The organism is Microbacterium sp. Ag1 (assembly GCF_001005635.1).
GTDB lineage: Bacteria > Actinomycetota > Actinomycetes > Actinomycetales > Microbacteriaceae > Microbacterium > Microbacterium oxydans.
Genome location: NZ_LBCR01000027.1, coordinates 55,411 through 109,889 on the forward strand (window position 1 = coordinate 55,411; position 54,479 = coordinate 109,889).

Consider the following 54,479-nt stretch of genomic DNA (forward strand, 5'->3'; position numbering starts at 1 on the left):
GACCCGACCGGTCCCAGTGAGATCGTGCTGCTGTTCGACGAGACCCCGGAGCCCTCGCAGCTCCCGCACGCGCGCGCGTGGATCGATGAGGCCTTCTCCGCCCCCACCGTGAGCGAGATCGTCGAACGATTGAAAGCTCAGGGGACGACGGAGGCGGCGGCGACCGCTGACCTGCTCGAAGACCTCGCGCCCACCGGGCTCACCGTGACGCTCGACGCCGTCCGCGAGGCGCGCGACCTGCCGGGGCTCCGCGCGGCCCTGGAGGGCGAGTACCGTCGCGTGATGTGGTTCGTGAACGAGCATCCCGACCTCGTCGAGGGCATCAGAGCGCAGATCGTCGACAAGGACCGCGATCCGAAGTGGAACCCGCCCACGCTCGCCGAGCTCGCGCCCGACGCCGGCGCCCCCGCGCGCGACTACGTCCCGCAGCCCACGTTGTTCTGAGCCCTCGGGGTCAGAAAGGGCCCTCGGGGTCAGGGCGGGTCGCGGTTCCGCAGTGCGCTGCAATCAGCCGCACTTGTTCGCCCGCGTGCAGAAACCGCAGATCGGGGCGGGAAGCGGTTCGCTGTGAGCGAAGGTCCACCATGAGGGGGATACGAATGTCCGCGGATCGTGGCACTCTGTCTTGTGGCCGATTGTCGGTCGGCATCCGTCTGCCGAGAAATCCGCCGTTTCATCCTTCCTAGAAAGTCCGCCTGTGCTGGGAAAAATCCTCCTCCGTTATCTCTCCCGATACCGATGGCTGTTGCTCGCCGTGCTGGTGTTCCAGCTCGCGAGCGTGGCAGCCACCCTCTACCTCCCGCGCCTGAACGCCGACATCATCGACAAGGGCGTCGCCCGGGGCGACACCGGCTACATCTGGAGCACCGGTCTGTTCATGCTCGCGGTCTCGCTGGGGCAGATCATCGCCTCGGTCACCGCGACCTACTTCGCCGCGCGTGCAGCGATGGGTGCCGGGCGCGACATCCGCGCCGACGTCTTCGGCAAGGTCAGCGGCTTCTCCGAGCGTGAGGTGTCGCAGTTCGGTGCCGGTTCGCTCATCACCCGCAACACGAACGATGTGCAGCAGGTGCAGATGCTGGCCATGATGGGCGCGACCATGCTCGTCACGGCACCGCTGCTCGCGATCGGCGGCATCTTCTTCGCGGTCCAGACCAACGTCGGACTCAGCTGGCTGATCGCCGTCTCGGTGCCGCTGCTGCTCATCCTGGCTGCCCTCGTCATCGGCCGCATGGTGCCGCTGTTCCGCAGTTACCAGGGCAAGCTCGACAACGTCAACCGCATCATGCGCGAGCAGCTCACGGGCGTCCGCGTGGTGCGTGCCTTCGTGCGCGAGCGCATCGAGGAGGAGCGCTTCCGCGGGGCGAACACCGACATCATGGTCGTGGGCCGCAAGGTCGGCTCGCTCTTCGTGCTGCTGTTCCCGCTGTTCATGCTCATCCTCAACGTCACGGTCGTCTCGGTCATCTGGTTCGGCGGCATCGAGGTGAACAACGGCACGGTGCAGGTCGGCACGCTGTTCGCCTTCATGCAGTACATCGGTCAGATCATGGGCGGCGTCATCATGGCGAGCTTCATGGCGATGATGATCCCGCGCGCCGCAGTCTCGGCCGAGCGCATCGGCGAGGTGCTCGACTCCGAGTCCACCCTCGTGCGTCCGGAGAACGGCGTCACCGCGTTCCCGGTCCCCGGATCCGTGGCGCTCGACGACGTCGAGTTCACCTACCCCGGAGCCGACTCGCCGGTTCTCACCGGGATCAGCTTCGCCGCGCAGCCGGGCGAGACGGTCGCGATCGTCGGCTCGACCGGTTCGGGAAAGACGACGCTGATCTCCCTCATCCCTCGTCTCTTCGACGTCTCGGGCGGATCCGTGCACGTCGGGGGCACCGATGTGCGCGAGGCCGACGTCGAGTCGCTCTGGGACAGCATCGGCCTGGTGCCGCAGCGTCCGTTCCTCTTCACCGGCACCGTCGCGTCCAACCTGCGCTACGGCCGTGAAGAGGCCACCGACGAAGAGCTGTGGCACGCGCTCGACATCGCACAGGGTCGTGACTTCGTGGAGGAGATGCCGGACGGTCTCGACTCCCGCATCGCCCAGGGCGGCACGAACGTCTCCGGCGGTCAGCGTCAGCGGCTCGCGATCGCCCGCGCGATCGTGCACCAGCCGAAGATCCTCGTCTTCGACGACTCGTTCTCCGCCCTCGACCTGACGACAGACGCGCGGCTCCGCCAAGCGCTGTGGCGGGAACTCCCGCACGTCACGAAGATCGTGGTCGCCCAGCGCATCTCCACCATCACGGACGCCGACCGCATCGTCGTGCTCGACGGCGGCACCATGGTGGGCGTCGGCACGCACGAGGAGCTGCTCGAGACGAGCGACACCTACCGAGAGATCGTCGAATCGCAGCTGGGGGTGGACGCATGAGCGCGCAGAACGACGACCAGCGCAAGGCCAAGCGGGGCCGCGGCAAGGCGGCTTCGTCCGTCGCCGAGGTCGAGCTGACCGCCGAGGAGAAGTACGAGGCCGAGCTCGCCGAGCAGGCGCGTCAGAACTCCGGCGACTGGGACAGCGTCGCACCGGGCAAGGCCGACAACTTCGGCCCCAGCTTCGCGCGCATGATCGGGCTGCTGAAGCCCTCGGCCATCTGGTTCGTCTTCGTGTCGATCCTCGGCGCGATCGGCGTGGTCCTGACGGTCGCAGCGCCCAAGGTGCTCGCCGAGGCGACCAACCTCGTCTACAAGGGCTTCATCTCCATCCAGCTCGGTCAGCCCACCGACGGCTTCCCCGGCTTCCCCGCCGGCACGTCGCAGGACGTGGTGGTCGACGCGCTGCGGGCAGGCGGACAGGACGACTTCGCGAACCAGGTCGGCGCGCTGGGAGACTTCACGGTCGGCCAGGGCATCGACTTCGACGCGCTGCGGCTCGTCATCGCCGCCGTGCTCGGCATCTACGTGGCCGCCGCCTTCCTCACCTGGATCCAGGGTTACGTCATCAACGTGATCATGGTGCGCACCATGTGGCGACTGCGCGAATCGGTCGAGGCGAAGATCAACCGCCTGCCCCTGGCGTACTTCGACAAGGTGCAGCGCGGCGAGCTGATCTCGCGCGTCACGAACGACATCGACAACATCACGCAGACGATGCAGCAGTCGCTCTCGGGCGCACTCACCTCGGTGCTCACCGTGATCGGCGTGCTCGTGATGATGTTCTCGATCTCATGGCAGCTCGCCCTCGTGGCCCTCATCACGCTGCCTCTCATGGGCGTGATCTTCGGCATCATCGGACCGCGGTCGCAGAAGGCCTTCGGCACGCAGTGGCGCAAGGTCGGCCGGCTCAACGCCCGTGTCGAGGAGGCGTTCTCTGGCCACGCGCTGGTGAAGGTCTTCGGTCGCGAGAAGGACGCACTGGACAAGTTCCAGGACGAGAACGAAGAGCTGTTCCAGGCGAGCTTCAAGGCGCAGTTCCTCTCCGGCATCATCATGCCGGCGATGATGTTCGTCGGGAACCTCAGCTACGTGGGCATCGCGGTGCTCGGTGGTCTGATGGTCGCCAACGGTCAGCTCCGCCTCGGTGACGTGCAGGCGTTCATCCAGTACTCGCAGCAGTTCACGCAGCCGCTGTCCGAGCTGGGCGGAATGGCCGCTGTCGTGCAGTCCGGGACCGCCTCCGCCGAGCGTGTGTTCGAACTGCTCGACGCCGAGGAGCAGGAGGCCGACGACGCCGATGCTCCCGAGCTCGTGGAGGGCAAGGGCGTCATCGAGTTCGAGAACGTCGCGTTCTCGTACACGCCGGATCGTCCGCTCATCCGTGATCTGTCGTTCCGGGTGGAGCCGGGTCAGACCGTCGCGATCGTCGGTCCGACCGGTGCGGGCAAGACGACGCTGGTCAACCTGATCATGCGCTTCTACGAGCTCAGCGGTGGACGGATCATGCTCGACGGGCAGGACATCGCCGAGGTGACCCGCGACGAGCTGCGTTCGCGCACCGGCATGGTGCTCCAGGACCCGTGGCTGTTCGCCGGCAGCATCCGCGAGAACATCCGCTACGGTCGCTCGACCGCGACCGATGAAGAGGTCCTCGCCGCAGCCAGGGCCACCTACGTCGACCGCTTCGTGCACGCCCTCCCCGAGGGATACGACACGGTGCTCGACGAGGATGCAGCGAACGTGTCGGCCGGTGAGCGTCAGCTCATCACCATCGCGCGGGCGTTCGTCGCACAGCCGTCGATCCTCATCCTCGATGAGGCCACGTCGGCGGTCGACACCCGCACCGAACTGCTGCTGCAGCACGCGATGGCCGCGCTCCGAGAGGGGCGCACGTCGTTCGTGATCGCGCACCGACTGTCGACCATCCGCGATGCCGACCTCATCCTGGTGATGGAGCACGGCGACATCGTGGAGAAGGGAACGCACGACGAGCTCATCGCCGCGCAGGGCGCCTATTGGCGTCTGTACCAGTCGCAGTTCGAGCAGGCCGCGACCGACATCGACGCCGAAGACGCGCTCACGGGAACGACGCCGGTCGTCGTCACCGGCGAAGCGGGCGACACCGATGCTGCGCGCGCGGAGGCTGCAGCCGCTGTGGCCGGCGCGTCCGTCGGCGCACAGGTGCCGGCAGCCGAGACGGCCGCGGCGCAGGCCCTGCTGGAAGACGGCGCTGACGGCTCCGATCACCGCTCCTGACCTACGGCATCAACGCACGACGCCCCACCGCCGCTCACGCGGGGTGGGGCGTCGTCGTAGGCGATCGCCGGGGAGTGCGTCAGGGCTGGTCGGCTCTGATCCCGAGCAGCTCGAGCGGGTGGGTCAGACGCCACCAGGGACTCGGCCCCTCGACATCCGCGGCCAGCACCAGCGGAGTCGTCGTGGTGTTGACCGGTCCTGCCGTGGTCAGCGTGCCCACCGTGTCACCCTGTTCGCGTTCTTCGCCGAGGTCGAAGGCGGTCGCGGCGGTCGCGGTCGCGCTGTTCCAGAGCACCACATCGGCGTCGGATTCGGTGATGACGTCGACCTGCTCGCCCCACGGAGTCGTGACGCTGCCGACCACGGTGTCCTTCGCGACGGCCGGCGCCTGCGCCTCCAGTGCGGATTCCGCCTCGGCGAACAGGGAACGCGTGAGAGCGAGTCGCTCGTCGTCTCCGGCTTGATTCAGCGCCGCGGCGAACAGGTGCACCGTGGTGTCACCGATCACGAGGTCCTTCGCGGTGAGAAGGTTCCAGCCGACCAGGGTGCCGGTCTTGATGCCGACGACACCGGGATCGTCGAGCATGCCGTTCGTGTTCACGACGGTGCCCGCACCCGGGAGGTCGACGGACTTGGTGCCGACGATCTCGGCGAAGACCGGGTTCTGCATCGCACGCTCGCCGAGCGCCACCAGGGCCTCGGGCGTGGCCACGTTGCGCTCGTCGAAGCCGGAGGGGGTCACCACGGTGATTCCGGTCAGGCCACGTTCGCGCAACCACACCTCTGCAGCCCTCGCGAACTCGCGCTCGGAGCCCCAGATCTCGGTCGCGAGCCGATCGATGTAGTTGTTCGCGGAACCCATGAGCGTCCCCTGCAACAGCTGGTACTCCGTGAGCACTCCGCCGATGGGCACGTCGAGGGCGGATTGGTCACTGCGCCGGTAGTCCCAGTACTTCACGCTGTCGGCGCGGGTGAACGAGAACTCGGGTCCTTGCTCCCCGACAGCGAGCGGCATGCGGTCGAGCACCATCAGACTGCTGACGACCTTGGTGATGCTCGCGATGCTCACGGCGTCGGGCACCGAAGCCGCCGTCGTCATGCCCGCGATGCCGACGGCACCCGCACCCTCGGTCGGCCAGGTCACGGCGGCGGCAGCGGCGGGAGTCGTCGCGAACTCGACCGACTGCACCGTCGGCGGCACCTCGTGGAGGGGCCAGAGCAGTGTGGTGCCGGCGTAGACGGCGACGAGACCGGCGAGCGTGGCCAGCGGGACCAGGACAACCGGGCGGGCGATGGCGGGGCGAAGACGCGCACCGCGCAGCAGACCGCTCGATCGCTCGGCCTCCGAGGTGTCGTCGAGAGTGGCCGTGGCGGTGTGCTCGGCGACGGTCGCGGCGTCGACCCAGGTGAGAGCGGTGGCCGTCGTGGTGTCGTCGGCCCACTGGGGCGCGGCTGTCTCCGACGCGGTGAGTTCGCCGGAAGGATCCGAGACCGTGCGGTCGCGAGGGATGAACGGCGGCTTCGTCAGCGCGGGGGTGGCCGGTTCCGGGGCGCTCACGGCCTCCGGTGGAACGACGGCCTCCGGTGGAACGACGGGCTCCGGGTCTACGACGGGCTCCGGGTCTACGACGGGCTCCGGGTCTACGACCGTCCCCGGAGCATCCGCTCCAGGCGACGTCTGCTCGGCCGTCAGCACCGATCCGCCTGTCGCGGTGTCGGCGGTGTCGGCGGGGGCAGGGCCGTCGTCGCCGACGACGCCCGTCGCCTCGTCGGCGGGATCTGATGCGGTCACTCGTTTACGGTACCCAATCCCGCGCGTGTTCCGCGGCGCCGGGCCCTGTCGCCACGGGGGTGTCGCCGACGGTAGGATCGTCAGCACAACCACGGGAGTCCGGCGAGCCGGGCTGAGAGGGAGCGAATCGCGCTTCGACCGTCGAACCTGATCTGGGTCATGCCAGCGCAGGGAGGAGTTCAGATGAGTACGCCCACGTCCGCATCCACGCAGCAGGCATCCGCCGCCGCACAGGATCCGCACCGCACATCGATCTGGCGCTGGCGCGTCGTCGACATCGTCGTTGCCGCCGTCCTCGGCGTCGCGATCGGCCTCGTGTTCTGGGGATGGAACACGATCGGCTACGCCTGGTTCGGTGCGGCCGATGCTCTGACGCCGGGACTGGGCGGTATCGCCGTCGGCATCTGGCTGCTGGGCGGCGTCGTCGGCGGCCTCGTCATCCGCAAGCCCGGTGCGGCGCTGGTCGTCGAGCTCGTCGCAGCGATCGTGTCGATGCTGATCGGCAACGTGTGGGGCGTCTCGACCGTGCTGTCCGGCATCGTGCAGGGACTCGGCGCGGAGATCATCTTCGCCCTGTTCTTCTACCGGCGCTTCGGGATCGCGGTCGCCGCGCTCGCCGGTGTCGGTGCAGCGGTGGCTGCCTGGGTGTTCGAGCTGTTCTACGGCAGCTCGCCCAACATCCTGAAGTCCGTCGAGTTCAACACGATCTACCTGGTCAGCGTTGTCGTCTCCGGGGCGATCCTGGCGGGTGTCGTCGGTTGGCTGCTGGTGCGCGCGTTGGCGGTCACCGGTGCACTGAACCGCTTCGCCGTCGGGCGAGAGCACGTGCGCGAGGTCTGACCGTGACCATCGCCGCCCCGGCCCGCGTGCAGGCTGCGGGCTGGGGCTGGCGGTACGCCGGTCGGAAGCTCCCCGCCGTCGAGGACGTCTCGTTCACGATCGAACCGGGTGAGCGGGTGCTGCTGCTCGGCGCCTCCGGTGCCGGGAAGTCGACGCTGCTCGCGGGCCTGGCCGGGGTCCTCGGCGGCGACGACGAAGGGGTGCGAACCGGGTCGCTGCACATCGACGGTGCCGCCCCCGAATCCCGGCACGGTCAGGTGGGCCTCGTCCTGCAGGACCCCGATGCGGGGATCGTGCTGTCGAAGGTCGGCGACGACGTGGCGTTCGGGTGCGAGAACCTCGGTGTGCCCGCATCCGAGATCCCCGGTCGCGTCGCGGAGGCGCTGGATGCCGTCGGGCTCGATGTGCCGCTGCAACGCCCCACGAAGGCCCTGTCGGGCGGACAGAAGCAGCGACTGGTGCTCGCCGGTGTGCTCGCGATGCGCCCAGGGCTGCTGCTGCTCGACGAGCCGACGGCGAACCTCGACCCCGAGGGTGTGCGCGAGGTGCGGGCGAGCGTCGAACATGCCGTCGCCTCCACCGGTGCGACGCTGATCGTCGTCGAGCACCGCACACCGATCTGGGTCGATCTGATGACGCGCGTGATCGTGCTCGCGGCCGACGGCGGACTGCTCGCCGACGGGGAACCGGCCCAGGTGTTCGCGGCATACGGCGACGTGCTGGCGGACGCCGGGGTGTGGGTGCCCGACCGGGGGATCGACCTGCCCGTGCTGGAGCAGGTGTCGGCACCGGACGCGCTCACCGCGTCCGACCTGACGATCGGACGGGAGCATGGAGCGCCGGTGCAGCGCGGGCTCGACCTGCGCGTGCCGCGGGCGAACGCGACGGTGATCACCGGGCCGAACGGCGCCGGCAAGTCGACGCTCGCCCTCACGCTCGCCGGGCTCATCCCGGAGCAGGCGGGAGAGGTGCGGTCGGCACCGGAGCTGGCGGGGCGCAAGGGCACGCGCCCCATCCGCTGGACCTCGCGCGAGCTGCTCACCCGCATCGGGATGGTGTTCCAGGAGCCGGAGCACCAGTTCCTGGCCCAGACCCTTCGCGATGAGCTCGCGGTCGGGCCACGGGCGCTCGGCTGGGATCAGGCGAAGACGGATACGGTCGTTGACGGTCTTCTCGAACGCCTGGGCCTCGCCCCGCTCGCCCTCGCCAACCCGTTCACGCTCTCCGGAGGGCAGAAGCGGCGGCTGTCGGTCGCCACCGTGCTGGCCGGGGCGCCGGAGGTCATCGTGCTCGACGAGCCGACGTTCGGACAGGACCGCCGCGGGTGGATCTCGCTCGTCGCCCTGCTGCAGGAGGAGATCGCGCGTGGCCGGTCGATCATCGCGGTCACGCACGACGACGCGGTGATCCGACACCTGGGCGGTCATCGCATCGAGTTGGGGTCGTCGTCGTGACGGCGACCGAGACCGTGCGCCCGGTCTGGCTCGACGGTGTGAACCCGGTGACGAAGCTGCTGCTCGCCCTGCTGCTGTCCGTGCCGCTGTTCGCCTCCATCGACATCACGAGCGCGCTGGCAGCGATCGTCCTGCAGCTGCTCTGCCTACCGTTGACGGGGCTGCGTCTGTCGACGGTGCTGAAGCGCCTGCTGCCGGTCGTGATCTTCGCCCCGATCGCCGGTGTGAGCATGCTGCTGTATGCGGAACCGGCAGGGCGCATCTACTGGACGTTCGGCTTCGCGACGATCAGCGACGACTCCATCACGCTCGCGATCGCGGTGAGTCTGCGAGTGATCGCGCTCGGACTCCCCACGATCCTGCTGTTCGGCGGCACCGACCCGACCGAGCTCGCCGACGCGTTGGCGCAGGTGGCCAAGCTCCCGAGCCGCTTCGTGCTCGGCATCCTCGCGGGAACGCGCATGCTGGGGCTATTCCTCGATGACTGGCGCACCATGAGCCTGGCCCGTCGCGCGCGCGGTGTGGGCGACCGGGGTGTGCTGCGACGGTTCTTCTCGATGGCGTTCGTGCTGCTCGTGTTCGCGGTGCGGCGCGGCTCGAAGCTGGCGCTCGCGATGGAGGCCAGGGGCTTCGGCTCCGGCATTCCGCGCACCTGGTCGCGTCCCTCCCGGTTGCACCCGCGTGATGCGGTGGCGGTGATCGGCGGAATCGCGATCATGGCACTTGCGCTCGCCGCCGCCGTGCTCGTCGGGACGTTCCGTTTCGTCTGGAGCTAGCTCCGGTCGAGCTGGAAGTAGTGCTCACGGTGCAGTGCGCACCGCTCGTTGAACAGCGCCGAACACCGTGGACATGCCGTCGCCGCGAAGTACTCGGCGATCGTGAGCTCATGCCCGCACGCACCGCAGAGGATCGCCCGTCTGTCGCGCTCATGGGCCGCCCATTGCTGCGCCGCATGCTTCACGGTCTCCTCGTGGCAGCGGTGGCACGGGTAGTACTCGCCGCAGCAGGCGAAGCGGATCGCGATGATGTCGGTCGGGCCTTGATAGTGCACGCACCGGGTCATGTCGTCGACGACCGGACCGAGCACACGCGGCCGATCGTCGGGCACGATACTCACGTCTCGTTCCAGAGTCGACGGTAGTACTCGAGGCGCTCGTGATCGGGGTCGACGCCGTAGGCCTCGATCAGTGTGTCCTCCCAGCCTTCGCCGAAGTTCCACATCGTGCTCATCGAGGCCACGGCGATGTCGGCCCAGCGGTCGGCGACACCGAGAGCGGCGAGATCCACGAAGGCGGCCGGCCGGCCTTCCGCGTCGAGAAGCGTGTTCGGCATGCAGGCGTCGCCGTGGCACACCACCAACCGGTCGATCGACGGTTCCTGGAGCAGATCCTCTGGCACGACCGTGCCGCGATCGGCGGCGTTGGCGATCCGCCACTGCGTGCTCCACTCCCAGGGGCACTCGGCCACCGGCAGGGCATCGTGCAGCATCCGCAGGCCGACCCCGACCGCTCGCACCGCGGTCTCCGGCTGGTCGGCCCAGCGGGGGTCGACGGCGCTGCGGGCATCGATCGCGACCGTGACGAGCCACTCGTGTGTGTCGTCCTGGCCCTGCTCGATCACCTCCGGTACGGGGATCCACGTTCGTGCCCACCTCATGCGCTCGGCTTCGTCGCGCATGTTCGCCTCGTCGTCGAGCGGACCCCACTTGATGTACCGCCCGTCGTCGGTGCGGAAGGTCAGCCCGCCGATCCCGTTGAGCCAGACCGGCTCGAGCGCGGCACCGCGCGCGAGCTCGCGAACCTTCATCGGCACGTCGAGGTAAGCGGAGGGAATGCTCATCCGTCCATCCTGCCCGACGGGCACCGCACCGGCTCAGCGGCGGTCGTCACGGAGGCCCTCCAGATAGGCGTTGTAGGCGTCGAGCTCAGTGGTGCCGTGCGCATCGGCATAGCGATCGGCCGCGGCGGCGCGTGCCGTGTCGTCGCGGAACCACCGGTGCATCACGTAGACGAGCATCAGCAGGGTCGGGGCTTCGCCGTACGACCATGCCAGCCCGCCGGCCAGCTGCTGGTCTTCGAGCGGATTCATCCCTAGCGCCAGAGTCGGTGCGACGAAGTGGTCGACGAGCATGGTGGTCGCCATCATCAGGAAGACGCCGAAGAACGCGTGCAGGGCCGCTTCGGCGAAGACGTCCAGGGCGCGACCGCCGTGCCCGAGCCGCACCGGGAGGGGATCGGAGCTCAGTACCGGGATGGCGAAGAGGATCCCGATGACGAGGAACCCGACCTCCAGAGCGAGGTGGCCTCCGGGTGCTGCGAGCACACGGTCGGCGAGACCGGCCAGGTACAGCCCGTAGAACGCGATCAGGTACATCGGCAGCGCGATCCACGGGCTCAGGATCCACCGGGCGATCCCGCTGCGGAGCCCTCCGTGCGCGATACGCAGCACGACGGCGCCCAGCCCGCGGTGCGGTGTCACCCGCAGGAGGAGCGTGCCCGGTGAGCCGAGGACCAGCAGCGGAGGGATCGCGATCATGAGCGTGAGCTGCTGGAACATGAACACCGACATCAGGGCATAGCCGTACACCTCGACCCCGAGGCCCGTGGTGGCGGCGAGCGCGATGCACCCCAGGAGGAATACGACGGTTCGCCAGACGGGCCACCGACGGTGCTGCCGCCACAACCGGAGGGTCCCGGCCAGATAGGCGACCGCCAGCACTACCGCGACCAGGGGTAGGAGGGGGAACGGCCCAGCGGCCGGACTGAAGACGATCGGTGTGAGGAAGTCTGCGAAGGTCGGCGGGGCATCGGGCATCCAGTCGTTCATCCGGCCGCGTCCTCGCGCGAGCCGTCCGGCCGGTCGATGGTCTGCGTCGTCCGCGCTGCCGCACGCTGGTCGAGCAAGAGCCCGACGACGAGGACGACACCCCCGATCGCGAGCGCGACATCGGCGAGGTTCCCGATGAACCAGTTCCCGTAGGCGAGGAAGTCGGTGACGTGACCGCGACCGAATCCGGGGGGTGCGAGCAGACGATCGAGCACGTTCCCGATGGCACCTCCGAGGATGAAGCCCCACCCCCAGGCCCGTCCCCTCGTGCGCGCGCGAGTCGCGGCGACGAACAGCGCGGCCACCGCAGCCACGCCCACCACGGTCAGCACCCACGTCGCCCCTGACCCGAGCGACAGGATCGCGCCGGGGTTGAAGGCGAGCTGCAGGCCCAGCGCATCCCCCAGCAGGGGTATCCGCTCCGTCCGGCTGAGTCCTGCGATCGCGGCGGCCTTGCTCGTCTGGTCGATGAGCACGACGATGCCGGCGACGACGAAGGCGATCCCGTACCGGGGACTGTTCTCACGCGACATCGGAACCCTCTTCCCTCGCAGCGGCGTCCGCGCGGTCGCGCCGACGCCGCGCGCGCCCTGAGACGAGAATGCCGAGCGCTCCTGCAGCGAGGAGGAAACCGATCCCGAAGAGGAAGGCGACGCCGAGGAAGCCGAGATCGGTGCGCTCCACCGGCTGTTCGCCGTTCTGCTGTTCATGCGTGGTGCCGGTGGTGGGAGTGGGAGTGGAGGTCGGGGTGGGAGTCGGAGCGGTGGTCGCTGTGCGGCTTTGAGTGTCGACGACACTGCGCTGCTCCCCGGCCGCTGCCGACTCCGCACCGATGAACACGATCAGGGCGCTGAGAGCGGCTGCAGCGATCGCCGTGCGGACCGGCCGAGAGGCGGTGCCGACCGGCCGGCTCACCGTCCTCGCCTGTCTGGAGCGAGCGGTTCGCCGTCGTTCGATGTGCGTTTCATGGGGTCTCCTTCGAAGGGGTGAGCGCGGGCGTGGCCTCGGATGTCGTCACGAGGGGGTCGCGGGATTCGGTGCGGGAGCGGGAGTGGGCGTGGGAGCGGGCGCGATCCGGGTGTCGGGGCGTGGCCCCTCGAGGCAGGAAGCCTTGGAGCCGCGCGACACCGGCGGAAGACGCCGTTCTGGTGACGGCCCTTCGACGATCAGGTTCGGGAGAGACCCAGCCGGATCAGGGAGACCGCGGTCCCGCAGGGGTGCAGGGGAGAAGCCGGATCTGAGCGCAGCGCGCGCGGTGTCTCCCGGAGGGTCGAGAACTGTCCGGGGCGCCCGAGGACGCGAGAAAGCAGGAGCATCGCGGCGAGGCCGCACAGCACCCCGAGAATGCAGAGTGCGGCACCGACGAGGGTGCTCGTGACGGCGACCGGCAATGCGGCCTGGGCCTGGGCCTCGTCCGTTTCGGCGTCGGCGCCGATCGCGGCGGTGTCGTCGAACGCATCGATGGCCGCGGCGGCGAGCGAGGGGGCCGCGCCGTTCTCCCCGGCATCGCCGTGTGCGGTCACCGCGAAGGCGAAGAGGAGCAGGAGCGCCAGGCTCACGGTGGTAATGAGGCGCATTATCACCGGCTGGTCGACAGTCGCCGTGGATCGGTGGATCCCGGGCGGGCGGCGCATTCTCCGGATCCTACTCCCACGACCTATCGCGTTCCTTCGAGCGGGAGACGGGAACTAGGCTCGGTCGCGACGCAGTTGCTCAGAGTCGTGGTGATACCAGGAACCACGTAGGCTGATACTGCGTTCCATCACGGCATGTCGCACGACGGCGTTCGAAGGAGAACATCAGATGCAGATCAGTGGACAGGGTGCACTCATCACCGGCGGAGCCTCCGGGCTGGGGCTCGCCACGGCGCGACGACTGGTCGCAGCGGGCGCGCACGTCACGATCATCGACCTCGCCTCATCGAAGGGCGCCGAGGTCGCGGACGAGCTCGGCGGTCTCTTCGTCGCGGCAGACGTCACGAACGCCGAGGAGGTGCAGGCGGCCGTCGCGGCCGCGCAGTCGGCGGCACCGCTGCGCGTCGTCGTGAACTGCGCCGGGATCGCCCCACCCGCCAAGGTGCTCGACCGTGAGGGCAACCCGGCCGTGCTCGCCGACTTCGAGCGCGTGATCCGGATCAACCTCGTCGGTACGTTCAACGTCATCTCCCAGGCCTCCGCCGTCATCGCGAAGAACGAGCTGCACGACGAGGAACGCGGTGTCATCGTGAACACCGCGAGCGTCGCCGCGTTCGACGGGCAGATCGGCCAGCCCGCGTACTCCGCGTCCAAGGGCGGCGTGCACGCGATGACCCTTCCGGTGGCGCGCGAGCTCGCCCGCTACGGCATCCGGGTCTGCACGATCGCCCCCGGCATCATGGAGACGCCGATGCTGATGGGCCTCCCGCAGGCGGCCCAGGACTCCCTGGGTCAGCAGGTGCCCTTCCCGTCCCGTCTCGGCCGCCCCGACGAGTACGCCGCCCTCGTGCAGCAGATCGTCGAGAACGGCTACCTCAACGGCGAGACCATCCGCCTCGACGGCGCCATCCGCATGGCGCCGCGCTGACCCCGCGGCTGTCCCTCCCCTTCGCGATCGAGAACCCAGGAGAACACATGTCCCTTGCAGGCAAGACCATCCTGATGTCGGGCGGCAGCCGCGGCATCGGCCTCGCGATCGCGCTGCGAGCCGCCGCCGACGGTGCGAACATCGCCATGCTCGCGAAGACCGACACCCCGCATCCGAAGCTCGAGGGCACGATCCACACCGCCGCCGAGCAGATCCGTGCGGCGGGCGGCCAGGCTCTCCCGATCGTCGGCGATGTGCGCGACGACGACGACATCACCGAAGCGGTCCTGAAGACGCAGGGTGAGTTCGGCGGCATCGACATCGTGATCAACAACGCCAGCGTCATCGATCTCTCCCGCTCGCTCGACCTGAGCGCCAAGAAGTACGACCTGATGCAGGACGTCAACGTGCGCGGGACGTTCATGCTCTCCCGCGCGGCGGTGCCGATCCTGAAGGATGCCGAGAACCCGCACATCCTCTCGCTGTCGCCGCCCCTCAATCCGTCCCCGAAGTGGCTGGGCGCGCACACCGGCTACACCCTCGCGAAGTTCGGCATGACCATGGCGACGCTCGGCCTCGCCGCCGAGTTCGCCCGCGACGGGATCGCCGCCAACACGCTCTGGCCGCGCACCACGATCGCCACTGCCGCGGTGCAGAACCTGCTCGGCGGCGACAAGGTCATGGCCGCGAGCCGCACGCCCGACATCTACGCGGACGCCGCCTATACCGTGCTGCTCAAGCCCGCCGCGTCGTACACGGGGCAGACCCTCATCGTGGAGGACGTGCTCGAAGCCGACGGTGTGACCGACTTCTCCCGCTATGCGGCGATCCCCGGCACCCCCGACACCGCCCTGTTCCCGGACATCTTCCTCGACTGAGCTTCCCTGCTGCCCCAGCTGCCCGAAGTCGGAGGCCGAAACAGAGACCATCCGACGTCAGGGCCGCGTGTCGGGCGACGCCACGCCGCACTGAACCTGGTTCGTCTCCGTTTCGGTTCGTCTCCGTCTTGGCGGGAGGGGGGTGAGGGCGCGTGGTGTGGGTGTGGTCAGAACAGCAGGTAGACCGCGCCGAGGATGGTGAGGGCGATCACGATGCGGTCGAACACGCGCTGATTCATGCGGCGGGCGACTCGCAGTCCGAGGAGCGCGCCGACGACGACGAGCGGGGCGAGCGCGGCATCCATCAGCAAAACGGGCGTCTCGAACAGCCCGAGGCCCGCGAGGAAGGGGACCTTGATCACGTTGATGATGGCGAAGAACCAGGCGGATGTGCCGAGGAACACCTGCACGGGGGTGCGGGTGGCCAGGAAGTACATCGACATGACCGGGCCTCCGGCGTTGGCGACCATGGTGGTGAAGCCGCCGAGGGTTCCGTAGGCGCCCGCGAGGATGATGCCGCTGGACGGGGGAGCCGCCGTGTCCGCTCTGCTCTGCCGCCACCGACGCCACAGGGTCACGGCGATCATCAGCAGCAGGATCACGCCGATCGCCCGACGGACCACCCCGTCGCCGGCGAGGGCGAGGAACGCGAAGCCGACCAGCAGCCCGGCGATCACCGCGGGGGCGAGCCGCAGCAGCGTCGGCCAGTGCGCGTGCCGACGGTAGGCGGTGAGGGCGAACAGGTCGCCGACCATCAGCAGCAGGAGGGTCGCCGCCGTCGAGGTGCGTGCCGGCAGCACGGCGGCGAACAGGGCGATGGCCAGGATGCTCCCGCCGGGCAGTGCCGTCTTCGAGATGCCGATCGTCACCGCGGCCACCGCGAGCGCGGCCCAGGCCCACGGGTCGAGGGCGATCACCGTTCGAGCTCGGCGACGATCGCGTCGTAGCCCCGTGCTGTGGCGAGATCGACCGGGAGCACGCCGTCCCCGTCGGGGATGCTCGTGTCTGCTCCGCCGTCGATGAGCGCGCGCACCACGTCGACGTAGGTGGAGGAACCGTCGCCGAGCACGATCGCCTCGTGCAGCGCCGTCCAGTTCAGGTCGTTGATGTGGTTCGGGTCGACACCGGCCTCCAGCAGGATGTCGATGGTCGAGAGGAGTCCGCGTTCGGCGGCGGGGATCAGTGCCGTGCCGCCGAAGCGGTTCGTGCTTGCGAGGTCGGCGCCGTTGTCGAGCGTCAGCAGGAGGATCTCGTCGTGTCCCCGCGCACCGGCGTACAGGTAGGCGGAGTCCTGGATGTCGTCCTTGGCGTTGACGTCCGCACCCGCGTCGATGAGAACGTGCGCCGCGTCGACGTGATCTGCCTTCGTCGCGACGATCAGTGCGGTCATGCCCCCATGCCCCCGTGCCTCGAGGTCCGCCCCGTCGTCGATCGCCTTCCTGACGGCGGAGGCGTCTCCGGACGCTGCGGCGGCGAGCAGATCGCGAGTGGCGTCGGTCATGGCGGGCTCCTGGGTCGATGAGCGCGGATCAGGTGCCGACGGAGGCATGGCCGACGTGCAGCCGGTCGCGGTCAAGAGCGCGATCGCGACGGCACCGATCGACAGCATCCGTCGCGCACCCATGCATCCGGTATACCAACGATGGGGAGTGTGCGGTGCTCGATCGCGTGGTGTCACTCGCGCGTGGCGGTGAGGGCCGCGGTGAATCGTGCGGCGCGCTGCTCGATGTCGGTCCAGTCGGCGTTCTTGATCGACGCGCCGTTCGCGAGGTCTCCGCCCGCACCGACCGCGACCGCTCCGGCGGCGAACCAGGCGGCGAGGTTGTCGGGGTTCACGCCACCGGTGGGCATCAGCGGGGCGTCGGGGAACGGTCCGCGCAGGGCGCCGAGGTACGACGGGCCACCGAGCGATGCGGGGAAGATCTTCACGACGTCGACGCCGAGCTCGAGTGCGCCCATGACCTCGGTCGGGGTCATGGCGCCGGTCATCACGACCCGGCCCGTGTCGAGCATGCTGCGCGTGAGGTGCGGCAGGGTGCCGGGGCTCACGAGGAACTCGGCTCCCGCGTCTGCAGCCTGCTCGGCCTGCGCGGCCGTGGTGACGGTGCCGGCCCCGACGTAGGCGGCGTCGCCGTGGCGGGTGATGAGCTCGCGGATGACGGCGGGCGCGTCGGGAGTGGAGAAGGTCACCTCGATGCCCGTGACCCCGCCGCGGATGATCGCCTCCGAGGCCTCGAGGGCCAGTTCAGGGGAGGGGGCGCGGAGGACGGCGAGGATGCCGGTCGTGCGGGCGCGGTCGAGACGGTCGGGCATGGGGCTCCTTCATCGGGCGGGCTCGTCCATTCTCCTGGGCGCAGCCTGTAATGACAACTCGATCAGGACGTGTGGGTGTGCGGCCAGGCGTCGATCACGTTCTTGGACTCCTTGAGTCCGAGCCCCGTGTGCTCGCGGAGGGTCTTGATCGCCGCGATGGCCGAGCCGCCCGCGACCTGCGCGTCGATCGTGGAGGCCACCGACGGCGGCAGCGAGGCGCGGACCGACGACGGGGTCGCGGTGATCGACGAATGCGGCGCGGTCGTGTGAGAGACGGCTGCGGGGTGCGGAGCCGTCGTGCTGACCGACCAGTGCTCGATACGGTCCTTCGCGTCTTTGAGCGAGACGCCGGAGTGATCGCGGTAGAGCTTGATGGCGTGGATCTTCTGACCCGCCACCACGAGGCGGTCGACCTCGGCGACGACCTCCGGGGTCAGCCCTGGAGCCGCAGCGGCGGAGGCGGAAGGGGCGGTGTGTGGGGCGGTGGAGAACGCCGGAGGATCCGGGAGTTTCGGGCGCATCCCTCGGACGGCCGCGGCGAGGACCGCGACGACCACGATCAGGCCGACGACGATCGCGATGATCCACAGCACGGCATCCATGGCCTCAGTCTAGGGAGGCAGCCGCTCGCGCCCGGGGTCTTCCCATCCGCCACCGCGTACCCTGGAAGGTATGACCGAGACTCCCCGCACGCGCGAGACGCGCCCCGCAGCACCCGCGTCGTCGCGTTCGGGGGCCGTCCGCGAGACCAAGAAGCCGCAGGTGCGCCCTGCGACCGAGGGCTGGACGCAGCAGAAGGATGCCGAAGGGCGCCCGCTCCTGCAGTTCGCGAGCCCCAAGCGCGGGAAGCCCCCCGTGCACCTCGCCGACCTCACCCCGGCCGAGCGCATCGACAAGGTGAAGGAGCTCGGCCTGCCCGGCTTCCGTGCGAAGCAGCTCGCGACGCATTACTTCCGGCACTACACGTCGGACCCCGAGCAGATGACCGACCTCCCCGCGGACACCAGGGAGCAGCTCGTCGCCGGGATGCTGCCGCCGCTGCTCACCGAGGTGCGACGCCTCGAGACCGACCGCGGTGACACGATCAAGTTCCTGTGGCGCCTGCACGACGGGGCCCTGGTCGAATCGGTGCTCATGCGCTACCCCGGCCGCATCACGCTGTGCGTGTCGAGCCAGGCAGGCTGCGGCATGAACTGCCCCTTCTGCGCGACCGGACAGGCGGGACTGACCCGCAACATGTCGACCGCCGAGATCATCGAGCAGATCGTGCGGGCCAACCGGCTGATCGCCGAGGGTGGCCTGGGCGGCAAGAAGGCCGACGACCACAGCATGGAGCGTGTCTCGAACATCGTCTTCATGGGCATGGGTGAGCCGCTCGCCAACTACAAGCGCGTGATGGACGCCGTGCGCACGATGGTCGCCCCGCAGCCCGACGGCCTCGGCATGAGCGCTCGCGGCATCACGGTCTCGACCGTCGGCCTGGTACCGGCGATCAAGAAGCTCGCCGATGAGGGCATCCCGGTCACTTTCGCCCTCTCGCTGCACGCCCCGGACGACCATCTGCGCGACGAGCTCATCCCGGTGAACTCGCGGTGGAAGGTCGACGAGGCCCTCGACGCGGCCTACGACTACTACGCCAAGACGGGTCGTCGCGTCTCGATCGAGTACGCGCTGATCAAGGACATGAACGACCACGCCTGGCGTGCCGACCTGCTGGCGGACAAGCTCAACCAGCGTGGACGCGGGTGGGTGCACGTGAATCCGATCCCGCTCAACCCGACCCCCGGGTCCATCTGGACGTCGTCGGACAAGGACGTGACGGACGAGTTCGTGCGCAGGCTCAACGACGCCGGCATCCCGACGACCCTTCGCGACACCCGCGGCAAGGAGATCGACGGGGCGTGCGGTCAGCTCGTCGCGACGACCGAGGACGAGGCGGCTTCCGCCGCACTGGCCTGAGGCGCCGAGTCGGCCTGAGGCGTCGAGTCGGCCTGAGGCGTCGAGTCGGCCTGAGGGATGCCGTCGCGGCGTCCGTCAGCGGCGCCGAGTCGTTCGGCGCGGTCGAGCCACCGGGTGATGGTCGCGGGCGTCGCATCCTTGACGCCGAGCATGCGATGGGTGCGCACCGAGCGGATCCCGCAGAAGCGCATCGTTCCGCGGGCGACGTGGGTCTGCGCGGGCAGTCCCGTGAACGGTGCGAAGAACCAGGGCGTGTCCGCGAGCAGCAGCAGCCGGCCGTGCCGCGCAGGCAGCAGCCCGTCGGGGAGCCCGAGCTTGTTGTAGCGGTACTCCTGCTGCGGTAGCAGGGCCCTGTCGAAGAAGCCCTTGAGCAGCGCCGGGACGGAGCCCCACCACAGCGGCGTCGCGATGACCACGGTGTCGGCCTCCTGCAACGCACGCTTCGCGTCGACGAGGTCGGGCTCCAGCGTCATGCGCTCGCGGTAGCCGAAGCGCAGGCTCGGGTCGAAGTCGAGGTCGCGCAGGGCGAGTACGCGTGCGTCACCGTGCCCCGCCGCATAGCGCTGCGCGAGCGACGCGGTCAGGGAGCGGGCGTCGGGGTGGCCGTCGATCACGAGAGCGGGCATGGCTGATTCCTATCTGGACAGTGTCAAGCTGGTGGACACTGTCAAGATAGGAGAGGATGTTGCTCATGTCAAGTTCGAAGGACGGCTATCACCACGGCGATCTCGCCCGTGCGCTCGAGGACGCGGCGATGCAGCTGCTGGAACGCATGCCCGCAGCCGAGATCAGCCTGCGCGAGGTCGCACGCGCCGCGAACGTGAGCCACAACGCCCCGTACCACCACTTCTCCGACCGGCTCGGACTGCTCAAGGCGATCGCCGAACGCAGCATGGCCGACCTCCTCGAACAGGTGCGTACGGCGACCGAGTCCGCGTCGACGCCCGAGGCCGCGCTCACCGCCGGCGGCGGCGCATACATCCGCTTCGCCGTCGAGCATCCGCATGCGTTCGACGCGGTGTACGACCCCACGGTCTGCATCCCCGGCTCGCCCACGGCCACGATGGCCCCGCTGATCGACGGACTCGAAGCCGTGCTCGCCCAGGCAGCCGTCGGCGCCGGCCTCGATCGTCCGACCGATGCGGTGGCGCTGTGGGGACTGATCCACGGGCTGGGCACCCTCGCCGCCGCCGGCCACTTCACCCTCGACGCGGCACTCGAGACGTACGCTGCCGCGCTTGACCGGCTGCTCTGACGCCGCTCCGGTCGCGATATGACACCCGAATGGCCGCAGATGGCTGGAATATCGCGACGGGAGCAGCCAACCTGAGAGGCCGCAAAGGACTCTTCCACGTTTTCCACAGGCGATCTTTCGTAGATTGTTCGAATGCCCTATTCCGCCCATCGACCGGGTCGTTACGACTCGCAGGGTCGGATCATCCTCGACAGCGAACCCGACGCCGTCACGGATGACCTCGACTTCCTGCGCGAGTTCGAGCCCACCGGACCCGAAGACGCCGCCCGAGACGCGTCCTCGTCCGAGGCGACCCCGATCGCCGACGCCGTCACCGCAGAAGAGACCGCAGAGCCCGCCCCGGACGCATCCGCTCCGGTGAAGCCAGCGCGTGCGCCCCGTGTCCGCCGGCCCCGCAAGAAGCGCGAACCCCCGCGCTCCCGGCTCGCGCGCTCGCACCCTCGCGATCCTCGGCGGTGCGGAGGGCGAGATCCTCGACCGTGTCCCCGGTGAGACGCCCCGCTTCGTGCAGATGTTCTTCGTGCTCGCAGGCACCGCTCTGGTGTCCGCGATCTCGATGCTGTTCGCCCTGACCACCGGCGTGCAGGCGGCGGTCTGGCTGGCCGTGCCGCTGGCGCTGGTCTGGGCGCTCATCATCTTCAACCTCGACCGCTTCCTCACCTCGACCATGAGCTCGACCAGGAATGTCTGGCGCCTCATCGGGCTCGCCATCCCGCGTGTGATCATGGCTGCGATCATCGGCTTCGTCGTGGCAGAGCCGCTCGTGCTGCAGATCTTCCACAACGACATCGCCCGCGAGGTCGCCTCCACCAACATCACCCAGTCGCAGTCCGACCAGGAGGCTCTCGAGTCCGGTCCGGAGAAGATCGCGCTCGACGCGGCCTCCGCCAAGGTCGCCGAGCTCGAGAACCAGGCGGCCACGGGCATCGTCGCAGGAACCGACTCCTCGTCGGCCACCGAGTCGGCGGCTCAGGCCACGGTCGATGACGTCACCGCGAAGATGACCGCCCAGCAGGCCGTGATCGATCAGGCTCGGGTGCTGTATCAGTGCGAGCTGACCGGTGAAGGCGCCGGCACTGTTCCCGGCTGCACCGGCGTCAATGGCCAGGGTGCCAGCTCCGATGCCGCCAAGGCCCAGCTCGCCGAAGCACAGCAGACCTACGACGCGCTCGCCGCACAGCTGCGCACCGCGAACGAGGAGCTCGCCGCCGCCGGCACCGCGGCCAAGGAGAACACCACCTCGTCCGAGGCGCAGAACCGTGAGCAGGCGAAGTCGCAGCTGCCGACGGCTCGTGACTCCTACGACCAGGCGCTCGCCGCGTACAACGCGCGAGCCGATGCCGTGGCGCAGGGCAACGCGGGAGCGGTCGGCCTGCTCAGCCAGATCAGCGGACTGAACCGACTCAGCGAGAAGGAGCCCACGATCCTGTGGGCGCACATCCTGATCGCGGCCCTGTTCTTCATGATCGAGCTGCTGCCGGTGCTGGTCAAGGTGCTCACGAGCTATGGCGACCCGAGTCTCTACGAGAAGGCCGCCGCGATCCGCAAGCAGGTCGCCCTCGACAAGGTGACGGCCGAGGGGTTCCGCGACCGTGCGCAGATCGTGACGGATCAATCCCAGGAGATACAGGCGGAGTCCGGTTCCGGCGAGCCGCAGACGCGCGCGGAACGTCGGGAGGCGGCCGAGGCGCAGGAGCGGGAACGGGCCGAGAAGCGCGCGCAGGCGCAGACGCTCGAGGAGCAGGAGCAGCTGGTTCGTCCGACGATCGGCTGAGCTGAGCCACGTGGCAGGGCGCCGGTCGGCTGGTGCTCAGAGGAGCTGAGGAATCCGCTCCGACATCGGTGGTGCCTGCTCTGGTTCGATGTCGCGGATCCGGGTGGTTCGGAGCACCGGGTCGTCGCCGACGGCGACGGCGATGGAGCGGATCAGCGCCACGGTGGACGGTGTGCGTGCCCAGTGCGCTCCGGTGATCAGCGCCTCGATCGCCGGAAGCGCCGCGTTCGCCGTGTCGGTCTCGCCGGACGACCACATCCGCATCCCGTTCACCGCGCCCGACGATGTGCTGGAGGAGGGCATCCGCCGGCTCGGTGGGGCGTGGCGTGAGTATCGGGAGACTCTCGGGATGCGTTCCTAGGATGACCCGCATGACACGGATGCAGCGCCGGACTCTGTGGATCTCGATCGTCGGCGCGCTCGCCGTCCTCGCCTACGCCGCGTTCGCCGCCGTGCAGATCCTCGTGCTCAACCCGCTCGCCGCAGCTCCCGGTCGAACGCTCGACGAGATTCGTTTCGCGATGTCGGAAGCCGGGGAGAGCCTGATGCCGGGTCAGGCTCTTCTCGTCCTCGGCATCGGCGTCGCACTCGCCGTGGTGCTCGCGGTCGTCGTGGTCCGCACGGGCGCGCATCCGCTCGTCCCGGTGATGGGATTCCTGGCCTTGCTGATGCTGGGTGCGATCGGCTACTTCGCGGCCTCGTTCGGTGCCGGCATGGGGCTCGCCGACGCCTTCGGCATCAGCGGGGGCGACTACTCGCCCTGGGCTGTACCGCTCTATGCCGTGAGTGTGCTCTCGGGGATCGTGCTCGTCGCTGTGGGGGCCGTGGTCTCCGCGCGCCGAAGCGGTGCCGCAGCGCCCGACTGAGGCCGTCCGCCTCCATCCGGCCCCGCCGGCGCGGGCAGCCAGTAGCGTTGGTCCATGGTCAACTATCGCTATCTCGGCAACAGTGGTCTCAAGGTCTCGGAGATCACCTACGGCAACTGGGTCACGCACGCATCGCAGGTCGAGGACGACGCCGCGGTCAAGACCGTGCACGCCGCCCTGGACGCCGGCATCACCACCTTCGACACTGCGGACACCTACGCGAACACGGCGGCCGAGGTCGTGCTCGGCAAGGCCCTGGAGGGTCAGCGTCGCGAAGGGCTGGAGATCTTCACCAAGGTCTACTTCCCGACCGGGCCCAAGGGTCCGAACGACACCGGCCTGAGCCGCAAGCACATCTTCGAGTCGATCAACGGTTCGCTGACGCGTCTCGGCACCGACTACGTCGACCTCTACCAGGCGCACCGCTTCGACTACGAGACCCCGCTCGAGGAGACGTTCCAGGCCTTCGCCGACGTGGTCCGTCAGGGCAAGGCGCTCTACATCGGCGTCTCGGAGTGGACCGCGGAGCAGCTGCGTGAAGGGCACGCGCTGGCGAAGCAGCTCGGCATCCAGCTCATCTCCAATCAGCCGCAGTACTCGATGCTGTGGCGGGTCATCGAGGGCAAGGTCGTCCCGGCGTCTGAGGAGCTCGGCATCTCGCAGATCGTCTGGTCGCCGATGGCGCAGGGTGTGCTGAGCGGAAAGTACCTGCCGGGTCAGCCGGTGCCCGAGGGCTCTCGGGCGACCGACCCGCACAGCGGCGCCGACTTCATCAAGAGCTTCCTGCAGGACGACATCCTCACCGCGGTGCAGCGCCTCAAGCCGATCGCGGAGCAGGCGGGGCTGTCGATGCCGCAGCTCGCGATCGCGTGGGTGCTGCAGAACCCGAACGTGGCGGCGGCCCTCGTCGGCGCCTCCCGTCCGGAGCAGCTCGCCGAGACCGTCAAGGCCTCCGGTGTGAAGCTCGACGCCGACACGATGACCGCGATCGACGAGGCTCTCGGCGACACGGTCAACCGCGACGCCGAGAACACCTACTCGGTCTCACCGAAGTCCCGGCTCGTCTGACTTCCTGATCCAGACGCCGAGACCCATCGGAAACACCGAGACCCACTCCCGCTGACGTGTGCGGGGGTGGGTCTCGGCGTTGGGGGTGGGTCTCGGCGCTGGGTTACTCCTTCACCGCGCCGGCGGTCAGGCCCTGGACGATCCAGCGGCTGGCGAGGGCGAACATCACCATCGTCGGGAGGATCGTCAGCACGGCCGCGGCGCTCATGGAGCCCCAGTCGATGTTGAACGTGGAGATGAAGCCGTTCAGCGCCGATGGCACGGTGCGGTTCGCGTCGGTGTTCATCAGCACGACCGACAGGAACAGCTCGTTCCAGCAGTTCACGAAGTTGAAGATGAACGCCGCGATGATGCCGGGGGTCATCACCGGCACGAGCACCCGGAACAGGGCGCCAAGGCGCGAGCAGCCGTCGATCATCGCCGCTTCTTCGAGCGCGTCGGGGACGTTCTCGAAGAAGCCCCGCAGCATGACCGTGGAGAACGGGATGCAGATCGCGATGTAGACGAGGATGAGCCCCGGCTTGGTGTCGACGAGGCCGAGGTCGGTCATCATCGAGTACAGCGGTCCGAGGGCGATGAACGCCGGGATCATCTGCGTCAACAGGAACGCGATGAGCACCGCCCCCTTGCCGCGGAACTCGAACCGCGCCAGCACGTAGGCGCTGAGCAGCGCGATGAGCGTCGCCACCGCGCCGGCCGACACCGCCACGATGGCCGAGTTCGCCAGGAACGTCCCGAACGAGCTCTTCTCGAACAGGCTCGTGAAGTTGTCCAGCGAGGGTTCGCTCGGCCAGTACTCGATCGGGAAGCGGTTGATGGTCCCCGGCGACTTGAACGCGGTGAGCGTGATCCAGTACAGCGGGAACAGGGTGATCAACAGCCACAGCCCCAGGCCGACGACACGCACCACACCGCCCGCCGTGACACGGGGCTTCGGGCGCGGTGCGGCCTTCGGGTCGGGGACCGTGATGCGACGGGTCTCCGTGACTGAGGATCCGGTCCGGACGGATGAGGTGATGGTCATCGCTGCACTCTCCGCATCGCCATCAGGTAGAACGCGCAGAAGACCATGAGGAATGCCACGACGATGAGCCCGATGGCGCTCGCGATGCCGTAGTTGCCCTGCTGCGTGTAGTTGATCATCCAGGTCGTGATGATGTGGGTCTGGTTGGCCGGGCCGCCGTTCGTCATCGCGTAGATGATGTCGGGGAAGTTGAAGATCCAGATCACGCGCAGCAGGATCGTCAGCAGCAGCGTCATCGAGATGTACGGGATGATGATGGAGAACAGCTGCCGCACCTTGCCGGCGCCGTCGAGGCTCGCCGCCTCCAGCATCTCGTCCGGCACCGACTGCAGAGCTGCGAGGATCATGATCGCGAAGAAGGTCACGCCGTACCAGATGTTCGCGACGATCACGGCGAACATCGCGAGCTTCGGGTCTGCCAGCCACGGCAGCGGGGCGTCGATCAGGCCCGCTTTCATGAGCAGGTCGTTGACGACGCCGAACTCGGCGTTGAACATCCAGCGGAACAGCATGCCGATCAGGAAGCCGGACACCGCCCACGGGAAGAACACCAGCGCCTGGTAGAGCCCGCGGAAGCGGAAACGCTTGCGCAGCGCGAGCGCGATGAGGAAGCCGATCACGAGCTGCGGCACGAGCGAGCCGACCACCCAGAGCACCGAGTTCCAGGCGACGGTCGGGAAGGCGGGATCCCGGAACACGGCGAGGAAGTTGTCGAAACCCACGAACGGCGTCGACGTCAGGTCCCACAGGTTCCAGTCGTGAAAGGCCATGCGGGCGCCCTGCAGCATCGGCCAGTAGGTGAACCAGCAGACGAAGACGATCGCCGGCGCGAGGAACGCCAGCAGCGTGAGCGCAGTGCGACCCCGGAAGGGGCGGCGACGCGATGCCGGGGAGGCCCCGCCGGCCGGCTGCTGCGAAGCAGTGCCGACGGAGCCTCCCTCATGAGCGGTGCGGGCCACGGATCAACCCTTCTCCGCGGCGTACTTCTCGGTCCAGAACGCATCCCACGAGGCGAGGAGATCCTTCGTGGACATGTTGCCGAGCAGCACGTTCTGCACGTCCTGGTCGGACTTCTGGATCCACTCGGTCCACCAGCTGACCCCGCGCGGCTGGCGCACGTTGACGTAGGTCTCCGGGTCCTCGGTCATGGTGACGTAGCTGGTCCACGGGCCGGACGAGTAGAAGTCGTCATCTGCGGCGGAGGCGATGATGGGCACCAGGCTGTTGGCCTGCGCGAACTCGGTCGCGGGCTCGGCGGACGACAGGAACTCGACCAGCTTGACCGCCGCCTCCTTGTTCTCGCTGTTCTCCGCGACGCCCCAGCCGGCGACGGCGAGGGGCTGCGCGGCCTTGCCGGACGGGCCGACGAGCAGCGGGGCGGTGTCCCACTGGTCCTCGGTCAGCGACGAATCCTGCACCGTCGCGATGACCTCCGGGTCCTGCAGGAGGAAGGCCGTTGTGCCGTTCGTGAACCCGGCGACCATCTCGGGGTAGCCCCACGACACGGCGGACGGCGGCGACGCCTCCTTGAAGAGGTCGAAGTAGTCGTCGACGGCATCCTGTGCCTCGGGAGCCGCGAAGATCGTCGAGCCGTCCTTCATGAGGAACGCGTCCTCCGTGTCGAGGCCGTCGATCGTGTAGGCCTCGATCGCCGCGACGACGTTGCTGTTCGCGTTCTGGCCGCCGCGGAAGGCGTACCCGTAGATGTTGTTCGACGGGTCCTGGATCGCCGACGCCTGCTCCAGCAGGTCCTTCCAGCTGTGCGGCGGGCCGTCGAAGCCGGCATCCTTCACGAGGTCGGTGCGGTAGAACAGCGACAGCCCGTAGAAGCCGTAGGGGACGAAGTAGCTCTTCCCGTCCTCCGCGACCGAGGCGGACTGCGCGTTCTCGGTCAGCGCGTCCCAGCCGTCCCACTTCTTCAGGTCGGGCCCGAGGTCGTACAGCCAGCCGTTGTTCGCGAACGGCCCGACGGTGATGTCGCGCACCTCGAGCACGTCGACGCCCTTGCCGGACTGCAGCATCTGCTGGATCTTCTGGTCGGCCTGCTCGGTGGGCGGGGAGACGAGGGTAACGGTGATCTTCGGGTTGGCCTTCTCGAAGTCGTCGAGCAGCCCGCGCAGCAGCTCCGTACGGGCGGGGTTGGTCAGGCTCTCGACCATCTGCAGCTGGACGGAGCCGTCGTCGGAGGGGCCGGAGCCTGCGGAGCAGCCGGTGAGTGCGAGGACGGCGACGGTGCCGAATCCCGCTGCGGTCGTCAAGATCTTGTTCTTCACGATGTGCCTCTCGATGGGGGTGGGGGTGGGTGTTGCGGTCGGGTGGACGGACGGTCGTGCTCAGGGAAGGACGAGGGAGTCGGCCTGGCGGATGCCGGCGCGACGGAGGATCTGCGGGATGCAGCGTTCGACGAAGGCCTCGTAGTCGGATGCCTCGTTGTAGAGGTGTGCGGACAGTCGGAAGTAGCCGACGCCGCGGAAGCTCGTGAATGCCGTCTCGACACCGACCTCGTCGAGCAGATCCATCCGGAGCGCGTCGGCCTCCTCTCTCGTCGCGCCCAGGCCGAGCGGGAGGCGCACGAGGCGCATCGACGGCACAGGGGAGGGGAGGGGAGTGAGGGGGTCCTCGTCACTGTACGGGCGCAGAGCCTCGGCGATCAGTTCGGCGCCGGCGTCGGCGATCTCCGCCATCGCCGTGCGAGCCGCTGCCCACCCGAACTCGCTCTCGATGAAGTCGATGGCGGTCGGGGTGGCCAGGTACGTGGTGGCGTCGATCGTGCCCTGCGTGTCGAAGCGGGAGGGGTACGGCTCGCGTGCGGCCCAGGAGTCGATCAGCGGCCAGAGCTCATCGCGGTCGGGCGCCGTCGTGACCAGAAGAGCCGAGCCCCGCGGTGCGCACGGCCACTTGTGCATGTTGCCGAACCACCAGTCCCCGCCGGCGACAGCGGCCGCGTCGGGGACCAGGCCGGGGGCGTGAGCGCCGTCGACGAGGGTGCGCACGCCGTGTTCGGCTGCGGCGTCGGCGATACGTCGGGTGGGCAGGAGGCGGGCGGTCGGCGAGGTGATCTGGTCGACGACGATCAGTCGGGTACGCGGTGTGAGCTCGTCGGCGAAGAGCTGCACGATCTCGTCATCGGAGGCGAGCAGCGGCACCGCGACGGCGCGGACCGTCGCGCCGAAGCGCCGGGCGAGGCGTTCGGCGCCCATCGTGATCGCGCCGTACCCCTGATCGGTCACGAGGATCTCGTCGCCGGCGTCGAGTCGCAGGGCGTTGAAGACCACGGTCGCGGCGGCGGAGGCGTTGGGCACGAAGGCGCTGTCCTCGGCGCGGGCACCGATGAACGGGGCGGTGCGCTCGCGGGCCTCCTGCACGCGCTCCGCGATGCGCGGGAACCACTCGACGGGGCTGAGGTCCGCGCGGCGGCGTAGAGCGTCCTGCTGCGCGACGACGACGGACGGGACCGCGCCGAAGGACCCGTGGTTCAGGTGGATCACGGACGGGTCGAGGGGCCAGGCGTCGCGCGCTCGCATGCCGGAGGTCAGCGTGAGCGGTGCGGGGAACAGCGGTGCGGGCATCGGTCCTCATCGGTGAGTTCGGGCGAGTTGTTGCACAACTTTGCCACAGGGCTACCGATTCCGCCACAAAACTCCGGTGATGAAACATACTTGTCATACGAGTTTGCGGAAACATCGCTTTCCGACAGACTTCACGAAGAGCGGCGGAGTGTCTGGAGGACGACGATGAGCGCACTCGACACGGCGCTGCACGGGCTGCGGGCCTTGATCGCGGACGGCGCGCTGCGGCCGGGCGACCGGCTTCCCAGCGAGGGAGAGCTCTGCGAGACCCTTGGTGTCTCCCGCGGATCCCTGCGCGAGGCGATCCGTACCCTCGCCGCCCTCGGGGTGCTCGAGACGCGACACGGATCGGGCAGCTACGTCAGCGAGCTGCGCGCCGCCGACCTGATCGGCAGCCTCTCGCTCACCGTCGGACTGCTGCCGATGGCGGGCGTGCTCGAACTGACGGAGCTGCGCCGAGTGCTCGAACCCCACGCCGCTGCACTGGCCGCGGCGCGCATCGACGACGAGACGGTGGAGTCGCTGGACCGCGTGCTCGACGAGATCGAGGCGACCACCGACTTCGAGGCGCAGTCACGGCTCGATCACGAATTCCACATGGCGATCTCCGCGGTCGCGGGCAACGAGGCGCTGACCAGCCTCATCGACGTGCTGCGCTCGCGCTCCCGGGCGTATCGCATCTCCGACCCCGAGGATGCCGCGGAGCTCAAGATCCACTCCGATGCCGGGCACCGCGCCATCCTGCGCGGCCTGGCCGCCGCGGATCCGGTCGCTGCGAGTGCTGCGGCCTCCGCGCACGTCGCGTACACGGAGTACTGGGTGCGCAAGTACTCCGGACTCTGACCTCCCCGACACCCAGCGTCGAAACCCATCGTTGTCGCCCAGACCCACGCCCAGCGGCGGCTTTCACCGTGGGTCTCGGCGCGGACCGTGGGTCTCGGCGGGGAGGAGCGGGAGACCTCAGCCGAGGGTGATGTCGACCTGGATCTCGGCGGCGATGCGCTCGAGGTCGGCGCGCAGGGCGTCGAGGTCGACGTCGGCCGGCACCTTCGCCGTGACCGACGCCTCGAACAGGCGCCCGCCCGCCATCGCGGCATCGCGCGTCTCGGTGGCGAGCTCCTCGATGCTCAGGGCGTGAGCGTTCAGCACGCCGGAGACCTCGCGCACGATGCCGGGTCGGTCGTTGCCGAGCACCTGGATCTCGAGCAGCCGATCGTCGGCGGCGGCTGCGTCCGGGCTGCCGGTGAGCACGGCGAGGGTGAGCAGCCCTTGACCCTGGAGGCCGCGGAGCGCCGACGTCAGCTCGGCCTCCTTGTCGTCGGCGACCGAGACCTCGATCACGCCCGCGAACGTGCCGGCGAGCTCGGCCAGCGAGCTGTTCTCCCAGTTGCCGCCGTGCGCATCCACGACATCGGCGACGGCGGCCACGAGGCCAGGACGGTCTGCACCCGCGACGGTGAGGATCAGAGTAGTCATGCGGCCAGCGTAGCCCGCAGCCTTCACTCGCCCCAGACGCCGGACTCCAGGAACCGCTCCAGCCGGGCGCGGTGCGGGGCGAGGTCCCAGCCCTGCGCGGCCACCCACTCGTCGGAGTAGTAGGTGTTGGCGTAGCGGACTCCGCTGTCGCAGATCAGGGTCACGACGCTGCCGGTCTCGCCCGCGGCCCGCATCCGCGCGATGAGCTGGAACGCGCCGTAGAGGTTCGTGCCCGTCGACCCGCCGGCCCAGTGCAGGGTGCGTTCACGCAGCAGGCGGATCGCGGCGATCGACCCCGCATCGGGGACCTGGATCATCTCGTCGATCACGGTGGGCACGAACGACGCCTCGACGCGCGGGCGGCCGATGCCCTCGATGCGACTCGGGCGTCCGGCCGGCGGATCCACCGTGCCGGCCCATCCGTCGTAGAAGGCTGAACCCTCCGGGTCGACGACCGCGACCTTGGTGTCGTGCATCCGGTACTTCACGTAGCGGCCGAACGTGGCGCTGGTGCCTCCCGTGCCCGCACCCGTGACGATCCAGGTGGGGATGGGGTGGCGTTCCTGGGAGAGCTGGCTGAACACGCTCTCGGCGATGTTGTTGTTGCCGCGCCAGTCGGTCGCGCGCTCCGCGAACGTGAACTGGTCGAGGTAGTGGCCGGTGCAGTCCGATGCGAGGCGCTGCGCCTCCGGCGACATGTCCTCCGCACGGTCGACGAAGTGGCAGATGCCGCCGTAGAACTCGATGAGGTCGATCTTCTCCTGCACCGTCGAACGCGGCACGACGGTGATGAACTTCAGGCCCAGCATCCGGGCGAAGTACGCCTCGGAGACCGCGGTCGACCCACTCGACGATTCCACGAGCGTGGTGTCTTCGCGGATGCGTCCGTTCACCAGCCCGTAGAGGATGAGCGACCGCGCGAGGCGGTGTTTGAGGGACCCCGTCGGGTGCACCGACTCGTCCTTGAGGTACAGGTCGATGCCCCATTCGGGCGGCAGCGGGAACAGGTGCAGGTGCGTGTCGGCGCTGCGGTTGGCATCGGCTTCCAGCAGGGCGATCGCGGTGCTGGTCCAGTCGCTCATGCCCTCGAGACTACCGGGCGGTCAGCCGACCGTTCCGGCGCGCGAGGCCCCGCCCTCGCCGTCCACGTGCAGCAGCGAGGCCTGCGACTGCTCCTGCTGCAGCTGGAACTCGAAGCGCGACCGGTCGCCGCGGTGATACGCGATGAAGTACTCGATGGGCGTGCCGTCGGCGCTGCGGCTGATGCTGCGCAGACGCAGCAGGGCCGAACCAGCGCTGACGCCGAGATGCTGCGCCTGCTCGTGCGTGGCCACGGTCGCCTCCGCCGAGCGCACGCCGTGCGTCGCAACGATGTCGTTGTCGGCGAGCAGCCGGTACAGCGACGCCTCGGTCAGGTCGGCGCCGAGCGTCACCGAGCCCACGGCTTCGGGCATCCAGGTCGTCGAGAGCGACCACGGCTCCCCGTCGACGTGGCGCAGACGCTCCAGCACGACGACGGCAGAGCCGACGGGCACCTCCAGGGCGAGCGCGATCTCTTCATCCGCCGTCGTCCGCTCGTGGCGCAGCACGTCGCTGTGCACGTGGCCACCACGGCGCTCCACGTCGTCGTACAGGCCCACGAGGGTGTGCACCAGGCTCTCGCTGGTGCGGGGCCGGGAGACGAAGGTGCCCTTGCCCTTCACGCGCTCGACGAGCCCCTCATGTTCGAGCTGGGCGAGCGCTTGACGCACCACGGTGCGGGAGATGCCGTAGCGCTCGCACAGCCGGTGCTCGCCGGGGAGCGGATCGCCGGGCTGCAGGCCGTCGCGGGCGATGCCGTCGATGATCAGCTGGCGCAGCTGGTCGTACATGGGCGCGGCGGAATGCCGATCGATCGCGTCGTCGACGATGGCCATCAGTACGCCACCCCCGCGTGCAGGATCACGTTCGCGTAGGGGGTGAACTCCCCGGAGCGCACGAACGCGCGGGCGCCCTGGCTGAGCTTCTTGAAATCGACGTGCGGGATGAGCTCGATCTCGAAGCCCTCATCGGCGAACCGCTCCCGCAACGCCTCGAGCACTTCGGGACTCTGCTCCGCCACCTCGGCCGAGACGGTGGCGCCCTCGACCACCAGCTCGGCGAGCACGGTGTCGAGCACGTCGAGGAAGGCCGGAGCCCCCGGTCGATACGCCAGGTCGATGCGCTCAGAGCCCGGCGGGATGGGCAGGCCTGCATCGGTGACGACGATCAGGTCGGTGTGCCCGGTCTCGCTGATCACGCGGGAGAGCGCGGGGTTGATCGTGGTGGCGGTCTTTCGCATGGGTCTCCTCGGTTCTCCGGATGCGGGGATCGCGGAGTTCAGCTCGCGACGGATGTGGTGGTGCGCTCGGCCAGGAATGCCTCGACCTCCGCGCGGTGGGGCAGGCTCGGCGATGCGCCCTGCTTGGTGACCGTGAGCGCGCCCGCCGCCGTTGCCAGCCGCACGGCGTCCTCCAGGCTGCTCCCGTTGGCGAGCGCTGCACCGAGATAGCCCGCGTAGGCGTCTCCCGCTGCTGTCGTGTCCACGGCGTCGACGGGGAACGGCGGGATCACGGCGGCGCCCTCCGCCGTCACGACGCATGACCCCTGGCCCGCGAGTGTGATGACCGCGGCGCCCACCCCCTGTGCGAGGAACCAGCGGCCGGCGCGCTCGGCCGAGTCCGCGTCCGTGACCTCGATGCCGCTGATCAGCGTCGCCTCGGTCTCGTTGGGGGTGACGATGTCGATGCTCCGCCAGATCTCGGCGTCGAGCTCGGCGGCAGGGGCGGGATCGAGGATGACCGTCATGCCGTGTTCGCGTCCCCGCGCGGTGATGTGCGCGGTGAGCGCAGAGGGGGTCTCGAGCTGCGTGAGCAGCACCGACGTGGTGGGAGCGAGAGCCGCGAGCGCATCGTCGATCTGTGCGGCACTCAAGGCCGCATTGGCCAGCGGCACCATCACGATGTCGTTCTGCGCCGAGGAGTCGACGCGGATGTGCGCCACTCCGGTCGGGCCGGGAACCGTGCGCAGGTGCGCCAGGTCGACCCCGGCGGCCGTGAGCCCGTCGACGACGAGATCGTGGAAGAGGTCGTCGCCCACGCAGCCGACGAAGCTCGTCCGTGCCCCCGAGCGCCCGGCGGCGACGGCCTGGTTGGCACCCTTGCCTCCCAGCATGAGGGTGAACTCGTCGCCCAGGATGGTCTCGCCCCTGGCGGGGAGGCGTCCGGAGAAGGTGGTGACATCGGCCGTGACGCTTCCGACGATCACGACGCCGGTGCGATCCTGGGGGTGTGCGGGGGTCATCTCGCTCCTGATCTCCTTCGACGGCAGGCGTAGCCGACGCTTTGACAGACCGCGGTGGCTGTCATTACATTAGCCGAATCCGCACCTGTAACGACAGGTTGTCCGCGAGGAGACCCCGATGAACCCGATCGCGCCACGCCTGTACGTCGACAGTGCCGACGTCGACCGCGTCTCCCGCCTGCTCGCCGCCGGGGTGGTGCACGGCGTCACCACGAACCCGACGATCCTCGAGCGAGGCGGTCGCACCGCAGCCGACATCCCCGAGCTCTACGCCCGATGGGAGGCGGAAGGCGCGCGTGAGATCTTCTTCCAGACGTGGGGAGGCGACACGGACTCCTTCCTGCGCAATGCCGAGGGCATCCGCTCGCTGGGCGAACGGGTAGCGGTGAAGGTGCCGGCGACCACTGCGGGCTTCGCCGCGGCATCGAACCTCGTGCGCGACGGCGCGACCGTGCTCGTCACCGCGGTGTACTCGGTCGCGCAGGCGCTCGCGTGCGCCTCGATCGGCGCCCAGTACATCGCGCCCTACCTCGGTCGGATGCGCGACGCCGGCCTCGACGGCGATCACACCATCGCACGGATGCAGGAGGTGTGTGCGGGCAGCGACTCGAACGTGCTCGCCGCCTCGCTGCGTTCGGCCGACGACATCACGGGGCTGCGCCTGGCCGGAGTGCCGTACTTCACCGCAGCGCCCGACGTGCTGGAGGAGGTGCTCTTCCACGAGGTGAGCGACAGCTCCGCCGCCGAGTTCGACGCCGCGATGGTGCGCCTCGGCGCCTGAGCGACGCCCCGGAGCGGATCAGTTCGCCGCGGCCTGACGCAGCCAGCGCTCGACACCCGCGATGTGCGCGGTGGCGAGCGAGGTCGCGAGGGCGGAGTCGTGCTGGGCGATCGCGTCGGCGATGGCCCGGTGCTCCGACAGGGTGCGCTCGACCGCGCCGGCCTCCGTGAGACCGCGCCAGACCCGCGCACGCACGGTCTGGCTGCTCAGGTGCTCGATCAGGCTCGCGAGATACGCGTTGCCCGACATCGCGACGATCTCACGGTGGAAGCGGATGTCGTGGTCGACGAGCGCCTCGATCGTGACGGCCGCATCGACCGCGTCGACTTCGTCACGCAGCTCGGAGATCTGCTCCTCGGTGCCGAGCGTGGCCGCCAACCCCGTCGCCTGCGACTCCAGCATCCGACGGACCGCGAAGATCTCGAGCATCGAATCGTCGTCGTGCATGTCGACGACGAACGAGATCGCCTCCAGCAGCAGGTGGGGTTCGAGGCTCGTGACATAGGTGCCGTCGCCTCGTCGCACGTCCAGCACCCGGATGACCTCGAGCGCCTTGACCGCCTCGCGCATGGAGTTGCGGGAGAGGCCGAGCCGTTCGGACAGCTCCTTCTCCGGGGGGAGCCGATCGCCCGGGGCGAGTTCGCCCGCCACGATCATCGCCTTGATCTTCTCGATCGCCTCGTCGGTGACTGCCATGGCGTCATCCTAGCGATTGATCGGATGTCTCCGGCAGGATGGGAGCCATGCGTGTTCTCGATTCACATCTGCACCTCTGGGATCCGGAGGCCCTGACCTACACGTGGCTCGACGGGCCGCTCTCAGGACGCTTCGCCGGGGCGGAGCTGGAGCGTGCCCGTGTGGCGCGTGCGGAGCCCGAGCGGTCGATCTTCGTGCAGGCGGAGACCGTCGAAGACGACTTCCTCGACGAGGTGCGCTGGGTCGAGGAGCTCGCCCCCGCGGCGGGCGTGATCGGGATCGTGGCCGGCATCCGTCTGGATCGGGGTACCGACACGGTGGTGCACCTGGAGAGTCTCGCGGCGGAGCCTCTCGTCGTCGGCGTGCGTCACCTCCTGCAGGACGGCCCTGACGGGTTGGCCCTCTCCGCCGCATTCGTGACCGGAGCGCGGGAGGTGGCTCGGCGCGACCTGGCCTTCGACGCCTGCGTCCGTGCTGAGCAGCTGCCCGAGGTGGCGCGTCTCGCGGCAGCGATCCCCGAGCTGCGGATCGTGCTCGACCACCTCGGCAAGCCGGCGGTCGGCACGGCTGCTGCGCCGCTCGCGCCCTCAGCCGAATGGGTGCGCGACCTGACAGAGGTGGCGGGCCACGCGAACGCGTTCTGCAAGCTCTCCGGTCTGCAGGCGGAGGCAGGGGGAGACTGGGCGGCGAAGCAGCTGGTGCCGTTCCTCGACGTGGCCGCCGATGCCTTCGGCGTCGAGCGCCTGATGTGGGGGAGCGATTGGCCCGTCTCGGCGATCGGTCCGGCCGAGTCCGCTGCGCCCGACGCACCCGAGCGCGAGAAGGTGGCCTACCAGTCCACGGCACGATCGCGCGGGGCCGATGTCGTCATCGCGTGGGCGGAGGCGCGCGGCCACGATGTCGACGCCCTGTTCTGGCGCAACGCCGAGCGGTTCTACCGGATCGACGCCTCGGCCTGAGGGTTTCGAATCGCGCAACCGGTCCGATCCATGCTTCGGATATCCAGAGTGCGGATGGAACCAGTTGCGCGATTCGAAAGCGGGCGAGGGGCTACTCCGCGCGCAGGCGCAGCTGGGCCATGCCGCCGTCGACCTCGATGAAGGTTCCGGTGGTGGAGCCGGCTGACGGGCCCACGAGGTAGGCGACCGCCGCAGCGACCTCGTCGGGGCTGACCAGGCGTCCGTGGGGCTGGCGCGCTTCGAGGGCGGCGCGCTCCGCGGCGGGATCGGTGGCCGAGTCGAGAAGTCGCCCCACCCATGGGGTGTCTGCCGTTCCCGGGTTGACGGCGTTCACGCGGATGCCTTCGCGCAGGTGATCGGCGGCCATCGCACGGGTGAGGGCTGAGACCGCACCCTTCGACGCACTGTAGAGCGCGCGCTGCGGCAGGCCGGTGGTCGAGGCGATGGAAGCCGTGTTGCAGACCGCGGCCGCCGGCGACTTCCGCAGCCAGGGCAGGGCGGCAGACGTGACGCGGGCGATGCCGGTCACGTTGACCGAGAGCACTCGGGCCCACTCGTCGTCGTCGTTCGCGGCGATGTCGCCCTGCGCGCCGATACCGGCGTTGTTCACGACGATGTCGATGCGGCCGAACTTCTCGCCGACGGCAGCCACAGCGGCGTCGACGCTCGCGCGGTCGGAGACGTCGGCCGTGAAGGCGGCGAAGGCGGGGTCGGCCGTGGCGGTGTCGCGATCGAGCACCGCGATCGTCGCTCCGTCGGCGTGCAGGCGCTGTGCGATCGCCGCGCCGATTCCGGATGCTCCGCCGGTGACGATCGCCACCAGCCCGTTCAATGCGCTCATTTCCGGGCCTCCCATGCCACGAACTCCTGTCGCTGACGACCGAGGCCGTCGATCTCGATCTCGACCACGTCGCCCGCGGCCAGGTAGGGGTACTTGCCCGACAGTGCGACACCCTGCGGGGTGCCGGTGAGGATCAGGTCGCCGGGCTCGAGCGTCACGTACTGCGACAGGTGGTGCACGATCTGCTCGACCGTGAAGATCATGTCGCTCGTGTTCGAGTCCTGCCGCGGCTCGCCGTTCACGAAGCTGCGCAGGCCGAGCGCCTGGTGGTCGACCTCGTCGGGGGTGACCAGCCAGGGTCCGGTCGGATTGAAGCCGGCGGCGATCTTGCCCTTCGACCACTGCCCCCCGGAGACCGCCATCTGGAAGTCGCGCTCGGACACGTCGTTCGCGGCGACGAAGCCGGCCACGTGCGCCATCGACTCCTCCGGCGAGTCGAGGTACGCGGTGCGGGTGCCGATCACGATGCCGAGCTCGACCTCCCAGTCGGTCTTCTCGCTGCCGCGGGGGATCGTCACCGTGTCGTCAGGGCCGACGACCGTGTTCGGCGTCTTGAGGAAAAGGATCGGGATGGTGGGCGGCTCCGATCCCGACTCGGCCGCGTGGGCTGCGTAGTTCATGCCGATGCAGATCACGGCGCTCGGCCGTGCGATCGGGGCGCCGACGCGCAGGGAGGAGGCATCCGCGAGCTCGGGGAGCTCTCCGGCATCGCGGGCGGCGGTGACGCGGGAGCCGAAGTCGCTCTCGAGGAAGGCTCCGTCCACATCGGATGTTACGGGGCGGAGGTCGAGGTATCGGTCGCCCTCCACGAGGACGGGGATCTCATTCCCGGGGGTGCCGAGCCGCGCGAACTTCATGTTTCTCCTGATCGGTCGGGAGGCCGCGACGAGGCGGCCGGTCTCGTTGACAGTATAGACATCGGATGTTTACACTCCAAGAGATCCGCACGGAGAAATCACCCGTGCATGGAGAGGAATCCCGTGAGCCGTATCGTCGCCCTCGACACCACCGACATCCGCTTTCCCACGTCTCTGAGCCTGGACGGGTCGGATGCGATGAACCCCGACCCCGACTACTCGGCCGCGTACGTCATCGTGCGCACCGACGCGGACGACGACATCGAGGGGCACGCCTTCGTCTTCACGATCGGCCGCGGCAACGATGTGCAGGTCGCCGCGATCGACGCACTCGCCGGCCACCTCGTCGGACGCGAGATCGAGCCGCTGCTCGACGACATGGGCGGCACGTTCCGTGACATCATCGGCGACTCGCAGCTGCGCTGGCTGGGTCCTGAGAAGGGCGTCATGCACATGGCCATCGGCGCCGTCATCAATGCGCTGTGGGACATCAAGGCCAAGCGTGCAGGGCTTCCGCTCTGGCAGCTCCTCGCCCGGATGACGCCGGAGGAGCTCGTCGACCTCGTCGACTTCCGCTACCTCACCAACGCCCTCACCCGCGAGGACGCCCTCGGGATCCTGCGGGCCGCAGAGCCCGGTAGGGCCGAGCGGGAGCAGCAGCTGCTCGCCACCGGCTACCCGGGCTACACGACCAGCCCCGGCTGGCTCGGCTACTCCGATGAGAAGCTCGAACGTCTCGCCCGCGAGGCCATGGCCGACGGTTTCACCCAGATCAAGCTCAAGGTCGGTGCCGACCTGCAGGACGACATCCGCCGCTTCCGCAAGGCGCGCGAGGTGTGCGGCCCGGACTTCCCCATCGCGATCGACGCCAACCAGCGCTGGGAGGTGTCGGAGGCGATCGAGTGGGTGAACGCGCTCGCCGAGTTCCACCCCGCGTGGATCGAGGAGCCCACGAGCCCCGACGACGTGCTCGGTCATGCCGAGATCGCCAGAGGCATCGCCCCGATCCGCGTCGCCACCGGTGAGCACGCGCAGAACCGCGTCATCTTCAAGCAGCTGCTGCAGGCCGAGGCCATCTCCGTCATGCAGATCGACGCCGTGCGGGTCGCGGGCGTGAACGAGAACATCGCCAACCTGCTGCTCGCCGCCAAGTTCGGGGTGCCGGTCTGCCCGCATGCCGGCGGTGTCGGCCTGTGCGAGGCTGTGCAGCACCTGTCCATGTTCGACTTCGTCGCCGTCACCGGCACCCGCGAGGGCCGCATGATCGAGTTCGTCGACCACCTGCACGAGCACTTCGTCGTGCCCACCGACATCCAGGGCGGCTCTTACATGGCTCCCACCGCACCGGGCACGGGCATGGAGATGAAGGCTGAGAGCATCGCCGAGTACACCTGGACGGGCGCGCATGTCGGCGTCTGACGGTGTGATCGTGCCTGACCGCCTGACCGTCCCGACTCTCGGCTATGGTGCCGCCAACGTCGGCAACCTCTTCCGTGAGCTGTCCGACGACGACGCGTGGGCGGTGCTGGACGCGGCGTGGGAGAGCGGCATCCGCTTCTACGACACCGCTCCGCACTACGGCCTCGGGCTCTCCGAACGTCGCCTCGGCACCTTCCTGCAGACCAAGCCGCGCGACGAGTACGTGCTCTCGACCAAGGTCGGCCGGCTGCTGCGCCCGAACCCCGACCACGCCGGCGGCCTCGACACCGCGAACGACTTCCACGTGCCTGACGACCTCCAGCGCGTGTGGGACTTCTCGGCGGACGGCATCCGGACGAGCCTGGACGAGTCCCGCGAGCGGCTCGGCATCGAGCGCATCGACCTCCTCTACCTGCACGACCCGGAGCGGCACGACCTCGACCTCGCGCTCGCCGAGGCCCTTCCGGCCCTGGAGCAGCTGCGCGTGGACGGCGAGGTGACCGCGATCGGCATCGGCTCGATGGTGTCGGAAGCCCTCGCGGCATCCGTGCGTTCCGCCGACCTCGACCTCGTGATGGTGGCCGGCCGATACACGCTCCTTGAGCAGCCCGCGGCAGTCGACGTGCTGCCCGCGTGCCGGGAGACCGGGACCGGGATCGTCGCGGCGTCGGTGTTCAACTCCGGACTGCTGGCCTCGAACGAGCCGCGGAGGGATGGCCGCTACGAGTACGGGCAGCTCCCCGACGAGCTGTGGGACCGCCTGGTGCGCATCGCCGCGGTGTGCGCCGACCACGATGTGCCCCTGCCGGCCGCGGCGATCCAGTTCCCGTTGCAGTCCGAGGTCGTACGCTCGGTCGTGGTGGGTGGCAGTCGTCCGGCGCAGCTGCAGCAGAATGCGGAGTACGCCGCCCTCGACATCCCGGCCTCACTGTGGGAGGACCTCGCAGCGGAGGGGCTCATCCCGGCCGGCTCAGGCGTCTCCTGAACCACCCGACGGCTCGACGAGAGGAGCACTCGTGCTCGAAGGAATCCATCCCCTGCTGACGGGAGAGCTGCTGCTGCACCTCGACCGCATGGGGCACTCCGATGCCGTGGTCGTCGCCGACGCGCACTTCCCCGCGTGGGGTCTGGGCGCACGTGTGATCGACCTGCCCGGCACCACGACGCCCGAGGCGGTGGCTGCCATCCGCACCGTGCTGCCGCTGGACGACGCCCCCGGCCTCGATCTGATGACCTCGGCCGACGGCGAGGTGCTCGACGTGCAGCGCGAGCTCATGGCGGCGGCGGGCACAGCCGTGGACACGACGGCCTTCGTCGAGCGGTTCGCCTACTACGAGGTCGCGAAGACCGCGTATCTGATGGTGCGCACGGGTGAGACGCGCAAATACGGCAACGCGCTGCTGCGCAAGGGTGTGGTCGGCCACCCCTCGGCCTGACGAAGGAGCGAGGCCTCGCGGCAGCCAGGGAACGACCGTCTCAGCGACCGACGGTCGACTCCCGCACGATGAGCTCGGCGGGGAACGGCGTCGTCGCGGGCGGGGGTGCCGAGGGGGCGGCGAGCTGTGCCAGCAGGGCGATCCCGGCGGCGCGGCCGATCTCGTAGCCGGGCTGCCGCACGCTGGTGAGGGGGACGACACCCTGGTGCGCCTGGGCGACATCGTCGAACCCGATGAGTGCGATCTCCTCCGGCACGCGGACGCCGTGGCGCAGGAGCTGCGTGAGCACGCCGAGCGCCACCATGTCGTTCGCGGCGAACACGGCGTCGGGCCGCTCGGCGGGGGGCAGGGCGATGATCCGCATGCCGGCCTCCAGGCCGTCCTCGGTCGCCAAGTGCGGCACTTCGACCGTCGACACCGTCGCGTCCGTGTCGGCGACGGCTTCGCGGAGCCCGGCCAGACGATCGTTCGACTGGCTCACCGCCGGGTTCCCGAGGAACAGGATGCGTCGTCGCCCGAGATCGACGAGGTGCTTCCCCGCGAGGCGGCCGCCGGCACGATCGTCGAACAGCACGGATGCGACCTTCGATGAGTCGGGGATCGGTCCCACCACGACCGAGCGGATGCCGCGATCGGCGAGCGCCTCGAGGCGCGGTACGACGTCGCCGAGCGGATAGATGACGATGCCCTGCACACGGTGCGCCTCGAACATGTCGAGGTTGCGTCGCTCCTGTGTCTCGTCGCGGTCGCTGTTGCTGAAGAAGAGCGACCAGCCGCCCTCGCGCGCCACATCCTCGACGCCGCGCGAGAGGTCGTGGAAGTAGGGCAGCCAGGCATCGAGGAGGATGAGCGCCAGCGCCTTGCTCGAGCCGGCCCGCAGCTGCCGAGCGGATTCGTTGGGCACGAAGTCGAGCTCTTCGATCGCGGCCCGTACCCGCTCGCGGCTCGCGGCTCCGAGCACGTGCGGGTGATTGAGGTAGTTCGACACGGTGGAGGAGGAGACTCCCGCGAGGGCGGCGACGTCCTTGACGCTCGCTGGCATGGGGCTCCTTCATCTTCTTCGTCTTCATCGTCGCCGCGGCGATCGGGGCTCCTGACCGCGGTGGCGGCCTCAGGATATCGGAGGAGTTGCAACGTGCCAAGAAAGTTCTTGACACCGCTGCCGCCCCCGACGTAGCGTGACTCGCACACCGGACTTGGCACGTGCCAAGTCCGGGGCGGCGACGGTGCCGGACACCCGCTGTGAGAGGTCTCATGAACATCGGCTGTCACGGTCTGGTCTGGACGGGGAATTTCGATGCCGAGGGCATCCGTCTGGCGGTGCAGAAGACCAAGGAGGCGGGCTTCGACCTCATCGAGTTCCCGCTGATGGATCCGTTCTCCTTCGACGTCGCGGTCGCGAAGGATGCTCTCGAGGAATACGGCCTCGACGTCAGTGCGTCGCTCGGCCTGTCCGAGGCGACCGACGTCACGAGCTCCGACCCCGTGATCGTCGCGGCCGGTGAAGCCCTGCTCATCAAGGCCGTCGACGTGCTCGCGGATCTCGGAGGGAAGCACTTCTGCGGCGTGATCTACAGCGCGATGAAGAAGTACATGGAGCCGGTGACCACCGAAGCGCTCGCGAGCAGCCGGGACGTGATCGCGCGGGTGGCCGACCATGCCTCCGAGCGCGGAGTGTCGGTCTCGCTCGAGGTCGTGAACCGCTACGAGACGAACGTGCTCAACACGGCGCGGCAGGCTCTCGCGTACGTCGCCGAGGTCGACCGGCCGAATCTCGGGATCCACATCGACACGTACCACATGAACATCGAGGAGTCGGATATGTTCGCGCCGGTCCTCGATGCCGCCCCCGCCCTGCGCTACGTGCACATCGGCGAGAGCCACCGCGGCTATCTGGGAACCGGCACCGTCGACTTCGACGCGTTCTTCAAGGCGCTCGGGCGCATCGGGTACGACGGTCCGATCGTGTTCGAGTCGTTCTCGTCGGCGGTCGTCGCCCCTGACCTCAGCCGCATGCTCGGCATCTGGCGGAACCTCTGGAACGACAACGTCGAGCTGGGTGCCCACGCGAACGCCTACATCCGCGACAAGCTCGTCGCGGTCGAGTCGATCCGCCTGCACTGAGTCGGTGAAGGGCGGGAAAGATCAAGATGTCATTACAGGTCTTCCCAACCTCGTCGACGTTAGATACATTTAGATACAACTTGCGCTGCCCGTAGCGTAGGACGCAGAATTGATCCGATGTTTGCGGCGGAACGATCCGTCGACATCGAAGCAGAACCTTCAAGGAAGCAGGTGAGCGCATGAGTGGACCCATCCTCCGGGTCGAGGGGATCAGCAAAGGATTCCCCGGCGTGCAGGCGCTGAAGGACGTGCACCTCGAGGTGCACGCCGGCGAGGTGCTCGTGCTCGTGGGTGAGAACGGCGCGGGAAAGTCGACCCTGATGAAGATCCTCTCCGGGATCTACACCAAGGACGAGGGGACGATCACGTTCGAGGGTCAGGAGGTCGAGCTCACGAGCCCTCTTCAGGCGCAGGAGCTCGGCATCACGATCATCCATCAGGAGCTCAACCTGATGCCCGATCTGACCGTGGCGCAGAACATCTACGTCGGGCGGGAGCCGACGACGGGCCCGTTCCTGTCGGAGCGCAAGCTCAACGCCCAGACCGCAGACCTGCTGCAGCGCCTCGACATCCACCTGAACCCGCGGCAACTCGTCGGCGAGCTCACGGTGGCCGAGCAGCAGATGGTCGAGATCGCCAAGGCCCTGTCGTTCAACGCCAAGGTGCTCATCATGGACGAGCCCACCTCGGCTCTCACCGACACCGAGGTCGAGACGCTGTTCGTACTGATCGAGCAGCTCAAGGCGCGTGGTACCGGGATCGTCTACATCTCGCACCGCATGGACGAGCTGCGTCGCCTGGCCGATCGGGTGACCGTCCTGCGCGATGGCACATACATCGGATCACTCGACCGGTCCGAGATCACCATCCCGACGATCATCGAGATGATGGTCGGACGTGTGATCGACGAGGGAACCCGTCCTCAGGCCCGCGAGCACGCCAACGACCCGATCGTCCTCGATGTGCAGGGGCTGTCGACCAGGAACCTTCTCAAGGACGTGTCCTTCCAGCTGCACAAGGGCGAGATCCTCGGGTTCGCCGGGCTGATGGGTGCGGGACGCACCGAGACCGCGAGGGCGGTGATCGGCGCCGACCATCGCGACGGCGGCACCATCGCGATCGACGGTCGCACCGTGAAGATCGCCCAGCCCGCCGACGCGGTGCAGCACGGCGTCGGATACCTCTCGGAGGACCGCAAGCTCCTCGGGCTGATGCTCGAGCAGGACGTGACGTTCAACACCGTGCTGGCCTCGCTCGGCTCCTACGCCAACGCGATCGGCTGGATGGGCGACAGCAAGGCCAAGAACCGCACCAAGGAGTACGTGCAGCAGCTGCGGGTGAAGACCCCCTCGGTCAACCAGGTGGTCAAGCTCCTCTCCGGAGGCAACCAGCAGAAGGTCGTCATCGCCCGGTGGCTGATGCGCGACTGCGACATCCTCATCTTCGACGAACCGACGCGAGGCATCGACGTCGGCGCGAAGGAGGAGATCTACCGCCTCATGCAACAGCTCGCTGATGCAGGCAAATCCATCATCGTCATCTCATCCGAGCTCCCGGAGATCCTCCGCGTGGCGAACCGCATCGCGGTGTTCGCCAACGGCCGCATCACCGGGACGCTCCGCAACGAGGAAGCAAGCCAGGAGAAGATCATGCAACTCGCAGCCCACGGGGAGGAAGACTGATGAGCGCTCCGCAGCAGCCCGGATCGTCGACGACGACGATCATCCAGACCGCCGTGAACGAGAACACGGACAAGAGGGACGTCGGCGCGTTCCTGAAGCGTCAGTTCCAGCAGTCGCTGGCGTTCGGCACGCTCATCGTGCTGATCATCTTCTTCTCGATCGCCAGCCCGAACTTCTTCACCTTCAGCAACATCGCCACGGTGCTGCTGTCGACGGCGGTCATCGGCATCCTCGCCCTCGGCACCACCTTCGTCATCATCACCGGCGGCATCGACCTGTCGATCGGCACCGGCATGGCGCTGTGCGCCGTGATGACGGGTGTGTTCGTGACCAACATGGGGCTGCCGGTGTGGGTCGGCGTGATCGGCGGCGTCCTGACCGGTGTGCTGATGGGGCTCGTGAACGGTGTGAACATCACGTTCCTCCGCCTCCCGCCGTTCATCGCCACCCTCGCGATGATGATGATCGCGGGCGGCCTCGCCCTCGTGATCTCGGGTGTCGCACCGATCTACTTCTCGACGTCGGCCCCCGACTTCAAGAAGATCGCCCTCGGCGTGATCATCCCCGGCATCCCGAACGCCGTGCTCGTGACAGCGGTGCTCGCGGTCATCGCGTACCTGGTGCTGTCGAAGACGCTTCTCGGCCGGTACACGTTCGCGATCGGCTCGAACGAGGAGGCCACGCGCCTCTCGGGCGTCAACACGCGTCGTTGGACGATCCTCATCTACATGTTCGCCGGAGCTTTCACCGGGGTCGCCGGCATCGTCATCGCCTCGCGGCTGGATTCGGCCCAGCCGCAGATCGGCACCGGATACGAGCTGCAGGCGATCGCCGCGGTCATCATCGGCGGCACCTCGCTGCTGGGAGGACGCGGATCCATCCTCGGCACCGTGATCGGCGCCCTCATCATGAGCGTGCTCGTGAACGGGTTGCGCATCATGTCGATCCAGCCCGAGTGGCAGAACATCGTCGTCGGCGTGGTCGTGCTGCTCGCGGTGTTCCTCGACTCGCTGCGCAACCGACAGCGCACCTGAGACCTGGACGGCGGCGAAAACCCGTGCCCGTCGTCGTCCTCCGGCCCCGGCCGACACCCCGCGGAGACATCCGCACAGGCACCTGGAATGTCCACAGCGCCGGCTCGTCCGGCATCCACACAGAACAAACCGAGTCGTACCCAAACAATGGAGTTTTCATGAAATTCGGGAAGAAGACCGCACTCGTGGCCCTGGTGGCCGCATCCGCACTGGTGTTCGCCGGCTGTGCCGGCGGAGGCGGCGACGTGATCGAAGAGGGCTCGAGCAGCGGCGGCAGCAGCGACGGCGAGATGTACATCGCCATGGTCTCGAAGGGCTTCCAGCACCAGTTCTGGCAGGCCGTCAAGAAGGGAGCGGAGGACAAGGCGAAGGAGCTCGGCGTGAAGATCACGTTCGAGGGTCCTGCCGCCGAGACCGAGATCGCGCAGCAGCTCGAGATGCTGACCGCCGCGATCGACAAGAACCCGAACGCCATCGCCTACGCCGCCCTCGACCCCGAGGCGTGCGTCGCCCCCCTCGAGCAGGCCAAGGCGAAGGACATCCCCGTCGTCTACTTCGACGCCCCCTGCAACGGCGACGTCGGGCTCAGCCTGTCGGCCACCGACAGCAAGGTCGCCGGTGCGCTCGCTGCCGAGCACATGGCCGACCTGATCGGCGGCGAGGGCCAGGTCGCCATCGTCGGTCACTCGCAGATCAACTCGACCGGTGTCGAGCGCCGCGACGGCTTCGTCGACAAGATCGAGGCGGACTACCCCGACATCGAGATCGTCGACATCCAGTACGGTGACGGCGACCACCTCAAGTCGGCCGACATCGCCAAGACCCTGATCGCGGCCCACCCCGACCTCAAGGGCATCTACGGCACCAACGAAGGCTCCGCCATCGGTGTCGTGAACGCCGTGAACGAGCTGGGCCTCGAGAAGGGCAAGATCACGATCGTCGGCTTCGACTCCGGCGCAGCGCAGATCAACGCCATCAAGGACGGCACCATGGCCGGCGCCATCACGCAGGACCCGATCGGCATCGGCGCACAGGTCGTGCAGGCCGCCTACGACGCCGCCAACGGCGACTCCGTCGAGAAGTTCTACGACACCGGTTCGTACTGGTACGACAAGAGCAACATCGACGACGAGAAGATCGCGGCCGTGCTCTACGAGTGACACCGCAACGTTGAAGAAGCCCCTCACCTTCGGGTGGGGGGCTTCTTCGTGTCCGGACGCGGGCGGGGGATGGAATTCCACGATCGAGTCCGGGAATCGAGGTCAGGATCTGTCCGCGGTGACTGTCAGAGTGATCGCGACGAAAGGACTCACACCATGAGCAGCACACCCGCCCGCCCGGCTGGATCGAACACCATCAACCCCTTCCTCATGACCGATGACGCCGCCCGCATCATCGACTTCGTGATCGAGGTCTTCGGGGCGACCGATGTCCCCGAGGCCCGCACCGTCGACACCGACGGACTCATCCTGCATTCCGAGCTGCGCATCGGCGACTCCGTCATCACGGTCGCGGACCGTAAGCCGGACTGGCCCTTCACCCCCGGATTCATCCAGGTGTACGTCGACGACGTCGAGGGAACGCTCGCACGAGCCGTCGGACTCGGCGCCCGTATCGTGACCCGGCCGACGGACTTCTTCGGAGACACGTTCTCGCGCTTCGCCGATCCCTCGGGAAATCTCTGGTGGGTATACGCCCACGTTCCGCAGGAGCAGACGTGGGACGCGGACGGAACGGACGCATCCACGTGGAACGGATCGGCGGAAGATGCGGGCGCGGACGACCGCGATGCCGCCGAGGCGGACTGGTCGAGCTTCACGTCACCCGAGCTCGAGTACATCCACGAAAGCCTCGTCGAGGCGATGGCGTCCTTGCGGGATCCTCGGCTCGATCGCTGACGGCGACGGATCGTCAGATCCGACGGAGGAAGGTGAGCTGCGACGAGGGTTCGACGATGAGCTCCTGCAGCGCGGCGTTGAAGGGGACACCGGCGGGGGCGGAGAGATGGGCGTGGAAGGCCGCCTCATCGCGGTAGACCTCGTACACGAAGAAGCGGTCGGGATCGTCGACGAGCCGGGACGCGTCGAAGACGAGGTTGCCCTCCTCGGCGCGCACGACTTCGGCGAACGCACGCAGCAGGGTGGCCACCATGTCCCCGGTGCCTGGTCGTGCAGTGAAGGTGGCATGCAGGACGGTCGGCTCTGACACGGTGTCTCCTCGGGGCTGTCGGATGCGGATGTGGATGCCCATGTGCATGCTCTTGTTCCGGCCCATACTCGGGTTCAGGTGGAGAGCGTCAGCAGTCGGGCCGGTGTGGTCGCGAGCATCCGGTGCACGGCTTCGTCGCCGATCGCGTCGCGCAGGCGTGGGAGGTAGCGCTCGCCGAGGTAGGCGAGTCCTGGCATGCCGCCATAGGCGACGTACCGCGTGCGACGAGCCACGTCGCCACCGAGCACGATCCGGTCCCCGGCGCCGCGCTCCACGACAGCGACCGTCAGGGCGAGCAGCTCGGCATCGGAGCGGGTGCGGGGTCGTGCGAAGCCGTCGTAGCCGAGGTGGGCTCCGCGTTCCGCGAGGGAGACGTGCAGGCCGGGATCGGGGTCGCGGTCGGCGTGTGCGAGCACGACGCGGTCGGCGGACACCCCCTCGGCCGCGAGCAGATCGAGCACCTCGTGAGCCGCCGTGCCGAATTCCAGGTGCACCATGACCGGCGCCCCCGTCGCACGGTGCGCCTCGGCCACCGCGACCAGCGTGGTGCGCTCGAACGGGCTGATGCGCCAGTAGTCGGCGCCGCCCTTGAGCATCCCGGCGCGCACGGGTGCGCCGTCGGGCGCTGCGGCGATGGACACCTCTGGGGCCTCGAAGAGCTCCGCGTCGTCGGCGGGCATGCCACGTGTGATGTCGGCGATGAAGAGGGCGGCCAGACGGTCGGCGGTCCACACCTGCATCGGATGGTCTGCGCCGTAGTGGGCTTCACGGTGTCGGCCGGTCGTCGCGACGATGTGCAGTCCGGTCGACGCACTGATCCGCGCCAGGGCGGAGGCGTCGCGGCCGACACCGAAGGGGGTGGCATCCACCATCGCCTCGAATCCGCTCGCCTGCAGCAGGGCCGCCTCTTCGCCCGAGGCCTTCTCGTCGTCGAGCTCGTCTCCCGGCAGCAGCGGTGACACCTGGAACAGGTGCTCGTGGTAGTCCACGCGCCCGAGCAGCGCCGGGGCGATGTCCCCGAGCACCGTGCGGACGACGGCGGACATCAGCGCACCGACTCCGCGGCCTCGGCGAGTCGCTCGACGGTCTCGGGTGTGAGATCGAGCTCGAACACGTCGGCGACGACCTGCGACCAGCCGTGGATGAAGTAGCGCCAGCCGTCGACCACGTGCAGGTCGCGAACCGTGGCCTGCGCTTCGGCCTGATGGAGGAACTCGAGCGAGCCGCGGTAGTTGAACTCCCACGCGTACGCGCCATCGGGGAACACCACCGCGTCGGTCAGGGGGGAGCCGGGGCGGTCCTTCCCGAGTCCCGTCGCATTGGCGATCACCGAGCCGGCCGGCGCAGCCGCGACGAGGGCATCGGCTTCTTCCGGCGTCGTGGTGACGACGTATTCGATCAACCCCTCACGGGTGCCGTGCTGGCGGTGCACCTCGCGCAGGTGGTCGAGCTTGTCCTGCGTGCGGGCGGTCACCGTGATCCTCGACGGGGAGTCGGGGCGTTCGGCGAGAGCCCAGCTGAGAGCGGTGCCCGAGCCTCCGGCCCCGAGGATCACGACCGCAGCCCCCGTACGGGTGAAGTGGTCCGTGGGCAGGAAGTCGTTCAGCGCGAGGTCGACCGTGATCGGGTCCTTGGCCCTTCCCGACAGCGTCCGCCTCCGCTTGGAGATGCTGGAGATCTCGGAGCACGACACCGCGAACGGGTCGAGTTCGTCGAACAGGTCGGAGGCGGCGGCGAACACGTTCATCTTGTGCGTGGTCACCAGGGCCCCGCGGTGGTGCGGATCGTCGCGGATCTGCTCGACAATCGCGCGATACTGCGCGGGGTCGGCATCCATCGGCAGGTCGTGACCGACCAGGGTGCGCGTCGGCAGGTCGAGGATGTCGGCCCAGAGCGGGAACACCTTCATGATCGACGAGGAGGCGGTGGTCACCCCGACGAAGCCCATGTAGTCGGCGGCGACCGTCTCGGATCCGGAGGTCACGGTGTTGGCGGTGGTGGTCATCGGGTCTCCTCGGAGGCGGGGATCGGGACGGGATGCGCGGGCTCGCCGCCGGAGAGGACGGCGATCACGTCGGCGAGCGAGAGGGAGCCCATGTTGTCGACCGCCTGGGTGGTCTGCGCGCCGAGGTGCGGGGTCACGATGACCCGGTCGGCGAGCTCCGGCGCGAGCAGGGGACTCGCGTGCGCTGCGGTGTCCCCGTCGAGCGTGTCGGCCGCGTAACCGGCGAGCACGCCGTCGTGCAGTGCCCTGGCCACTGCCGCCTCGTCGATCAGGTCCCCTCGGGCGGTGTTGACCAGCACCGTGCCTGGCCGCATGCCGGCGAGGCGCTCCGCATCGACGAGTCGCTGGCCGCCCGGGGCGTGCAGAGTGATCACGTCGGCCGCGCGGAACAGGTCGTCGACCGAGGCGGGTTCCGCCCCGCGGGCGCGCACCACGTCGTCGGGCACGAACGGGTCGGCCGCGAGTACGCGCGGACCGAAGCCGCTCAGACGCGCAGCGACGCCCTGGCCGATCCGGCCGAAGCCGACGATGCCGACCGTGGCGGCGCCGAGCTCCCGTCCGCGCCGAACCCCCCAGTCGCCCGCGCGCACCCGGCGGTCGCCGTCCGGCACGAACCGCAGCGCGGCCAGCATCAGACCGACCGCGTGATCGGCCACGGCGTCGGCGTTCGCGCCGGGGGTGTTCGTCACGGGGATGCCGCGATCGCGCGCGGCAGCGAGGTCGACCGACTCGGTGCCCACTCCGTAACGGGCGACGATCTTGAGCTTCGGGGCCGCGGCGAGGTGCGCATCGGTGATGGCGCCGGTTCCTGCGATCCAGGCATCGGCGCCGTGCAGCAGCGACCGCAGCTCGTCCATGTCGTGGTGCGCGGGCCCGCGGAGGACGCGGTGTCCGGACTGCGCTGCCCGCTCCACCAGATCGAGGTCGCCGTCCGAGAAGGATCGGCTGGTGACGAGGATCACAGCCATCAGCGCGGCCGTCCGGCGAACCACGGCGCGAGGGCCGCGTAGGCATCCGTGAACCGCGCGTGCCGTTCGGCGTACACGGCATGGCGGCCGGCATCCGGGGTGAACTCGGCGGTGACCTCGCTGAGGGCACGTGCTGCCGAGAAGTCGGTGATCCCGAGCCCGACCGCGGCCGTCACGGCGGCTCCGAGGCTGTTCGCCTCCTCGACGATCGTGCGGCGACGAACGGGAACTCCCCAGACGTCGGCGAGCACCGACAGGTACACGTCGCTCTGCGCTCCGCCGCCGACCGCATCGATGCGGTCGATCACGGCGCCCGACGCGCGGAATGCCTGGATGCAGCTGAGCAGGTTGAACGCGGTGCCCTCCAGCACGGCGCGGACGAGGTGGGCCCTACCGTGGTGCCGCGAGAGACCGACGAATGCGCCACGGGCGTCCGGGTCCCACAGCGGGGAGCGCTCACCGAGCAGGTACGGGAGGAAGTAGAGGTCGTCGGTGTCGACATCGGCGGAGGCCTCGGCCGTCAGCCGTCCGGTCTCCGGGTGGGCGGGGTCGGGGGAGAGGGCCTCGGCGATCCACTGCACGGAAGCGCCGCCGGCCTGCATGGTCGCCGTGGGCACGAACGAGCCGGGGACGACGTTGTCGAACGTGAAGGTGCGCATTCCCGGATCGTGCAGCGGAGCGTCCGCTGCGAACGAGATCCATGACGAGGTGCCGAGGCACACGTAGGCGCCGTCCTCCGGAGCGACCACGCCCGATCCGACCGCGGCCAGGGGACCGTCGCCGCCGCCCATCACCACCCGCACGCCCGTGTGCAGCCCGAGCGCGGCCGCAGCGGCATCCGTCAGCGCTCCCGCGATCTGCGTCGACTCCAGGATCTCGGGGAACAGCGCGCGGTCGAGGCGTGCGGTCCGCAGCACCTCGTCCGACCAGGTGCCGGCCGCCTGGTCGTAGGCGTTGGTGCCTGACGCGTCGGAACGGTCCGTCGCCAGACGCCCGGTGAGGCGCAGCACGATGAAGTCCTTCGCGACACAGACCCGGCGCACGCGCGCCCAGACGTCGGGCTCGTTGTCGCGCACCCACATGATCTTCTCGACCGAGTAGGTGGGGTTCAGACGGTGCCCCAGGATCCCGTACGCGCGTTCGGCGCCGATCGCGTCCTCGAGCTCGCGCTGCTGGGCTCCGGCTCTCGTGTCGGCCCAGATGATCGCCGGTCGCGCGGGCTCGCCCTCGGCATCGAGGAGGACGGCGCCCATCATCTGTCCGCTCACCACGAGTCCGACGATGTCGCTCGTGGGCGTGCTGGTGCGGGCGATCAGGTCACGTGTGGCGGCGACGACCGCGTTCCACCAGTCGTCCGGGTTCTGCTCGGCGACGCCGCCCGCGGCGAAGTGCGCGGGGTAGGCGACGGTGACCGAGGCGACGATCCGGCCGTCGTCGTGGTGCAGGGAGGCCTTGTTCCCCGTCGTGCCCAGGTCGTGCGCGATGATCATGGCGGCGCCTATCCCGCGTACGGACGCAGCTCGACGCCCTCGGGCGACCGGTAAGCCCGCGAACCCATCCCGTGCTCCAGCACCCAGCCGTAGTCGTGGCCCGCTCCACCCGGGTACACCGCGAGGAAGGAGTACGGCTCGTCGCCGGTGTTCACCGAGCGGTGCGCCCACCCAGGCGGGATGTAGCCGATCGTGCCAGGGAGCATGTCGAGCCATTCGGTGCGCTCGCCGTCGAACATGAGCAGTCCGCCGCGACCTTTCAGCGCCAGGTAGATCTCGCCCTGATGGTTCGGGTGCTGGTGGCCCTTGGTCATCCAGAGCTCTCCGCTCGTGTCCCCGGGCATGATCGTGGTGATCGACTGGGGCAGCTCGCGGTCGACCTCGGGCACGGGGGAGCTGACCACGGTGTAGACCACGGGGTTCTCGCCGGCTGATGCCGTGGCCCAGGCCTCTGCGTCGAGGAAGAGCCCTTCGAGGTCGGACATCCGCCGGGTGAGAGTCGGCCCTTCGGGCGAGAGCGTGAGCTTCTCGGCGTCGAAGGCGATCGCCAGGGGGGAGATCGGCGGGGCGTGGAACTCGGGCATCGGTGCTCCTCGTAACGGGTGCTGCGACGCTGCGCAACCTGTAATGACAGGTTCACCCTACCTGTTATGACAGGTGGCGTCCAGAGCGGGTTGCACTCTCGCACGCGATGAGGATGAGCGCGCGCAGCGACGGGCTCCCCGGTCCGGTGCACGGCACACCGCGGAGAGCCCGCCCTGTACTCGGGTCAGCTCGCGCCCGACCCCGCGACCGCAGCATCGATGAGGTCGGCGATCGCCGCCGGCTGCGAGGCCAGCGAGGCGTGGCTGGCGTCGAGCTCGACGACCTGACGCGGGTTCATGCGCGTCGCCATGCGTCGTTCGTTGTCGGGATTGATCATCCGGTCGGCGGTCGAGACCTGGTACCAGGTGGGCTTCGCCTTCCATGCGGGCGCCGTCACGGTGTCACCGAACGTCGACCCCAGGGGGGCCTTCTGGGTGACGGCCATGACCAGCGCGTCGTCGGCGGAGAGGTCCTGGGCGAAGCTCTCGTGGAAGCGGTCCTGTGCGATCCACAGATAGCCGTCCGAGTCGGGGGCGATGGCGTCGACCGCGGCCGGTGGGTTCTCCTGAGTGATCTGCCCTGCGCTCTCGCCGGCGTCGGGAGCGAACGCCGCCACGTAGACGAGGCCCACCACGTTGGGCAGGTCGCCGGCCTCCGTGATGACGGTGCCGCCGTAGGAGTGCCCGACGAGGAGGACGGGGCCGTCGATCTGACGGACCATCTTCTGCGTGCGCTCTGCGTCGTCGGCGAGGGAGGTGAGCGGGTTCTCGACCGCGTGCAGATCGTCGTAGCCGCGGCGACGGAGTTCGAGGATCAGGGGACCCCAGTGAGCAGCCCTGACGCACCAGTCACGGTCCGCCTTCGCCCACCGGTTCACCGCCGTCGTCGGTCAGTCGCCCGCCGCCTACGTGGCGGAGCGTCGGATGCTTGCCGCCTCGAAGCTTCTCGAGACCACGGCGATGGCGGTCGGTGCCGTCGCGCATGCGGTCGGGTTCGAATCGGAGGCGGCGTTCTCGCGAGCCTTCCGCCGGCGCTTCGGTCGTTCACCGCTGGCCTGGCGGAAGCACTCCCGCCCGCGCATGGCGGGTGTCGGCGCGGGTGCGTCGGAGGAGGCTCCTGCGCCGGCTCAGGCCCAGGACTCTGTGTCGGCTCAGGAGTCGGCGTCGGCTCAGGACTCGGCGCGGCGCGCGCGGTAGGCGGCGACGGCGTTGCGGTTCGCGCACGTGGTGGAGCAATAGCGCTTCGAGCGGTTGCGGGAGAGGTCGAGCGCGATGGCCTGGCAGGTATCGTCCTCGCAGACCGTGAGGCGCGAGCCCTCGTCGGCACGGATGACGTCGATCAGGGCCATCGCGGTCTCGATCAGGATGCGTTCGGCAAGGGGCTGCTCGTCCGCCACCGCGTGCAGATGCCAGTCCACGCCGTCATGACGGCGCAGCGCGGGGGTGAGGCGGGACTCCGCGAGGGCGTCGTTGACGTGCGCGGCCATCTCGTCGCGCGGCGCCAGCAGCATCGCACGGAGCCGGGGACGCAGTCCGCGAAGCGAGGCGACCTCGGCCTCATCGCGGTCCAGGCGGCCGGTGTAGGGGAACTCGTGGAGGAAGGTGCCCTCGTCGTCGATGTCGGTGAGTGTGTCCGGCTGCTCCGCCGAGTTCGCGAGCCAGACCGCGGAGCGCAACGCCTCTTCCGTGTCATCGGTGAAGATCATATTGACATGTTACAACGCGCGGGAGTAGC

Annotated in this window: 59 protein-coding genes and 1 riboswitch (1 of these 60 running past the window's edge); of the genes, 25 read left to right on the top strand and 34 right to left on the bottom strand. The window is 68.9% G+C overall.

What is annotated here, in order from left to right:
• The 3 genes from AAY78_RS06350 to AAY78_RS06360 all read left to right on the top strand — a co-directional run.
• Positions 1-444, top strand: partial view of an enoyl-CoA hydratase/isomerase family protein gene (locus tag AAY78_RS06350; RefSeq protein WP_046747497.1) — the 3' end only. It extends 618 nt beyond the left edge of the window; 444 of the gene's 1,062 nt are visible here — the last part of the coding sequence; its start codon lies beyond the left edge, outside the window; its stop codon occupies positions 442-444.
• Between the two features lie 253 nt (positions 445-697).
• Positions 698-2,425: an ABC transporter ATP-binding protein gene (locus AAY78_RS06355; RefSeq protein WP_046747498.1), complete on the top strand. Its 1,728-nt coding sequence runs from the start codon at positions 698-700 to the stop codon at positions 2,423-2,425.
• Positions 2,422-4,683 carry an ABC transporter ATP-binding protein gene (locus tag AAY78_RS06360; RefSeq protein ID WP_052748672.1) on the top strand — a complete coding sequence of 754 codons (2,262 nt, stop codon included), beginning with the start codon at positions 2,422-2,424 and terminating at the stop codon, positions 4,681-4,683. The genes AAY78_RS06355 and AAY78_RS06360 overlap by 4 nt, the downstream gene beginning before the upstream one ends.
• 79 nt (positions 4,684-4,762) lie before the next feature.
• Here AAY78_RS06360 and AAY78_RS06365 read toward each other — a convergent pair whose 3' ends face one another.
• The gene (locus AAY78_RS06365) at positions 4,763-6,475 is read right to left on the bottom strand and encodes a D-alanyl-D-alanine carboxypeptidase family protein (protein ID WP_052748673.1); all 1,713 of its coding nucleotides are present in this window, start codon (positions 6,473-6,475) and stop codon (positions 4,763-4,765) included.
• A gap of 81 nt (positions 6,476-6,556) precedes the next feature.
• A riboswitch (TPP riboswitch) is annotated at positions 6,557-6,666 on the top strand.
• Here AAY78_RS06365 and AAY78_RS06370 point away from each other — a divergent pair.
• The 3 genes from AAY78_RS06370 (at position 6,659) to AAY78_RS06380 (ending at position 9,545) form a co-directional block, all read left to right on the top strand.
• Positions 6,659-7,315: an ECF transporter S component gene (locus AAY78_RS06370; protein ID WP_046747499.1), complete on the top strand. Its 657-nt coding sequence runs from the start codon at positions 6,659-6,661 to the stop codon at positions 7,313-7,315. (Overlaps the previous riboswitch by 8 nt.)
• Positions 7,316-7,317: 2 nt before the next feature.
• Entirely contained in the window at positions 7,318-8,769 is a 1,452-nt protein-coding gene (locus AAY78_RS06375) for an ABC transporter ATP-binding protein (protein ID WP_420845719.1), read from the top strand.
• Complete coding sequence (locus AAY78_RS06380; RefSeq protein WP_046747500.1) at positions 8,766-9,545, top strand: energy-coupling factor transporter transmembrane component T family protein; 780 nt, start codon at positions 8,766-8,768, stop codon at positions 9,543-9,545. Before AAY78_RS06375 ends, AAY78_RS06380 begins: the two co-directional genes overlap by 4 nt.
• Here the strand turns inward: AAY78_RS06380 and AAY78_RS06385 are convergent.
• The 6 genes from AAY78_RS06385 to AAY78_RS06410 form a co-directional block, all read right to left on the bottom strand.
• Positions 9,542-9,886: a CHY zinc finger protein gene (locus AAY78_RS06385; protein ID WP_231589668.1), complete on the bottom strand. Its 345-nt coding sequence runs from the start codon at positions 9,884-9,886 to the stop codon at positions 9,542-9,544. The genes AAY78_RS06380 and AAY78_RS06385 overlap by 4 nt on opposite strands.
• A complete protein-coding gene (locus AAY78_RS06390) occupies positions 9,883-10,608 on the bottom strand; it encodes an aminoglycoside 3'-phosphotransferase (protein WP_046747501.1) in 726 nt (241 codons plus the stop codon). Before AAY78_RS06390 ends, AAY78_RS06385 begins: the two co-directional genes overlap by 4 nt.
• 33 nt (positions 10,609-10,641) lie before the next feature.
• Entirely contained in the window at positions 10,642-11,595 is a 954-nt protein-coding gene (locus AAY78_RS06395; protein WP_231589669.1) for a cytochrome c oxidase assembly protein, read from the bottom strand.
• Positions 11,592-12,128, bottom strand: coding sequence for a signal peptidase II (locus tag AAY78_RS06400; RefSeq protein ID WP_046747502.1), 537 nt, complete (start codon positions 12,126-12,128; stop codon positions 11,592-11,594). The genes AAY78_RS06395 and AAY78_RS06400 overlap by 4 nt, the downstream gene beginning before the upstream one ends.
• Positions 12,118-12,510: a hypothetical protein gene (locus tag AAY78_RS06405; protein ID WP_046747503.1), complete on the bottom strand. Its 393-nt coding sequence runs from the start codon at positions 12,508-12,510 to the stop codon at positions 12,118-12,120. The genes AAY78_RS06400 and AAY78_RS06405 overlap by 11 nt, the downstream gene beginning before the upstream one ends.
• Positions 12,511-12,761: 251 nt before the next feature.
• Positions 12,762-13,172 carry a hypothetical protein gene (locus AAY78_RS06410; protein ID WP_046747504.1) on the bottom strand — a complete coding sequence of 137 codons (411 nt, stop codon included), beginning with the start codon at positions 13,170-13,172 and terminating at the stop codon, positions 12,762-12,764.
• Between the two features lie 226 nt (positions 13,173-13,398).
• Here AAY78_RS06410 and AAY78_RS06415 point away from each other — a divergent pair, with 226 nt between their 5' ends.
• Complete coding sequence (locus AAY78_RS06415) at positions 13,399-14,157, top strand: SDR family NAD(P)-dependent oxidoreductase (RefSeq protein ID WP_046747505.1); 759 nt, start codon at positions 13,399-13,401, stop codon at positions 14,155-14,157.
• A gap of 47 nt (positions 14,158-14,204) precedes the next feature.
• Positions 14,205-15,035 carry an SDR family oxidoreductase gene (locus tag AAY78_RS06420; RefSeq protein ID WP_046747506.1) on the top strand — a complete coding sequence of 277 codons (831 nt, stop codon included), beginning with the start codon at positions 14,205-14,207 and terminating at the stop codon, positions 15,033-15,035.
• A gap of 167 nt (positions 15,036-15,202) precedes the next feature.
• Here AAY78_RS06420 and AAY78_RS06425 read toward each other — a convergent pair whose 3' ends face one another.
• From AAY78_RS06425 to AAY78_RS06440, 4 genes are all read right to left on the bottom strand, one after another.
• Entirely contained in the window at positions 15,203-15,952 is a 750-nt protein-coding gene (locus AAY78_RS06425) for a sulfite exporter TauE/SafE family protein (protein ID WP_046747507.1), read from the bottom strand.
• Positions 15,949-16,536: an ankyrin repeat domain-containing protein gene (locus tag AAY78_RS06430; protein ID WP_231589670.1), complete on the bottom strand. Its 588-nt coding sequence runs from the start codon at positions 16,534-16,536 to the stop codon at positions 15,949-15,951. Before AAY78_RS06430 ends, AAY78_RS06425 begins: the two co-directional genes overlap by 4 nt.
• A 173-nt stretch (positions 16,537-16,709) precedes the next feature.
• Complete coding sequence (locus tag AAY78_RS06435) at positions 16,710-17,348, bottom strand: bifunctional 4-hydroxy-2-oxoglutarate aldolase/2-dehydro-3-deoxy-phosphogluconate aldolase (protein ID WP_046747509.1); 639 nt, start codon at positions 17,346-17,348, stop codon at positions 16,710-16,712.
• A gap of 62 nt (positions 17,349-17,410) precedes the next feature.
• Positions 17,411-17,950 (bottom strand): ribosomal protein L7/L12, encoded by a 540-nt coding sequence (locus AAY78_RS06440; protein WP_046747510.1) that lies wholly within the window; start codon positions 17,948-17,950, stop codon positions 17,411-17,413.
• Positions 17,951-18,020: 70 nt separating this feature from the next.
• On the opposite strand from AAY78_RS06440, the gene rlmN reads away from it, so the two are divergent.
• Positions 18,021-19,307, top strand: coding sequence for a 23S rRNA (adenine(2503)-C(2))-methyltransferase RlmN (gene rlmN / locus AAY78_RS06445; RefSeq protein WP_058631673.1), 1,287 nt, complete (start codon positions 18,021-18,023; stop codon positions 19,305-19,307).
• Here the strand turns inward: rlmN and AAY78_RS06450 are convergent.
• The gene (locus AAY78_RS06450) at positions 19,256-19,933 is read right to left on the bottom strand and encodes an NAD(P)H-dependent oxidoreductase (protein ID WP_046747511.1); all 678 of its coding nucleotides are present in this window, start codon (positions 19,931-19,933) and stop codon (positions 19,256-19,258) included. The two genes, rlmN and AAY78_RS06450, sit on opposite strands and share 52 nt — an antisense overlap.
• 65 nt (positions 19,934-19,998) lie before the next feature.
• Here AAY78_RS06450 and AAY78_RS06455 point away from each other — a divergent pair, with 65 nt between their 5' ends.
• Together AAY78_RS06455 and AAY78_RS06460 are read left to right on the top strand one after the other, a co-directional pair.
• Complete coding sequence (locus tag AAY78_RS06455) at positions 19,999-20,562, top strand: TetR/AcrR family transcriptional regulator (RefSeq protein WP_046747672.1); 564 nt, start codon at positions 19,999-20,001, stop codon at positions 20,560-20,562.
• Between the two features lie 370 nt (positions 20,563-20,932).
• The gene (locus AAY78_RS06460) at positions 20,933-22,336 is read left to right on the top strand and encodes a DUF4407 domain-containing protein (RefSeq protein WP_231589671.1); all 1,404 of its coding nucleotides are present in this window, start codon (positions 20,933-20,935) and stop codon (positions 22,334-22,336) included.
• Between the two features lie 36 nt (positions 22,337-22,372).
• Here AAY78_RS06460 and AAY78_RS19700 read toward each other — a convergent pair whose 3' ends face one another.
• Positions 22,373-22,639, bottom strand: coding sequence for a hypothetical protein (locus AAY78_RS19700; protein WP_052748674.1), 267 nt, complete (start codon positions 22,637-22,639; stop codon positions 22,373-22,375).
• A 68-nt stretch (positions 22,640-22,707) separates the two neighbouring features.
• Between AAY78_RS19700 and AAY78_RS06470 the strand changes: the two genes are divergently transcribed.
• Together AAY78_RS06470 and AAY78_RS06475 are read left to right on the top strand one after the other, a co-directional pair.
• Positions 22,708-23,202, top strand: coding sequence for a hypothetical protein (locus AAY78_RS06470; protein WP_052748675.1), 495 nt, complete (start codon positions 22,708-22,710; stop codon positions 23,200-23,202).
• A 54-nt stretch (positions 23,203-23,256) separates the two neighbouring features.
• Entirely contained in the window at positions 23,257-24,270 is a 1,014-nt protein-coding gene (locus tag AAY78_RS06475) for an aldo/keto reductase family protein (protein ID WP_046747514.1), read from the top strand.
• Positions 24,271-24,373: 103 nt separating this feature from the next.
• Here AAY78_RS06475 and AAY78_RS06480 read toward each other — a convergent pair whose 3' ends face one another.
• The 4 genes from AAY78_RS06480 to AAY78_RS06495 are packed head-to-tail and all read right to left on the bottom strand — an operon-like array spanning position 24,374 to position 28,863.
• A complete protein-coding gene (locus tag AAY78_RS06480) occupies positions 24,374-25,294 on the bottom strand; it encodes a carbohydrate ABC transporter permease (RefSeq protein WP_197077676.1) in 921 nt (306 codons plus the stop codon).
• Entirely contained in the window at positions 25,291-26,253 is a 963-nt protein-coding gene (locus AAY78_RS06485) for a carbohydrate ABC transporter permease (protein WP_046747515.1), read from the bottom strand. The genes AAY78_RS06480 and AAY78_RS06485 overlap by 4 nt, the downstream gene beginning before the upstream one ends.
• Before the next feature lie 3 nt (positions 26,254-26,256).
• Entirely contained in the window at positions 26,257-27,567 is a 1,311-nt protein-coding gene (locus AAY78_RS06490) for an ABC transporter substrate-binding protein (RefSeq protein ID WP_046747516.1), read from the bottom strand.
• 60 nt (positions 27,568-27,627) lie between these two features.
• Entirely contained in the window at positions 27,628-28,863 is a 1,236-nt protein-coding gene (locus AAY78_RS06495) for an aminotransferase class V-fold PLP-dependent enzyme (RefSeq protein ID WP_046747517.1), read from the bottom strand.
• 165 nt (positions 28,864-29,028) lie between these two features.
• Here AAY78_RS06495 and AAY78_RS06500 point away from each other — a divergent pair, with 165 nt between their 5' ends.
• A complete protein-coding gene (locus tag AAY78_RS06500; RefSeq protein WP_046747518.1) occupies positions 29,029-29,706 on the top strand; it encodes a FadR/GntR family transcriptional regulator in 678 nt (225 codons plus the stop codon).
• A gap of 117 nt (positions 29,707-29,823) precedes the next feature.
• Here AAY78_RS06500 and AAY78_RS06505 read toward each other — a convergent pair whose 3' ends face one another.
• From AAY78_RS06505 to AAY78_RS06525, 5 genes are read right to left on the bottom strand one after another with little or no spacing between them, the layout of a single operon-like run.
• On the bottom strand, positions 29,824-30,339 hold the full coding sequence (locus tag AAY78_RS06505) for a glycine cleavage system protein R (protein ID WP_046747674.1): 516 nt from the start codon (positions 30,337-30,339) through the stop codon (positions 29,824-29,826).
• A 23-nt stretch (positions 30,340-30,362) separates the two neighbouring features.
• Positions 30,363-31,421 carry a PLP-dependent cysteine synthase family protein gene (locus tag AAY78_RS06510; RefSeq protein ID WP_046747519.1) on the bottom strand — a complete coding sequence of 353 codons (1,059 nt, stop codon included), beginning with the start codon at positions 31,419-31,421 and terminating at the stop codon, positions 30,363-30,365.
• 21 nt (positions 31,422-31,442) lie between these two features.
• Positions 31,443-32,255 carry a GntR family transcriptional regulator gene (locus tag AAY78_RS06515; RefSeq protein ID WP_046747520.1) on the bottom strand — a complete coding sequence of 271 codons (813 nt, stop codon included), beginning with the start codon at positions 32,253-32,255 and terminating at the stop codon, positions 31,443-31,445.
• Positions 32,255-32,659, bottom strand: a complete 405-nt coding sequence (rbsD, locus tag AAY78_RS06520) for a D-ribose pyranase (protein ID WP_046747521.1) — start codon at positions 32,657-32,659, stop codon at positions 32,255-32,257. Before rbsD ends, AAY78_RS06515 begins: the two co-directional genes overlap by 1 nt.
• A 38-nt stretch (positions 32,660-32,697) precedes the next feature.
• A complete protein-coding gene (locus AAY78_RS06525; protein WP_046747522.1) occupies positions 32,698-33,660 on the bottom strand; it encodes a ribokinase in 963 nt (320 codons plus the stop codon).
• A 118-nt stretch (positions 33,661-33,778) separates the two neighbouring features.
• On the opposite strand from AAY78_RS06525, the gene AAY78_RS06530 reads away from it, so the two are divergent.
• The gene (locus AAY78_RS06530; protein ID WP_046747523.1) at positions 33,779-34,441 is read left to right on the top strand and encodes a transaldolase family protein; all 663 of its coding nucleotides are present in this window, start codon (positions 33,779-33,781) and stop codon (positions 34,439-34,441) included.
• Between the two features lie 18 nt (positions 34,442-34,459).
• Here the strand turns inward: AAY78_RS06530 and AAY78_RS06535 are convergent, their stop codons facing one another.
• Entirely contained in the window at positions 34,460-35,137 is a 678-nt protein-coding gene (locus tag AAY78_RS06535) for a FadR/GntR family transcriptional regulator (RefSeq protein ID WP_046747524.1), read from the bottom strand.
• A 47-nt stretch (positions 35,138-35,184) separates the two neighbouring features.
• Between AAY78_RS06535 and AAY78_RS06540 the strand changes: the two genes are divergently transcribed.
• The gene (locus AAY78_RS06540) at positions 35,185-36,096 is read left to right on the top strand and encodes an amidohydrolase family protein (protein WP_046747525.1); all 912 of its coding nucleotides are present in this window, start codon (positions 35,185-35,187) and stop codon (positions 36,094-36,096) included.
• Positions 36,097-36,187: 91 nt separating this feature from the next.
• Here the strand turns inward: AAY78_RS06540 and AAY78_RS06545 are convergent, their stop codons facing one another.
• Both AAY78_RS06545 and AAY78_RS06550 read right to left on the bottom strand, forming a co-directional pair.
• A complete protein-coding gene (locus AAY78_RS06545; RefSeq protein WP_046747526.1) occupies positions 36,188-36,937 on the bottom strand; it encodes an SDR family NAD(P)-dependent oxidoreductase in 750 nt (249 codons plus the stop codon).
• Entirely contained in the window at positions 36,934-37,794 is an 861-nt protein-coding gene (locus AAY78_RS06550; RefSeq protein WP_046747527.1) for a fumarylacetoacetate hydrolase family protein, read from the bottom strand. Before AAY78_RS06550 ends, AAY78_RS06545 begins: the two co-directional genes overlap by 4 nt.
• Positions 37,795-37,917: 123 nt before the next feature.
• Between AAY78_RS06550 and AAY78_RS06555 the strand changes: the two genes are divergently transcribed.
• Genes AAY78_RS06555 through AAY78_RS06565 form a run of 3 tightly spaced genes read left to right on the top strand, consistent with a single transcriptional unit; the run spans position 37,918 to position 40,649 of the window.
• Positions 37,918-39,213 (top strand): L-fuconate dehydratase, encoded by a 1,296-nt coding sequence (locus tag AAY78_RS06555; RefSeq protein ID WP_046747528.1) that lies wholly within the window; start codon positions 37,918-37,920, stop codon positions 39,211-39,213.
• Positions 39,200-40,198, top strand: a complete 999-nt coding sequence (locus AAY78_RS06560; RefSeq protein ID WP_046747529.1) for an aldo/keto reductase — start codon at positions 39,200-39,202, stop codon at positions 40,196-40,198. Before AAY78_RS06555 ends, AAY78_RS06560 begins: the two co-directional genes overlap by 14 nt.
• Positions 40,199-40,229: 31 nt before the next feature.
• A complete protein-coding gene (locus AAY78_RS06565; protein ID WP_046747530.1) occupies positions 40,230-40,649 on the top strand; it encodes an RbsD/FucU family protein in 420 nt (139 codons plus the stop codon).
• A 40-nt stretch (positions 40,650-40,689) separates the two neighbouring features.
• Here the strand turns inward: AAY78_RS06565 and AAY78_RS06570 are convergent, their stop codons facing one another.
• Positions 40,690-41,691 carry a LacI family DNA-binding transcriptional regulator gene (locus AAY78_RS06570; protein WP_046747531.1) on the bottom strand — a complete coding sequence of 334 codons (1,002 nt, stop codon included), beginning with the start codon at positions 41,689-41,691 and terminating at the stop codon, positions 40,690-40,692.
• Positions 41,692-41,903: 212 nt separating this feature from the next.
• On the opposite strand from AAY78_RS06570, the gene AAY78_RS06575 reads away from it, so the two are divergent.
• The 5 genes from AAY78_RS06575 (at position 41,904) to AAY78_RS06595 (ending at position 47,387) form a co-directional block, all read left to right on the top strand.
• Positions 41,904-42,773, top strand: coding sequence for a sugar phosphate isomerase/epimerase family protein (locus AAY78_RS06575; RefSeq protein WP_046747532.1), 870 nt, complete (start codon positions 41,904-41,906; stop codon positions 42,771-42,773).
• Between the two features lie 179 nt (positions 42,774-42,952).
• Complete coding sequence (locus AAY78_RS06580; RefSeq protein ID WP_046747533.1) at positions 42,953-44,455, top strand: sugar ABC transporter ATP-binding protein; 1,503 nt, start codon at positions 42,953-42,955, stop codon at positions 44,453-44,455.
• Positions 44,455-45,489 carry an ABC transporter permease gene (locus AAY78_RS06585; RefSeq protein ID WP_171011018.1) on the top strand — a complete coding sequence of 345 codons (1,035 nt, stop codon included), beginning with the start codon at positions 44,455-44,457 and terminating at the stop codon, positions 45,487-45,489. Before AAY78_RS06580 ends, AAY78_RS06585 begins: the two co-directional genes overlap by 1 nt.
• Positions 45,490-45,647: 158 nt before the next feature.
• A complete protein-coding gene (locus tag AAY78_RS06590; RefSeq protein ID WP_046747534.1) occupies positions 45,648-46,649 on the top strand; it encodes an ABC transporter substrate-binding protein in 1,002 nt (333 codons plus the stop codon).
• Positions 46,650-46,805: 156 nt separating this feature from the next.
• A complete protein-coding gene (locus AAY78_RS06595) occupies positions 46,806-47,387 on the top strand; it encodes a VOC family protein (RefSeq protein ID WP_046747535.1) in 582 nt (193 codons plus the stop codon).
• 13 nt (positions 47,388-47,400) lie between these two features.
• Here the strand turns inward: AAY78_RS06595 and AAY78_RS06600 are convergent, their stop codons facing one another.
• The 7 genes from AAY78_RS06600 to AAY78_RS06630 all read right to left on the bottom strand — a co-directional run bounded on the left by AAY78_RS06600 (position 47,401) and on the right by AAY78_RS06630 (position 53,622).
• Positions 47,401-47,697 (bottom strand): putative quinol monooxygenase, encoded by a 297-nt coding sequence (locus AAY78_RS06600; protein WP_231589672.1) that lies wholly within the window; start codon positions 47,695-47,697, stop codon positions 47,401-47,403.
• A 74-nt stretch (positions 47,698-47,771) separates the two neighbouring features.
• Positions 47,772-48,743 (bottom strand): phosphotriesterase family protein, encoded by a 972-nt coding sequence (locus AAY78_RS06605; protein ID WP_046747536.1) that lies wholly within the window; start codon positions 48,741-48,743, stop codon positions 47,772-47,774.
• The gene (locus AAY78_RS06610; RefSeq protein ID WP_082108592.1) at positions 48,743-49,702 is read right to left on the bottom strand and encodes a shikimate dehydrogenase family protein; all 960 of its coding nucleotides are present in this window, start codon (positions 49,700-49,702) and stop codon (positions 48,743-48,745) included. The genes AAY78_RS06605 and AAY78_RS06610 overlap by 1 nt, the downstream gene beginning before the upstream one ends.
• Positions 49,699-50,694: a phosphoglycerate dehydrogenase gene (locus AAY78_RS06615; protein WP_082108593.1), complete on the bottom strand. Its 996-nt coding sequence runs from the start codon at positions 50,692-50,694 to the stop codon at positions 49,699-49,701. The genes AAY78_RS06610 and AAY78_RS06615 overlap by 4 nt, the downstream gene beginning before the upstream one ends.
• On the bottom strand, positions 50,670-52,160 hold the full coding sequence (gene xylB / locus AAY78_RS06620) for a xylulokinase (protein ID WP_046747537.1): 1,491 nt from the start codon (positions 52,158-52,160) through the stop codon (positions 50,670-50,672). The genes AAY78_RS06615 and xylB overlap by 25 nt, the downstream gene beginning before the upstream one ends.
• An 8-nt stretch (positions 52,161-52,168) precedes the next feature.
• Positions 52,169-52,744 (bottom strand): glucose-6-phosphate isomerase family protein, encoded by a 576-nt coding sequence (locus AAY78_RS06625; RefSeq protein WP_046747538.1) that lies wholly within the window; start codon positions 52,742-52,744, stop codon positions 52,169-52,171.
• A gap of 185 nt (positions 52,745-52,929) precedes the next feature.
• A complete protein-coding gene (locus tag AAY78_RS06630) occupies positions 52,930-53,622 on the bottom strand; it encodes an alpha/beta hydrolase (RefSeq protein ID WP_046747539.1) in 693 nt (230 codons plus the stop codon).
• Here AAY78_RS06630 and AAY78_RS06635 point away from each other — a divergent pair.
• Complete coding sequence (locus AAY78_RS06635) at positions 53,582-53,941, top strand: helix-turn-helix transcriptional regulator (protein ID WP_082108594.1); 360 nt, start codon at positions 53,582-53,584, stop codon at positions 53,939-53,941. The genes AAY78_RS06630 and AAY78_RS06635 overlap by 41 nt on opposite strands.
• On the opposite strand, the gene AAY78_RS06640 is transcribed toward AAY78_RS06635, so the two are convergent.
• Positions 53,914-54,450 (bottom strand): CGNR zinc finger domain-containing protein, encoded by a 537-nt coding sequence (locus AAY78_RS06640; RefSeq protein WP_046747541.1) that lies wholly within the window; start codon positions 54,448-54,450, stop codon positions 53,914-53,916. The genes AAY78_RS06635 and AAY78_RS06640 overlap by 28 nt on opposite strands.
• Positions 54,451-54,479 lie beyond the last annotated feature (29 nt).

What these genes read in the sequence shown, in the direction of transcription:
- AAY78_RS06610 (WP_082108592.1), bottom strand. Translation starts at nt 49,702, where the DNA reads ATGACCACCACCGCCAACACCGTGACCTCCGGATCCGAGACGGTCGCC.
- AAY78_RS06480 (WP_197077676.1), bottom strand. Translation starts at nt 25,294, where the DNA reads ATGACCATCACCTCATCCGTCCGGACCGGATCCTCAGTCACGGAGACC.
- AAY78_RS19700 (WP_052748674.1), bottom strand. Translation starts at nt 22,639, where the DNA reads ATGCCCTCCTCCAGCACATCGTCGGGCGCGGTGAACGGGATGCGGATG.
- AAY78_RS06475 (WP_046747514.1), top strand. Translation starts at nt 23,257, where the DNA reads ATGGTCAACTATCGCTATCTCGGCAACAGTGGTCTCAAGGTCTCGGAG.
- AAY78_RS06455 (WP_046747672.1), top strand. Translation starts at nt 19,999, where the DNA reads ATGTCAAGTTCGAAGGACGGCTATCACCACGGCGATCTCGCCCGTGCG.
- AAY78_RS06595 (WP_046747535.1), top strand. Translation starts at nt 46,806, where the DNA reads ATGAGCAGCACACCCGCCCGCCCGGCTGGATCGAACACCATCAACCCC.
- AAY78_RS06515 (WP_046747520.1), bottom strand. Translation starts at nt 32,255, where the DNA reads ATGGCCATCGTCGACGACGCGATCGATCGGCATTCCGCCGCGCCCATG.
- AAY78_RS06395 (WP_231589669.1), bottom strand. Translation starts at nt 11,595, where the DNA reads ATGAACGACTGGATGCCCGATGCCCCGCCGACCTTCGCAGACTTCCTC.
- AAY78_RS06590 (WP_046747534.1), top strand. Translation starts at nt 45,648, where the DNA reads ATGAAATTCGGGAAGAAGACCGCACTCGTGGCCCTGGTGGCCGCATCC.
- rbsD (WP_046747521.1), bottom strand. Translation starts at nt 32,659, where the DNA reads ATGCGAAAGACCGCCACCACGATCAACCCCGCGCTCTCCCGCGTGATC.
- AAY78_RS06535 (WP_046747524.1), bottom strand. Translation starts at nt 35,137, where the DNA reads ATGGCAGTCACCGACGAGGCGATCGAGAAGATCAAGGCGATGATCGTG.
- AAY78_RS06640 (WP_046747541.1), bottom strand. Translation starts at nt 54,450, where the DNA reads ATGATCTTCACCGATGACACGGAAGAGGCGTTGCGCTCCGCGGTCTGG.
- AAY78_RS06390 (WP_046747501.1), bottom strand. Translation starts at nt 10,608, where the DNA reads ATGAGCATTCCCTCCGCTTACCTCGACGTGCCGATGAAGGTTCGCGAG.
- AAY78_RS06625 (WP_046747538.1), bottom strand. Translation starts at nt 52,744, where the DNA reads ATGCCCGAGTTCCACGCCCCGCCGATCTCCCCCCTGGCGATCGCCTTC.
- AAY78_RS06605 (WP_046747536.1), bottom strand. Translation starts at nt 48,743, where the DNA reads ATGTCCGCCGTCGTCCGCACGGTGCTCGGGGACATCGCCCCGGCGCTG.
- AAY78_RS06435 (WP_046747509.1), bottom strand. Translation starts at nt 17,348, where the DNA reads ATGCCCGACCGTCTCGACCGCGCCCGCACGACCGGCATCCTCGCCGTC.
- AAY78_RS06545 (WP_046747526.1), bottom strand. Translation starts at nt 36,937, where the DNA reads ATGAGCGCATTGAACGGGCTGGTGGCGATCGTCACCGGCGGAGCATCC.
- AAY78_RS06550 (WP_046747527.1), bottom strand. Translation starts at nt 37,794, where the DNA reads ATGAAGTTCGCGCGGCTCGGCACCCCCGGGAATGAGATCCCCGTCCTC.
- AAY78_RS06500 (WP_046747518.1), top strand. Translation starts at nt 29,029, where the DNA reads ATGAGCGCACTCGACACGGCGCTGCACGGGCTGCGGGCCTTGATCGCG.
- AAY78_RS06585 (WP_171011018.1), top strand. Translation starts at nt 44,455, where the DNA reads ATGAGCGCTCCGCAGCAGCCCGGATCGTCGACGACGACGATCATCCAG.
- AAY78_RS06440 (WP_046747510.1), bottom strand. Translation starts at nt 17,950, where the DNA reads ATGGATGCCGTGCTGTGGATCATCGCGATCGTCGTCGGCCTGATCGTG.
- AAY78_RS06530 (WP_046747523.1), top strand. Translation starts at nt 33,779, where the DNA reads ATGAACCCGATCGCGCCACGCCTGTACGTCGACAGTGCCGACGTCGAC.
- AAY78_RS06580 (WP_046747533.1), top strand. Translation starts at nt 42,953, where the DNA reads ATGAGTGGACCCATCCTCCGGGTCGAGGGGATCAGCAAAGGATTCCCC.
- AAY78_RS06495 (WP_046747517.1), bottom strand. Translation starts at nt 28,863, where the DNA reads ATGCCCGCACCGCTGTTCCCCGCACCGCTCACGCTGACCTCCGGCATG.
- AAY78_RS06430 (WP_231589670.1), bottom strand. Translation starts at nt 16,536, where the DNA reads ATGACCGACGCCACTCGCGATCTGCTCGCCGCCGCAGCGTCCGGAGAC.
- AAY78_RS06360 (WP_052748672.1), top strand. Translation starts at nt 2,422, where the DNA reads ATGAGCGCGCAGAACGACGACCAGCGCAAGGCCAAGCGGGGCCGCGGC.
- AAY78_RS06525 (WP_046747522.1), bottom strand. Translation starts at nt 33,660, where the DNA reads ATGACCCCCGCACACCCCCAGGATCGCACCGGCGTCGTGATCGTCGGA.
- AAY78_RS06370 (WP_046747499.1), top strand. Translation starts at nt 6,659, where the DNA reads ATGAGTACGCCCACGTCCGCATCCACGCAGCAGGCATCCGCCGCCGCA.
- AAY78_RS06470 (WP_052748675.1), top strand. Translation starts at nt 22,708, where the DNA reads ATGACACGGATGCAGCGCCGGACTCTGTGGATCTCGATCGTCGGCGCG.
- rlmN (WP_058631673.1), top strand. Translation starts at nt 18,021, where the DNA reads ATGACCGAGACTCCCCGCACGCGCGAGACGCGCCCCGCAGCACCCGCG.
- AAY78_RS06505 (WP_046747674.1), bottom strand. Translation starts at nt 30,339, where the DNA reads ATGACTACTCTGATCCTCACCGTCGCGGGTGCAGACCGTCCTGGCCTC.
- AAY78_RS06400 (WP_046747502.1), bottom strand. Translation starts at nt 12,128, where the DNA reads ATGTCGCGTGAGAACAGTCCCCGGTACGGGATCGCCTTCGTCGTCGCC.
- AAY78_RS06510 (WP_046747519.1), bottom strand. Translation starts at nt 31,421, where the DNA reads ATGAGCGACTGGACCAGCACCGCGATCGCCCTGCTGGAAGCCGATGCC.
- AAY78_RS06420 (WP_046747506.1), top strand. Translation starts at nt 14,205, where the DNA reads ATGTCCCTTGCAGGCAAGACCATCCTGATGTCGGGCGGCAGCCGCGGC.
- AAY78_RS06410 (WP_046747504.1), bottom strand. Translation starts at nt 13,172, where the DNA reads ATGCGCCTCATTACCACCGTGAGCCTGGCGCTCCTGCTCCTCTTCGCC.
- AAY78_RS06560 (WP_046747529.1), top strand. Translation starts at nt 39,200, where the DNA reads ATGTCGGCGTCTGACGGTGTGATCGTGCCTGACCGCCTGACCGTCCCG.
- AAY78_RS06450 (WP_046747511.1), bottom strand. Translation starts at nt 19,933, where the DNA reads ATGCCCGCTCTCGTGATCGACGGCCACCCCGACGCCCGCTCCCTGACC.
- AAY78_RS06415 (WP_046747505.1), top strand. Translation starts at nt 13,399, where the DNA reads ATGCAGATCAGTGGACAGGGTGCACTCATCACCGGCGGAGCCTCCGGG.
- xylB (WP_046747537.1), bottom strand. Translation starts at nt 52,160, where the DNA reads ATGATCATCGCGCACGACCTGGGCACGACGGGGAACAAGGCCTCCCTG.
- AAY78_RS06575 (WP_046747532.1), top strand. Translation starts at nt 41,904, where the DNA reads ATGAACATCGGCTGTCACGGTCTGGTCTGGACGGGGAATTTCGATGCC.
- AAY78_RS06540 (WP_046747525.1), top strand. Translation starts at nt 35,185, where the DNA reads ATGCGTGTTCTCGATTCACATCTGCACCTCTGGGATCCGGAGGCCCTG.
- AAY78_RS06570 (WP_046747531.1), bottom strand. Translation starts at nt 41,691, where the DNA reads ATGCCAGCGAGCGTCAAGGACGTCGCCGCCCTCGCGGGAGTCTCCTCC.